This is a genomic window from Halomonas maura (genome assembly GCF_030409305.1).
GTDB classification, from domain to species: domain Bacteria; phylum Pseudomonadota; class Gammaproteobacteria; order Pseudomonadales; family Halomonadaceae; genus Halomonas; species Halomonas maura.
The window spans coordinates 1-57,671 of the sequence record NZ_JAUFPQ010000009.1 but is presented as its reverse complement, the minus strand read 5'-3'; the positions used below and the strand labels follow the sequence as shown (position 1 = coordinate 57,671).

The 57,671-nt window shown below is 64.1% G+C and carries 48 protein-coding genes (1 of these 48 running past the window's edge); 16 read left to right on the top strand and 32 right to left on the bottom strand.

The annotated features are described in order from the left end of the window. Positions 1–17: the final stretch of an amino acid aminotransferase gene (locus QWY76_RS02320; RefSeq protein WP_290309495.1), read on the top strand. Its footprint begins 1,171 nt before the window's first position; only the last 17 of its 1,188 coding nucleotides appear in the window; its start codon lies beyond the left edge, outside the window; the stop codon is at positions 15–17. A 103-nt stretch (positions 18–120) separates the two neighbouring features. On the opposite strand, the gene QWY76_RS02315 is transcribed toward QWY76_RS02320, so the two are convergent. The 4 genes from QWY76_RS02315 to QWY76_RS02300 all read right to left on the bottom strand — a co-directional run bounded on the left by QWY76_RS02315 (position 121) and on the right by QWY76_RS02300 (position 6,004). Continuing rightward, positions 121–540, bottom strand: a complete 420-nt coding sequence (locus tag QWY76_RS02315) for a hypothetical protein (RefSeq protein ID WP_290309494.1) — start codon at positions 538–540, stop codon at positions 121–123. A gap of 398 nt (positions 541–938) precedes the next feature. Continuing rightward, entirely contained in the window at positions 939–2,195 is a 1,257-nt protein-coding gene (locus tag QWY76_RS02310; protein WP_290309493.1) for a D-amino acid dehydrogenase, read from the bottom strand. Between the two features lie 197 nt (positions 2,196–2,392). Continuing rightward, entirely contained in the window at positions 2,393–3,703 is a 1,311-nt protein-coding gene (locus tag QWY76_RS02305; RefSeq protein ID WP_290309893.1) for an MATE family efflux transporter, read from the bottom strand. Positions 3,704–4,225: 522 nt separating this feature from the next. Continuing rightward, on the bottom strand, positions 4,226–6,004 hold the full coding sequence (locus tag QWY76_RS02300) for a putative bifunctional diguanylate cyclase/phosphodiesterase (protein ID WP_290309892.1): 1,779 nt from the start codon (positions 6,002–6,004) through the stop codon (positions 4,226–4,228). 337 nt (positions 6,005–6,341) lie between these two features. Here QWY76_RS02300 and QWY76_RS02295 point away from each other — a divergent pair, with 337 nt between their 5' ends. After that, complete coding sequence (locus QWY76_RS02295; RefSeq protein WP_290309492.1) at positions 6,342–7,136, top strand: 2OG-Fe dioxygenase family protein; 795 nt, start codon at positions 6,342–6,344, stop codon at positions 7,134–7,136. A 158-nt stretch (positions 7,137–7,294) separates the two neighbouring features. Here the strand turns inward: QWY76_RS02295 and QWY76_RS02290 are convergent, their stop codons facing one another. The 17 genes from QWY76_RS02290 to asd form a co-directional block, all read right to left on the bottom strand. Next, a complete protein-coding gene (locus QWY76_RS02290) occupies positions 7,295–7,882 on the bottom strand; it encodes a YceI family protein (protein WP_290309491.1) in 588 nt (195 codons plus the stop codon). A gap of 23 nt (positions 7,883–7,905) precedes the next feature. Further along, positions 7,906–8,475: a cytochrome b gene (locus QWY76_RS02285; RefSeq protein WP_290309490.1), complete on the bottom strand. Its 570-nt coding sequence runs from the start codon at positions 8,473–8,475 to the stop codon at positions 7,906–7,908. 309 nt (positions 8,476–8,784) lie between these two features. Further along, a complete protein-coding gene (locus tag QWY76_RS02280) occupies positions 8,785–9,984 on the bottom strand; it encodes an O-succinylhomoserine sulfhydrylase (RefSeq protein WP_290309489.1) in 1,200 nt (399 codons plus the stop codon). 10 nt (positions 9,985–9,994) lie between these two features. Further along, positions 9,995–11,512 carry an amidophosphoribosyltransferase gene (gene purF, locus QWY76_RS02275; RefSeq protein WP_290309488.1) on the bottom strand — a complete coding sequence of 506 codons (1,518 nt, stop codon included), beginning with the start codon at positions 11,510–11,512 and terminating at the stop codon, positions 9,995–9,997. 64 nt (positions 11,513–11,576) lie between these two features. Beyond that, positions 11,577–12,137, bottom strand: a complete 561-nt coding sequence (locus QWY76_RS02270) for a CvpA family protein (RefSeq protein WP_290309487.1) — start codon at positions 12,135–12,137, stop codon at positions 11,577–11,579. Beyond that, complete coding sequence (locus tag QWY76_RS02265) at positions 12,134–12,847, bottom strand: SPOR domain-containing protein (RefSeq protein WP_290309486.1); 714 nt, start codon at positions 12,845–12,847, stop codon at positions 12,134–12,136. Before QWY76_RS02265 ends, QWY76_RS02270 begins: the two co-directional genes overlap by 4 nt. Then, complete coding sequence (gene folC, locus QWY76_RS02260) at positions 12,844–14,163, bottom strand: bifunctional tetrahydrofolate synthase/dihydrofolate synthase (protein WP_290309485.1); 1,320 nt, start codon at positions 14,161–14,163, stop codon at positions 12,844–12,846. The genes QWY76_RS02265 and folC overlap by 4 nt, the downstream gene beginning before the upstream one ends. 11 nt (positions 14,164–14,174) lie before the next feature. Further along, positions 14,175–15,197, bottom strand: coding sequence for an acetyl-CoA carboxylase, carboxyltransferase subunit beta (accD, locus tag QWY76_RS02255; RefSeq protein ID WP_290309484.1), 1,023 nt, complete (start codon positions 15,195–15,197; stop codon positions 14,175–14,177). A 74-nt stretch (positions 15,198–15,271) separates the two neighbouring features. Then, the gene (gene trpA, locus QWY76_RS02250; RefSeq protein WP_290309483.1) at positions 15,272–16,075 is read right to left on the bottom strand and encodes a tryptophan synthase subunit alpha; all 804 of its coding nucleotides are present in this window, start codon (positions 16,073–16,075) and stop codon (positions 15,272–15,274) included. 9 nt (positions 16,076–16,084) lie between these two features. Then, the gene (gene trpB, locus QWY76_RS02245) at positions 16,085–17,299 is read right to left on the bottom strand and encodes a tryptophan synthase subunit beta (protein WP_290309482.1); all 1,215 of its coding nucleotides are present in this window, start codon (positions 17,297–17,299) and stop codon (positions 16,085–16,087) included. Between the two features lie 65 nt (positions 17,300–17,364). Next, the gene (locus tag QWY76_RS02240; RefSeq protein ID WP_290309481.1) at positions 17,365–18,006 is read right to left on the bottom strand and encodes a phosphoribosylanthranilate isomerase; all 642 of its coding nucleotides are present in this window, start codon (positions 18,004–18,006) and stop codon (positions 17,365–17,367) included. Beyond that, positions 17,999–18,934, bottom strand: a complete 936-nt coding sequence (gene truA / locus QWY76_RS02235; protein ID WP_290309480.1) for a tRNA pseudouridine(38-40) synthase TruA — start codon at positions 18,932–18,934, stop codon at positions 17,999–18,001. Before truA ends, QWY76_RS02240 begins: the two co-directional genes overlap by 8 nt. A gap of 7 nt (positions 18,935–18,941) precedes the next feature. Next, the gene (locus QWY76_RS02230) at positions 18,942–21,740 is read right to left on the bottom strand and encodes a FimV/HubP family polar landmark protein (protein WP_290309479.1); all 2,799 of its coding nucleotides are present in this window, start codon (positions 21,738–21,740) and stop codon (positions 18,942–18,944) included. 1,206 nt (positions 21,741–22,946) lie between these two features. After that, the gene (locus tag QWY76_RS02225) at positions 22,947–24,236 is read right to left on the bottom strand and encodes an arylsulfotransferase family protein (protein WP_290309478.1); all 1,290 of its coding nucleotides are present in this window, start codon (positions 24,234–24,236) and stop codon (positions 22,947–22,949) included. A gap of 33 nt (positions 24,237–24,269) precedes the next feature. After that, positions 24,270–25,748, bottom strand: coding sequence for a sulfotransferase (locus QWY76_RS02220; RefSeq protein ID WP_290309477.1), 1,479 nt, complete (start codon positions 25,746–25,748; stop codon positions 24,270–24,272). Further along, positions 25,748–26,020 (bottom strand): hypothetical protein, encoded by a 273-nt coding sequence (locus QWY76_RS02215; protein WP_290309476.1) that lies wholly within the window; start codon positions 26,018–26,020, stop codon positions 25,748–25,750. The genes QWY76_RS02220 and QWY76_RS02215 overlap by 1 nt, the downstream gene beginning before the upstream one ends. 261 nt (positions 26,021–26,281) lie before the next feature. Next, positions 26,282–27,394: an aspartate-semialdehyde dehydrogenase gene (asd, locus tag QWY76_RS02210; protein ID WP_290309475.1), complete on the bottom strand. Its 1,113-nt coding sequence runs from the start codon at positions 27,392–27,394 to the stop codon at positions 26,282–26,284. 273 nt (positions 27,395–27,667) lie between these two features. Here asd and QWY76_RS02205 point away from each other — a divergent pair, with 273 nt between their 5' ends. The 3 genes from QWY76_RS02205 to QWY76_RS02195 all read left to right on the top strand — a co-directional run bounded on the left by QWY76_RS02205 (position 27,668) and on the right by QWY76_RS02195 (position 31,702). Then, positions 27,668–28,690: a hypothetical protein gene (locus QWY76_RS02205; protein ID WP_290309474.1), complete on the top strand. Its 1,023-nt coding sequence runs from the start codon at positions 27,668–27,670 to the stop codon at positions 28,688–28,690. Continuing rightward, positions 28,668–29,882 (top strand): nucleotidyltransferase domain-containing protein, encoded by a 1,215-nt coding sequence (locus QWY76_RS02200; protein WP_290309473.1) that lies wholly within the window; start codon positions 28,668–28,670, stop codon positions 29,880–29,882. The genes QWY76_RS02205 and QWY76_RS02200 overlap by 23 nt, the downstream gene beginning before the upstream one ends. A 116-nt stretch (positions 29,883–29,998) precedes the next feature. Next, the gene (locus QWY76_RS02195) at positions 29,999–31,702 is read left to right on the top strand and encodes an ABC transporter ATP-binding protein (protein WP_290309472.1); all 1,704 of its coding nucleotides are present in this window, start codon (positions 29,999–30,001) and stop codon (positions 31,700–31,702) included. Positions 31,703–31,737: 35 nt separating this feature from the next. Here the strand turns inward: QWY76_RS02195 and QWY76_RS20065 are convergent, their stop codons facing one another. The 7 genes from QWY76_RS20065 to leuC form a co-directional block, all read right to left on the bottom strand. After that, positions 31,738–32,013 carry a PqqD family peptide modification chaperone gene (locus tag QWY76_RS20065; protein WP_353960385.1) on the bottom strand — a complete coding sequence of 92 codons (276 nt, stop codon included), beginning with the start codon at positions 32,011–32,013 and terminating at the stop codon, positions 31,738–31,740. An 83-nt stretch (positions 32,014–32,096) separates the two neighbouring features. After that, positions 32,097–32,258, bottom strand: coding sequence for a hypothetical protein (locus QWY76_RS02190; protein ID WP_290309471.1), 162 nt, complete (start codon positions 32,256–32,258; stop codon positions 32,097–32,099). A gap of 165 nt (positions 32,259–32,423) precedes the next feature. Next, positions 32,424–34,316, bottom strand: a complete 1,893-nt coding sequence (locus QWY76_RS02185) for an asparagine synthase-related protein (RefSeq protein WP_290309470.1) — start codon at positions 34,314–34,316, stop codon at positions 32,424–32,426. Continuing rightward, a complete protein-coding gene (locus QWY76_RS02180) occupies positions 34,313–34,795 on the bottom strand; it encodes a lasso peptide biosynthesis B2 protein (RefSeq protein WP_290309469.1) in 483 nt (160 codons plus the stop codon). The genes QWY76_RS02185 and QWY76_RS02180 overlap by 4 nt, the downstream gene beginning before the upstream one ends. Before the next feature lie 259 nt (positions 34,796–35,054). Beyond that, positions 35,055–36,134, bottom strand: coding sequence for a 3-isopropylmalate dehydrogenase (gene leuB / locus QWY76_RS02175; protein ID WP_290309468.1), 1,080 nt, complete (start codon positions 36,132–36,134; stop codon positions 35,055–35,057). A gap of 223 nt (positions 36,135–36,357) precedes the next feature. Then, positions 36,358–37,011, bottom strand: a complete 654-nt coding sequence (gene leuD / locus QWY76_RS02170; RefSeq protein ID WP_290309467.1) for a 3-isopropylmalate dehydratase small subunit — start codon at positions 37,009–37,011, stop codon at positions 36,358–36,360. A 3-nt stretch (positions 37,012–37,014) separates the two neighbouring features. Further along, positions 37,015–38,472, bottom strand: coding sequence for a 3-isopropylmalate dehydratase large subunit (gene leuC, locus QWY76_RS02165; RefSeq protein ID WP_290309466.1), 1,458 nt, complete (start codon positions 38,470–38,472; stop codon positions 37,015–37,017). A 304-nt stretch (positions 38,473–38,776) separates the two neighbouring features. Between leuC and QWY76_RS02160 the strand changes: the two genes are divergently transcribed. The 4 genes from QWY76_RS02160 (at position 38,777) to QWY76_RS02145 (ending at position 43,522) form a co-directional block, all read left to right on the top strand. Further along, the gene (locus QWY76_RS02160) at positions 38,777–39,673 is read left to right on the top strand and encodes a LysR family transcriptional regulator (RefSeq protein WP_290309465.1); all 897 of its coding nucleotides are present in this window, start codon (positions 38,777–38,779) and stop codon (positions 39,671–39,673) included. A gap of 106 nt (positions 39,674–39,779) precedes the next feature. Then, entirely contained in the window at positions 39,780–41,111 is a 1,332-nt protein-coding gene (locus QWY76_RS02155) for a hypothetical protein (RefSeq protein WP_290309464.1), read from the top strand. 391 nt (positions 41,112–41,502) lie between these two features. Beyond that, complete coding sequence (locus QWY76_RS02150; protein WP_290309463.1) at positions 41,503–42,093, top strand: sugar transferase; 591 nt, start codon at positions 41,503–41,505, stop codon at positions 42,091–42,093. A 331-nt stretch (positions 42,094–42,424) separates the two neighbouring features. After that, positions 42,425–43,522, top strand: coding sequence for a GNAT family N-acetyltransferase (locus QWY76_RS02145; protein ID WP_290309462.1), 1,098 nt, complete (start codon positions 42,425–42,427; stop codon positions 43,520–43,522). 121 nt (positions 43,523–43,643) lie between these two features. On the opposite strand, the gene QWY76_RS02140 is transcribed toward QWY76_RS02145, so the two are convergent. After that, positions 43,644–44,165: a zinc ribbon-containing protein gene (locus QWY76_RS02140; RefSeq protein ID WP_290309461.1), complete on the bottom strand. Its 522-nt coding sequence runs from the start codon at positions 44,163–44,165 to the stop codon at positions 43,644–43,646. Positions 44,166–44,395: 230 nt separating this feature from the next. Between QWY76_RS02140 and leuS the strand changes: the two genes are divergently transcribed. The 6 genes from leuS to QWY76_RS02110 all read left to right on the top strand — a co-directional run bounded on the left by leuS (position 44,396) and on the right by QWY76_RS02110 (position 50,641). Beyond that, entirely contained in the window at positions 44,396–46,990 is a 2,595-nt protein-coding gene (gene leuS, locus QWY76_RS02135; protein ID WP_290309460.1) for a leucine--tRNA ligase, read from the top strand. A 19-nt stretch (positions 46,991–47,009) separates the two neighbouring features. Beyond that, positions 47,010–47,501 (top strand): LPS-assembly lipoprotein LptE, encoded by a 492-nt coding sequence (locus tag QWY76_RS02130; RefSeq protein WP_290309459.1) that lies wholly within the window; start codon positions 47,010–47,012, stop codon positions 47,499–47,501. 10 nt (positions 47,502–47,511) lie between these two features. Then, on the top strand, positions 47,512–48,570 hold the full coding sequence (gene holA, locus QWY76_RS02125; RefSeq protein WP_290309458.1) for a DNA polymerase III subunit delta: 1,059 nt from the start codon (positions 47,512–47,514) through the stop codon (positions 48,568–48,570). A gap of 266 nt (positions 48,571–48,836) precedes the next feature. Next, positions 48,837–49,232, top strand: coding sequence for a PA2779 family protein (locus tag QWY76_RS02120; RefSeq protein ID WP_290309457.1), 396 nt, complete (start codon positions 48,837–48,839; stop codon positions 49,230–49,232). A gap of 147 nt (positions 49,233–49,379) precedes the next feature. Continuing rightward, positions 49,380–50,219, top strand: a complete 840-nt coding sequence (locus QWY76_RS02115; RefSeq protein ID WP_290309456.1) for a PA2778 family cysteine peptidase — start codon at positions 49,380–49,382, stop codon at positions 50,217–50,219. Next, positions 50,216–50,641 (top strand): DUF488 domain-containing protein, encoded by a 426-nt coding sequence (locus tag QWY76_RS02110; RefSeq protein WP_290309455.1) that lies wholly within the window; start codon positions 50,216–50,218, stop codon positions 50,639–50,641. The genes QWY76_RS02115 and QWY76_RS02110 overlap by 4 nt, the downstream gene beginning before the upstream one ends. A gap of 970 nt (positions 50,642–51,611) precedes the next feature. Here the strand turns inward: QWY76_RS02110 and QWY76_RS02105 are convergent. Continuing rightward, positions 51,612–52,619, bottom strand: coding sequence for an NAD-dependent epimerase (locus tag QWY76_RS02105; protein ID WP_290309454.1), 1,008 nt, complete (start codon positions 52,617–52,619; stop codon positions 51,612–51,614). A 711-nt stretch (positions 52,620–53,330) separates the two neighbouring features. Here QWY76_RS02105 and tviB point away from each other — a divergent pair. Beyond that, complete coding sequence (gene tviB, locus QWY76_RS02100; RefSeq protein ID WP_290309453.1) at positions 53,331–54,617, top strand: Vi polysaccharide biosynthesis UDP-N-acetylglucosamine C-6 dehydrogenase TviB; 1,287 nt, start codon at positions 53,331–53,333, stop codon at positions 54,615–54,617. Positions 54,618–55,004: 387 nt separating this feature from the next. On the opposite strand, the gene QWY76_RS02095 is transcribed toward tviB, so the two are convergent. Further along, entirely contained in the window at positions 55,005–56,411 is a 1,407-nt protein-coding gene (locus QWY76_RS02095) for a mannose-1-phosphate guanylyltransferase/mannose-6-phosphate isomerase (RefSeq protein ID WP_290309452.1), read from the bottom strand. A gap of 735 nt (positions 56,412–57,146) precedes the next feature. After that, on the bottom strand, positions 57,147–57,500 hold the full coding sequence (locus QWY76_RS02090; protein ID WP_435388946.1) for a sugar transferase: 354 nt from the start codon (positions 57,498–57,500) through the stop codon (positions 57,147–57,149). Positions 57,501–57,671 lie beyond the last annotated feature (171 nt).

Below are 57,671 nucleotides of genomic sequence, written 5' to 3'. Positions count from 1 at the left end.
TCGCCGCGGTCAACTGAGCCGGCCCGCCGCCTGCTCACACAAGACGCCCGGGTCGAGAGACCCGGGCGTCTTTTTTGGCTTGCCGAATGCCGCGGCGATTCCCCACGGCCGGACGGCGCCTCAGTTGTAGCTGGCGTCGCCCTCGGCGGAGCCGGAGAGACCGGCCTCTGCGGCGGTGGATCCCGCCGCCTCGGCGGTGCCGGTGGCCGATTCGAGTGACTGCTCGGCGGTGCCGGTGGCCGATTCGAGTGACCGCTCGGCCGTGCCGGTGGCCGATTCCAGGGCCTCGTCGGCGGTCCCGGTGGCCTGCTCCATGGAGCCTGCGGCACGCTCACCGGCCTGGGCGCCCATGCCCGTGTCGGCGTTGCCCTGGGCCTCGGCGTCGAGATCCGCCCCGGCGCTCTGCCCGGCCGCCTCCGCCTCGACGGAGGCGCCGGCCTCTGCCTGCATCCCGGCACTGCCACTGTCGGCCATGACCGCACTGGCGCCAAGCCCCGCGAGCGCGAGGGTGATACTGATTCCCAATGTCTTCAACTGCATGCTACCTCCATCGTGGAACCGCCGGGCGCACCCGACCTGTCCTGTATTGGGGGCCCTGTCGACCGGGCCCATCCCTGGCCCAGCGCCGTCCGTGGCGGCGGAGAACCCCTCCGATCGCTCGACACCCTGGAGAACAATCGCCAGGGCTACAGGCTGAGACAGGCGAACGCCATGCCATCCCCGGAAAAGCGCTCCATCGACAATTAGTTATGAACCAATGCAGCACCACGCTCCACGGGACGACGGCCATCTGGGCTCGCATGACCGACGGCATTTGGCGACACCCTTCGCAGCAGAAGCCAGAATCTCCTTATTGGTCAAACACTTACAGTGTTGCCAATGCAGAACAGCCCGCACGGCCAGGCCGGGCGGGCTGCGGGATGGGCGGTTGACGGCGCTCAGGCGTAGCGCGCGACGTCGAGCCCACGGGGGTCGATGGCGGGCTCACGACCGTCGATCAGGTCCGAGAGCAGCTGGCCACTGCCGCAGCTCATGGTCCAGCCCAGGGTGCCATGACCGGTGTTGAGCCAGAGGTTGCCGTGCTTGGTGGCCCCGATGATCGGCGTCGAGTCCGGCGTCATGGGACGCAGGCCGGTCCAGAACTCGGCCCTGGCCACGTCGCCCCCCTCGGGGAAGACGTCCTGCACCACCATGCTGATGGTGGCCCGGCGCTTCTCCAGCAGGCTCAGGTCGTAGGAGGCCAGCTCCGCGGTGCCACCGACCCGGATGCGATCGTCGAAGCGCGAGATCGCCACCTTGTAGCTCTCGTCCATCACCGTGGACTGGGGCGCCCCGCCATCGTCGACCACCGGTAGGGTCAGGCTGTAGCCCTTGACCGGGTAGATCGGCAGGCGAATGTCGAGGTCCTTGACCAGGAACGGCGAATAGCTGCCCAGGCAGACCACGTAGGCATCGGCGGTCAGCTCGCCGGCGCTGGTGAACACGCTCTCGATGCCGGCACCACCACGCTTGAGACGCTGGATATCGACATTGAAGCGGAACTCGACCCCCAGGTGCTCCCGGCAATGCTCGGCCAGCCGATTGGTGAACAGATGGCAGTCACCGGTCTGGTCATCGGGCAGGTGGAGGCCACCGACGAACTTGCCGGGCACCCGGGCCAGCGCCGGCTCCACGGTCTTGATCGCCTCGCTGTCGAGCAGGGCGTGGCGCACGCCGCACTGGGCCAGCACCCTCATGTCCTTGGCCACAGCCTCGACCTGACTGTCGTGACGGAACAGCTGCAGCAGGCCGCGTTGACGATCCTCATAGCGAATCCCCGTCTCGGCACGCAGGGCATCGATGCACGCCCGGCTGTGCTCGGCGATACGCACCATGCGCTCCTTGTTGACGGCATAGTGCTCGGCATCGCAGTTGGCGAACATCTTCATCATGAAGCGCGCCATGGTCGGGTCCATCCTGGGCTGGATCTTGAGCGGCGCATGCTCCTGGAACATCCACTTCATGGCCTTCCGGGGGATACCCGGCGCCGCCCAGGGCGAGGAGAAGCCGAAGGAGACCTGGCCGGCATTGCCGTAGCTCGTTTCCATGGCCGGCGACGGCTGGCGGTCCACCACCGTGACCTCATGGCCCCGTCGAGCCAGGTAATACGCGCTGGTGACACCCACCACGCCGCTGCCAAGAATCAATACCTTCATGCGCTGCCCTCACCTTCTCGTTGTCACCCGCGGGAACGGCATGGCCCGGGAGGGGAACCCGGGCCGAATGAGCAACAGAGTATAGGGTGATCCATGCAGATAATAATTCTGTTTTTTATAGTTTTATTTATAACAACAACCAGTTTAATACACTTTTTTAGCTTTATTATTCAATAATACCTTCATAATCAGTGTTTTCATCTATCGGGAACTGGGCGGCGTCGCGGGCTCGCCAGAATCCGCCGCAGCAGTTGCCAGGCCGCCAGTCCCGCCAGCAGATTGCCGACGGCGGCGCCCAGCGCCAGGCCGCTCACCCCGGCCACCCAGGCGCCGGCCCACAGGCACGGCAGGTAGAACACGAACAGCCGGGCCGCGGACATCAGCATGGCCCTGAGCGGCCAGCCGAGCGCATTGCCGGCCGAGACCACCAGCATGCACACGCCCAGGGCGGCATAGCTCGGCAACAGGAAACGAATCAGGATCGCCAGCTCGTCCCGCACTTCCGGGTTGCCCGACAGGGTCTCGGCGACACAGGACGCGGCCAGCGCCAGGACCATCCCCAGCAGCAGCTGCCAGGCCACCACCACGCGCAGCGCCAGGCGCAACAGGCGTCGTACCTGCTCCCAGTCACCGGCCCCGTAACAGCGCCCGAGCCACGGCGGCAGCGACATGGTCAGCGCCAGTACCACCATCAGCGAGAGCGTCTCCAGGCGGCTGGCCAGCCCCCAGGCCGCGACCTCGGCCTCGCCCAGCCGTGCCACCACCGCGATCGCCAGCATGGCGGCAAGCGGGGGCATCAGCTGGCTGATCATTGCCGGGCCGGCGATGCCGGCAAAGGGACGAAGTGACGCTCGGGCCTCCGCCACCAGCCCCGCTCGGGCCAGCCAGTGCGCCCCTCGCAGGCGAACGCCCAGCACGGCCAGCCCCATGCCGAAGGCCAATGCCGTGGCCCAGGCCGCCCCGGGCAGGCCCAGGCCCGGCCAGTCACCGATGCCGAAGATCAGCAGGGGGTCCAGCGCCAGGTTGACCAGGCTGGTCAGCACCATCAGCAACCCCGGGAGCCGGGTGTTGCCATGGGCACGGAACAGGCTGTAACCGAAATAGAGGGCCGCGCCCAGCCAGGCGGCCAGGAGCTGGGGGGCCCAGTAGTCGCGGATCAGTGCCAAGGATGCCGTGTCGGCCCCCAGCCGGCGAAAGACCGGCCCCTGGGTCAGCCAGAGTGCCAGCACCATCAGCGCGATCACCGCCGTGCCGGCCAGCAGCACCAGGCTGCCCAGGCGCCGCGCCCTCGCCGTCTCCCCGGCACCCAGGGCGCGGGACACCAGGGCGGCGATGGCAATGCCCATGCCCACCTGAACGCCGATGATCAGGAACGACAGCGGGAAGGTGAAGGACTGGGCCGCCAGTGGCCGGGTGCCCAGCCGGGCGACGAAGGCGCTGTCCACCAGCTGGAACCCCAGCAGGGCCATCACGCCGATGGCCATGGGCCAGGTCTGACGCCACAGCATCAGGCCCAGTGACGACGAGGGGGGCGAGGGATGGCTCACAGGGACTCCGGGGCGAAACGTGAGCTGGGCATTCTACGCCATCCCGTGGCGACTCTCAGTCGCCCCCCTGAAGGCAGGGCCAGCCCGAATATTGCACCACGTTGCTCGAGCCCTCGCTTGCCCCTGGCTGCCACAGGCTTACTCCCTCACTCGACCGTGCCCCGCGGTACGGCGCTCCATCGGGATAAAGCCTGTGAAACCAGTTGGCTGCGCGATCATCACGGCACCTGAGGCGATATCCGGGCGAGTTGATCTGGATATGGCGAAGGGCGCCGGGGACAGCTCGGAGAGGAGGCCCTGTGCCATGGGTGAGGAGGCCCCCTCCGAACGGACTGGCCCTGGATGGTCAGCACCGGTCCTGCAAGCGGAGCGGGACGCGAGAGCGCCGCAGGGCGTCGGTAGCGCCCAAGGATGGGGTTACCGCGCCGCCTCGAGGGTCCGGCACACCGGGACCCGTCGCCGGATCAGCCCCGAGCGACACGGCTAACTGCGATAGCCCTCCCCCTGAGGAGCGGTGACCAGCCCCGCCAGCAAGCGCTCGATGTCCGTCGCCGGCATGGGACGATAGAAGTAGAAGCCTTGCACCAGATCACAGCCCATCTCACGGATCAGGGTCAGCTGCTCAGCGCTTTCCACCCCCTCGGCGACCACCTCGAGCCCCAGGCGATGGCCGATGAACACCGCCGCCTCCATGATGGCGCGATCCTCGGGTTGGCCAGGGGCATCATGCACGAAGCTGCGATCGATCTTCAGTGCCGTCAGCGGAAAGTGCTTGAGATAGCTCAACGAGGAGTAGCCGGTACCGAAGTCATCGATGGCGATCCGCACGCCTCGATGGTAGAGGCGCCGCAGCCCCTCCAGGACCCGGTGGTCGGCATCAATCAACACGTTCTCGGTCAGCTCGATGCCGATATCGCCCGGCGCCAGGCCATGGGCCTGCACGCACGCCTCGAAACGCTCCAGGATATCCGGCCTGGCGAGCTGTGAGCCCGAGACGTTGATATCGATGCGCGAGTCGAGGTATCCCGCGGCACGCCAGGCCGCCTGCTGACGACAGGCCTCCTCGATCACCCAGTCGCCGAGGCGGTGAATCAAGCCCGACTGCTCCGCCAGGGGGATGAATTCCGCCGGCGACACCGTGGGGCCCTCCGCCGGGATCCAGCGCAACAGCGCCTCGAAATTCTCGATGCCCCCGCTGACGGCCGATACCTGAGGCTGATAGCACAGGCTCAGCTCGCCCCGATCGAGGGCCTTTTCCAGCCTCTCCATCAGGTCAAGCTGATAGACCAGCTCATCATGCAAGCGCTGGTGGAAGAATTGCAGTCCGCCCCGCCCCTCGAGCTTGGCATGGTTCTTGGCGACATCGGCGTTACGGATCAGGTCGTGGGCCGCGGTCCCGTTTTCGGGAAACAGGCTGATCCCCAGGCTGGCCGTCACCATGCGCTCACCGCCCTCGAGGGTGAAGGGTCGCTGAAAGACGCTTCTCACCTTGCGCACCAGGCGCAGGACGTCGTCGTGAAACTCGATCCCCGGAAACGCCAGCACGAACTCATCGCTCGAGACCCGTGACATCAGGTCCGTCGTGCGTTGCTCATGGCGCAAGCGATGCGCCAGCTCCACCAGCAACTGGTCGCCCTGGGCATACCCCAAGGCATCGTTGATCTCGACGAAACGGTCGATATCCAGGTAGACCAACGCCGCGCCGATGCCCCGCCGCCGACATTCCTCGAGCAGGGCATCCAGTTCGATCTCGAAGGTCCGGCGATTGGGAAACTGGGTCAGGCTGTCGAAGCGGGTCGCGAAGGCCAGGTCGCGATGGGCCTGCTTCTGGTCCGAGAGATCCACATCGACGCAGAACATCAGCGGAAACTCGGTGTGCTCCCCCAGCATCACGTGGTGGGAGAACACCGGGACCAGGTTGCCGCTGCGATGCAGCAGCTCGAGCTCTCCGGCCGGAATCTCCTGCCCCTCCTTGACCCAGGCCCGATGGGCCCGAATCACGGCCTCGCGCATGGGGGGCGGAATGATCAGGTCCTCCAGCAGCTGTCCTTCCGCCTCCTCCGCCGGATAGCCATAGAGTCGGGTGCTGGCCTCGTTCCAGTAGATGACCCGCCGGTCCCGGTCATAGCCCTGCACGGCCACCTTGGGCAGGCTCTCCAGCAGGGCACGAAAGCGATGCTCGCTCTCCTGGTACTGGCGACGCACCTGATCGACATCGTCATGGCGCAACGGGCGAGGCCGGAGCACCGCAGTGCGACACATCCGCCATAGCACGCGTATCAGCCGCCTGATGGAGCATGACACCTTGCGGGTCATGATTCTGACCTCCCTGATTCGACGACGCCGATGATCCTCATGATACCTAATCCTTGGAATAGGATTTTGATACTTCATATGACATGAAGATTCTCGTACTTCCCATAGCTTTATATGCCAGAAAACTCATAAATTTTTCTCATTTTAATGGCTGAAGGCCATTTTTGCCTTTACGCAAGCCTAATTGTTTACTTTTGTAATCTTACTTTTCATCTAGTAAACGAAGATCATAAAAACGTCGTACCCACTGCACCACTACCCATGCAGAAACAGGAGAAGCAGAATGAAACTCGAAAGTCTCAAGTATGGCTATCAGCCTAGCTCCCTGCTCGTCAGTTCACTTTCCAGCTACTGGTCCCCGGGGGTCACGGTTGACCTGGCACGCCAGGACTGGGCCTTGACCGACGTGCGTGAGCAGCTGGACCTGGGCGCGTGGCAGGCCGCCACCACCGACCTGCCCCGCGATCCCTATGTCAACCGGCGCTGGAAGCGCATGTCCTGGCTGGCGCTGGACGAGGATGGCGAGATGAAGGATATGGGGGCCTGCCCCATGGCCCAGGGCGGCGCCTTCAATGATGCCGCGAGCATGGCCGACCGGCTGCGCTACTATGCGCCGCTGACCGAGGCCTTCCTGGCCCGCGCAGACGTCAAGGCCTTCGTGAAGGCCTGGGCGGGGCTGTGGGGGCTCCAGGCCAACGAGCCGATCCTGATGCAGATCACCGGCGTCCGGGGGGAAGGCCAGGTGGATCCCCTTCAGGGACAGGGCGTTCATGCCGACGGCTGCAAGGCCCTGAGCATCATGGTGGTGAGACGGGAGAACTTGACCGGCGGCGAGAACCATCTCTATGACGACAAGGCCGGCAGCCGGCGGCTCGCCGACATGACCCTCGCCCCGGGAGATGTGCTGCACCTGCGCGACGACAAGCTCTTTCACAGCGTGGACGCGATCACCCAGCAGGATCCCGGCGTGCCGTTCGAACGGTTCATCGTGATCATCAACTCACGGTTCGTCGACCCCTTCCAGAACCGCATCCTGCGCCGTCACTTCCCCGACGCCGTGCTCAACACCACACGATGACCCCCGGTGGGGGGACGCGCCGCTGCGGAGCTCGACGCTTGCCGCCTGAGACGACGACCGACAAGGGTGACGAACGAGGACACCCCGGCATGGCCGGGGTGTCCTCTTCGTGCAACGACCGGATCGGGCGATCGGCCGGGGCCCACGCCCTCCACTTACTACTGGCGGATACCCTCGAAGGTCACGTTGAGCTCGAGTTCATGCATCGGCTCGGGGAAGCTGGACATGTCGATGCCGTAGTCGGCCAGGGCCAGGGTCGTCGAGCCCTCGAAGCCGGCCCGGTAGTTGCCCCAGGGGTCCTCGCCCTCGCCCAGCAGGGTCACCGGCATCTCGATGGCCCGGGTCTCGCCATGCAGGGTCAGCTCGCCGCTGAGCACGCCCTGGTCCTCGCCGGTGGGCTCGAAGCCGGTGGAGGTGAAGCTGGCGGTCGGGTATTCCGCGACGTCGAGGAAGTCGTCGCTCTTGATGTGCTTGTCGCGCTCGGCGTGGTTGGTGGTCAGGCTCGCCACGTCCACCTCGAGGTTGGCGGAAGCGGCCGCCGGCGCGTCCGGGTCATAGCTGAACTGGCCGGAGAAGTCCTCGAAGCTGCCCAGGATGTAGGAGAAGCCGAGGTGGCTGATCTTGAACTGGATGAAGGCATGCTGGCCGTCCTCGGTATCGATCACGTAGTCGGCGGCCTGGGCCTGGGCGAGAGGCACGAGGGCGGTGGTGGCCAGGGCGGCCGTCAGGGCGGTCTTCTTGAACATTGCTATTTCCTTCCTTGCATGGGTCAGGGCTGTGGCGTCCCGCCACGACGGGCATGACGCGAATGCAGCATGCGCACCAGGGTGTCGTGGCGATCCCGGTAATGGTGCTTGAGGGCGGCCAGGGCATGGCCCGCGGCCAGGACCATCATGGCCAGGGCGCCGTACCAGTGGATGGTGCCGGCCAGGGAGGCCTGGTCGGGCAGGTCGCTGACCAGCGCCGGCACCGTGAACCAGCCGAAGACGCTGATGCCGTCGCCCTCGGCGGTGGAGATCAGGTAGCCGCTGATCAGCACCAGCAGCATCAGCGCGTACAGCGCCAGGTGCCCCAGATGCGCGAATATCCGCTCCAGGCGTGAGCCGGGCAGCGCCGGCGCCGGCTGGGGAAGTCGCCAGAGCACCCGTGCCAGGGTCAGCAGCAGCACCAGCATGCCGACGGAGCGGTGCCACCAGGGCGCCAGGTTGTACCAGCTGTCGTAGTAGTCGAGCCCGGTCATCCACCAGCCCAGCACGAAGAGCCCGACCAGGGCCAGCGCACTGATCCAGTGAAGCGCGATACTGACGATCCCCCATCCACGATGTGTATTGCGCCACATGGCTCGGCCCTCCCGGCGTGATCCCTCGATGTCCTGGCACGGGGCGTCCATCGCCGCCCCGTCAACGAATGAGAAAGCATCATACCGATCACGTGGACCAAAAAAATGGGAAATAAGTGAAATCATCATTCGATTTCATGCAATGGTCAGCGCTTGCGATGCGCCCGCATCCAAGCAGCTTATACAATCAGATCGTTCTAATTCAATCCCATGCCAGGCCGGGGTTGCCCCTCGGAAACGCCTACCCCGGACACGCCGACGCCCCGGCAGGCGGGGCGTCGTCGAGGCAATGGCTTCCGGCCCGCGCGGTCAGCGCACCAGGGCATCGAGCCCGCGGGACAGGTCCGCCTGGATATCGGCGAGGTCCTCGAGCCCGACGGCCACGCGAATCAGCCCCTCGCGGATGCCGGCAGCGGCCTTCTGGTCATCGGAGAGACGACCGTGGGTGGTGGTTCCGGGATGGGTGATGGTGCTCTTCACGTCGCCAAGGTTGCCGGTGATCGACAGCAGCCGGGTGGCATCGATCACCGACCAGGCGCCCTCGCGGCCGCCCTTGACCTCGACCCCGAGCACGGCGCCGAAGTCACGCTGCTGCCGCGCCGCCAGGGCATGCTGGGGATGGCTGGCCAGGCCACTGTAGTGGACCCGCTCCACCGCCGGGTGGGCCTCGAGCCATTCGGCCAGCTGGCGGGCATTGGCGCAGTGGGCCTGCATGCGCAGGCCGAGGGTCTCCAGGCCCTTGGTGAAGATCCAGGCGTTGAACGGGCTCAGGCAGGGCCCGCAGGTGCGCACCACGCCGTACATCTCCTCGAGCAGCGTGTCGGGCCCCACCACGGCGCCGCCCACGGCACGTCCCTGGCCATCCAGGTACTTGGTCGCGGAATGGATCACCAGGTCCGCCCCCAGCGCCAGCGGCTGCTGCAGGGCCGGGGTCAAGAAGCAGTTGTCGATGGCCAGCCAGGCCTCATGGCGACGGGCGATCTCGGCCAGCGCCGCGATATCGACGACCTCGGAGAGCGGGTTCGACGGGGTCTCGGCGAACATCAGCCTGGTCGCCGGCGTCACCGCCGCCTCCCAGGCCTCGAGGTTCGAGAGTTCCACATAGCGGGTGGTGATGCCCAGCTTGCTCAGATATTTGTCGAACAGGCTCACCGTGGTACCGAACAGCGACCGCGAGGCGACGATCTCGTCGCCGGCGGAAAGCAGCGCCAGGGCGGTGGCCAGGATCGCCGACATTCCGGAGCTGGTCGCCACGCAACGCTCGCCTCCTTCCAGGGCGGCCAGCCGCTGCTCGAAGGTGCGCACCGTGGGATTGGTGAACCGCGAGTAGATGTTGCCCGGTTCCTTGCCGCCGAACTTGCGCGCCGCCTCGGCGGCGCTCTCGTAGACGAAACTCGAGGTCGGGAAGATCGGCTCGCCATGCTCCTGCTCGCCGGTCCGCCGGTGTCCGGCACGAATCGCCCGGGTGTCGAGGCCCCAGGCGTCCGCCGGATTGGATTCGTCGTGCATGAGACCTCCCTCAGTCGATGTCGTCTTCCTGGTTGTGCATGCCCACCAGGGCATGGTCACCGGCACTCTGCTCCTTGGCCGCGTCGTTGCGGGACGCCTCGAGATCGGCCAGGTAGCTGTCGTCGATGTCGCCGGTGATGTAGCGGCCATCGAACACCGAGCAATCGAAGGCGTCCAGGGCCGGATTGACCTCGCGACAGGCATCCTTGAGGTCATCCAGGTCCTGGTAGACCATGCGGTCGGCGCCGATCAGCTCGCCCACCTCGGCCTCGCTGCGGCCATGGGCGATCAGCTCGCTGGCCGCCGGCATGTCGATGCCGTAGACATTCGGATAGCGCACGGGCGGCGCCGCCGAGGCAAAGTAGACGTTGTTGGCGCCGGCCTCCCGGGCCATCTGGATGATCTGCCGGCAGGTCGTACCGCGCACGATGGAGTCGTCCACCAGCAGCACGTTCTTGCCCTTGAACTCGATGTCGATGGCGTTGAGCTTCTGGCGCACCGACTTCTTGCGCTGGGTCTGGCCGGGCATGATGAAGGTCCGCCCGATGTAGCGGTTCTTCATGAAGCCCTCGCGGAAGGTCACGCCGAGGTGCTGGGCGAGTTCGAGGGCCGAGGTACGGGAGGTGTCGGGGATCGGGATGACCACGTCGATATCGTGGTCCGGCCATTCGGCCTGGATGCGATCGCCGAGCTTGCGGCCCATCTGCATGCGCGTGCCGTAGACATAGGCGCCGTCGAGGATCGAGTCCGGGCGCGCCAGGTAGACGTGCTCGAAGATGCAGGGGGCGAGCCGCGGGGCGTCGGCACAGGACTGGGTATGCAGCTGGCCGTGCATGTCGACGAACAGCGCTTCGCCGGGGGCCAGATCGCGGTGCAGCTCGAAGCCGCCGACGTCGAGGGCCACCGATTCGGAGGCGATCATCACCTCCTGGCCGTTGCCCTCGTCGCGGGTGCCGAAGACCACCGGACGAATGCCGTTGGGATCCCGGAAGGCCACCATGCCGACGCCGTTGATGATCGCCACCGCGGCATAGCCGCCACGGCAGCGGCGATGCACGCGGCGCACGGCATCGAAGATGTCGCCCGGCTCCAGGTGCAGGCCCTGCTTGCCCAGCTCATGGGCGAAGACGTTGAGCAGCACCTCGGAGTCGGAGCTGGTGTTGATGTGGCGCAGGTCGGAGGAGAACAGCTCCTGCTTGAGCTGCTCGGAATTGGTCAGGTTGCCGTTGTGGGCCAGGCTGATGCCGTACGGCGAGTTGACGTAGAACGGCTGGGACTCCGCCTCGCTGGACGAGCCCGCCGTGGGGTAGCGCACATGGCCGATGCCCAGGTTGCCCTTGAGACGCGCCATGTGGCGGGTATGGAAGACATCACGCACCAGGCCGTTGCTCTTGCGCAGCAGGAAGCGCCCCTCGTTCCAGGTCATCATGCCGGCGGCATCCTGGCCTCGATGCTGAAGCACCGTCAGGGCATCATAGATGCCCTGGTTCACCGCCTGCTTGGCCATCAGGCCCACGATACCGCACATTACACCTTACCTCGCTCGCCTAGGGTGGGACGGCATCGACAGGCCGCCCCGTGTTTCATCAATGTCAGGGGGAGGCGACCTCGGCCGCGTCCGCTCGCGAGGCGGAGCGCGGCAGGTCGTCAAGGGACGGCGCCGACTCGGGCAGACGGTCCTCCCAGACCGCCAGTCGGCTTACCGCCCAGTCTCTCATCTGTTCGAAGCTCGGGCGCAACGTGGCCTGCTGCCAGGCCTGGAGCTGCACCAGCGGTGTCAGGCTGATCACGATGGTGACCAGCACCAGGATCGCCGCGCCCTTGGCCGCCCCGAAGGCGGCCCCGGTGACCCGGTTGAGGAGCCCCATGCCGACCCACTCGATGGCGGCATGCATCAGCCGGATGATCACGCCACAGGCCAGGATGACGGCGAAGATCACCAGCACGAAGGCCAGCACCAGGCGGCCGTCGGGGCTGTCGATGACGCCGGACAGCAGCTCGGCCACCGGCTCGGCCAGCCAGCGCGCCGCCAGCAGGGCGACGATCCATGACGCCAGGCCGAGCGCCTCGCGCACCAGGCCACGCAGGAAGCCGGCCAGGGTGGTCACCGTCAGCAGGCCGATGAACAGCCAGTCCAGCCAGGTCAGCGTCATGGCGCCTTCACCAGCAGGCCTTGCAGGTTCAGGCGGGCCTTGAGCTGGCCCATCACGTCCTCGGCCACCTCGGAGCTGCCATAGGGCCCCACATAGACGCTGGTCAGGTCATCGCCCCGGGGCCGCCGGTAGGCCGGGAACCCCTGCTCGGCCAACCGCGTCTCGAGGCGCTCGGCATTGCCCGGCTCGCCGAAGCTGCCCACCTGGACGGCCCACTCGCCGCCGGGGGCGGGGGAAGCCGGCTCGCTGCCGGCCTCCTCGCCAGCGGCATCCTCTCGGCTGGCCTGCTCGCCGCCGGCCAGCCGCTGGTTGGCGGCCCGGGCCAGCTCGGCGATGGGGTCGGCCGTGGCCGCCTCCTCGGCCGCTTGCTCCGCGGCCTCGGTGACGGATGCGGGCTCGGGTGCGGGCTGGGGTTCAGGGGCCGTCGACGTCGCGTCATCCTGCGGAGGGGCCGGGGCCCGCTCACGGGACGCCGTGGCCTCGTCCGTCGCCGAGGCTTCGTCGGTCGCCGGGGTCTCCCTCAGACTCTCGGGCGGCTGCGGATCCGCCACGTCGCGACGCTGGACCTCCACCGGCTGCTCGATGGTCAACACCGGCTCGGGGCGATCCTCCCGGGGGGCCGGGTCGTCGAACAACAGCGGGACGAAGATCACCGCCAGGGCGATCAGGATCAGCGCACCGCTGACCCGCTCACGCATACCGTATTTCATGTCGCTCCCTCGCTGGGCCTGTCATCCGTTGCAGTCTGCGCCCGGGACGCCCAGGCCGCCAGCACGGCGCCCACGGTGAAGAAGGACCCGCAGACCAGCACCCGATCCTGCGGCTCGAGGCGCGCCTCCAGCCAGTCCGCGCCCTGCCCCGGCGACGCGGCGCGATGCCATACCGTCTGGCCCAGGGCCTCGAGATGGCCGGCCAGGGCATCGGCGCTGCGCGCCCGGTCGCCGTCCAGGCTGACCGCCACCCAGGCGTCGACCACCGGCGCCAGGGTGCGGATCACGCCATCGGCGTCCTTGTCGCCCAGCATGCCGAGCAGGGCGATGGTACGCCCCCGGCAGGGACGCTCGGCCAGGCGACCGGCCAGGTAGCCGGCAGCATGAGGGTTGTGACCGACGTCCAGGCACCACTGGCCCCGCCACTGCATGCGACCGGGCAGCGTCACCGAGGCCAGGCCACGGCGACAGGCGGCCTCGTCCAGTTCGACGCCGGCCAGCGCCAGCGCCTGCAGCGCGCTGGCGGCATTGTCCAGGGGCAGGCCCGGGTCGGGCAGCTGTTCCAGTCGACGTTCTCGCCCCTCGGCGTCCCGCCCTTGCCAGGTCCAGCCGGCATCGACGGCCAGGCGCCGGAAGCCCTCGCCCAGGGCATGCACCGGCGCGCCCAGCGTTGCCGCGGTGGCGCGCACGCTTTGCGGCAGCGCCGTGCTGCCGAGGACCGCCGGGCGCGCAGGACGCATGATGCCGGCCTTCTCCCGGCCGATGCCCTCGAGATCGTCGCCGAGAAAGGCCGCATGGTCCCGGGCGATGGTGGTGACCACGGCCACGTCGGCATCGAGGATATTGACCGCGTCCAGGCGCCCGCCCAGGCCGACCTCGAGGATCGCCAGGTCCGGGGTCCGTGCCGCGATGGCATGCAGCGCGCCCAGGGTCCCCGCTTCGAAATAGGTCAGGCTGACCGGGTCGCCGTCGTGGCGGGCGGCCTCGACCGCCTCGAAGCCGGCCACCAGGGCCTCGTCATCCGCCTCCTGGCCGTCCAGGCGGACGCGCTCGTTGTAGCGCAGCAGGTGAGGCGAGGTGTAGGTCGCGGTGGTCCCGCCATGGGCCCGGGCCAGCGCCTCGAGCATGGCCACGGTGGACCCCTTGCCGTTGGTGCCGGCCACGGTGATCACGCGCCCGGCGACGGGCGCGTCCAGCAGGCCCATACGGCGTGCGACCTCGGCCACCCGTTCGAGGCCGAGGTCGATGTCCACCGGATGCGCCGCTTCCAGCCGTGCCAGCCAGGCCTCGAGCGGGGAAAGAGAAGCGTCGTGCATGGGCTCCTGGCTCAACGGCCGGCGTCGGGGCGCGGCTCGTCGCCCGTCGGCTCTACCGTCTCCACCGGCTCGGCGGCGTCCGCCGCGGCCGGCGCCTCCTCGCCCTGGGCCTCCGCCTGCTCCGCCGCATCCACCAGGTCGGGCTCGGCCGCCGGCGCTGGCTCGGCCAGGCCGGTGGCCGGCTGGTGGGTCAGCTTGCGCAGCACCCCGCCGAGACGGGCACGGATCTCCCGGCGATGCACGATCATGTCCACGGTGCCGTGCTCGAGCAGGAACTCACTGCGCTGGAAGCCCTCGGGCAGCTGTTCGCGGACCGTCTGCTCGATGACCCGGGGCCCGGCGAAGCCGATCAGGGCGTTGGGCTCGGCGACGTTGAGGTCGCCGAGCAGCGCCAGCGACGCCGAGACCCCACCGAACACCGGATCGGTAAGCACCGAGATATAGGGCACGCCGGCCTGCTTGAGCTTCTCCAGGGCCGCGGAGGTCTTGGCCATCTGCATCAGCGAGAACAGCGCCTCCTGCATCCGCGCCCCGCCGGAGGCGGAGAAACAGATCAGCGGGATGCCCTCGTCGTGGGCCAGGGTGGCGGCGCGCACGAACTTCTCGCCCACCACGGCGCCCATGGACCCGCCCATGAAGGTGAATTCGAAGGCCACGGCCACCACCGGCAGTCCCTCCAGGGTGCCGCGCATGGCGACCAGGGCATCCTTCTCGCCGGTGGCCTTCTGGGCCGCCGCCAGGCGGTCCTTGTACTTCTTGGAGTCCCGGAACTTGAGGCGATCGCTGGGTTCGAGGTCGGCGGCGACTTCCTCGCGACCGCTCTTGTCCAGGAACCAGTCCAGCCGCTTGCGGGCGGTGAGGCGCAGGTGGTGATCGCACTTGGGACAGACGTTGTGGTGCTTCTCCAGCTCGGGGAGATAGAGCACCGCCTCGCACTTGGGACACTTGCGCCACAGGCCGTCGGGCACGCTCGCGCGGCGGTCCTTGCGCTGAATGCGGCCCACCGAGGGCACGATCTTGTCTAGCCAGCTCATGTCAGAAACGCTTCCATCTATGCTGTCGCCCCCGGCGAGCCGGGGGCGGAATCGAATCGGTCGGGCGGGGCCCGTCACGCATCCAGTGCCTGACGCATCTCGCCCAGTACCGCCTCCAGGGCGGCGGGAATCGCCTCGGGCGCATCGGCGTTCTCGGCGATTCGGCTGACCAGTGCACTGCCCACGATCACGCCGTCGGCGACCCGGCCCATCTCGGCGGCCGAGGCACCGTCGCGGATGCCGAAGCCCACGCACAGCGGCAGGTCGGTCAGCTCGCGCAGCGGCGCCAGGTGCTCGGCGACATCATCGGCATTGGGGGCGGCGCCACCGGTCACCCCCTTGAGGGACACGTAGTAGAGATACCCCTCGCCGTGGGCACATATTGTAGCGGCCCGGGCGCGGGAAGTGGTAGGGGCCACCAGGAAGATCGAGGCCAGGCCGCGCGCCTTGAGGGTCGGGCCGAGGATATCGGCCTCCTCCGGCGGCATGTCGACGATCAGCACGCCGTCGACACCCGCCTCGCTGGCCTGGTCGGCGAAGGTCTCGAGGCCGATGCGCTCCACCGGGTTGAGGTAGCCCATCAGCACGATCGGCGTCTCGGCATCGTCCCGGCGGAACTCGCGGACCATCTCGAAGAGGTGCGAGAGCCGCACCTGGTGCTTGAGGGCACGCTCGCAGGCCTTCTGGATCACCGGGCCATCGGCCATGGGGTCCGAGAACGGCACCCCCAGCTCGATGACGTCGGCCCCGGCGCGGACCAGGGCGTGCATGAAGCCCACGGTATGCTGCGGGGCCGGGTCGCCGGCGGTGATGTAGGGAATCAGCGCGCGGCGTCCCTGGTCCTTGAGCGCGGCGAAGCGTTGGTCGATACGGTTCATCAGGGTCCCCTAGATGTCGATGCCGTCGAGCTTGGCGACGGTCAGGATATCCTTGTCGCCACGTCCGGAGAGATTGACCACGATATGCTGGTCGGGGCGCATGGTCGGCGCCAGCACCTTGGCGTAAGCCAGGGCATGGGCCGACTCCAGCGCCGGCATGATGCCCTCCACATGGGTCAGCTCCCGGAATGCCTCGAGCACGGCGTCGTCATCGGCGGCCACGTAGTTGACCCGCCCGACGTCCTTCCACAGGGCATGCTCCGGCCCCACCCCGGGGTAGTCGAGACCCGCCGAGATGGAGTGGGTGTCGGAGACCTGGCCGCCCTCGTCGGACATCAGGTAGGTGCGGTTGCCATGCAGCACCCCCCGGGGGGCGTTGGAGGCCAGTGGCGCGGCATGGCGCCCGGTGGCGACCCCGTCGCCGCCGGCCTCGACGCCGTACATGGCCACCTCGTCGTCCTCGACGAAGGGGTAGAAGAGCCCCATGGCGTTGGAGCCGCCGCCGACACAGGCGATCAGGGCGTCGGGCAGCCGGCCGAACTCCTCGACCGACTGGCGGCGTGCCTCGCGTCCGACCACGGCATTGAAGTCGCGCACCAGCATCGGATAGGGATGCGGTCCGGCCACGGTGCCGATGATGTAGAAGGTATCGTCGACGTTGGTCACCCAGTCGCGCAGCGCCTCGTTCATGGCGTCCTTGAGGGTCCGCGTCCCCGACTCCACCGGGATGACGTTGGCGCCGAGCAGACGCATGCGGTAGACGTTGAGCTTCTGGCGCTCGACGTCCTCGGCGCCCATGTAGACCTCGCACTGGAGGCCCAGCCGGGCGGCCACGGTGGCGGTGGCCACGCCGTGCTGGCCCGCACCGGTCTCGGCGATCACCCGCGGCTTGCCGCTCTTCTTGGCCAGCAGGGCCTGGCCGATGGTGTTGTTCACCTTGTGGGCGCCGGTGTGATTGAGGTCCTCGCGCTTCAGCCAGACCTGGGCACCACCGAGCTGCTTCGACCATCGCTCGGCATGATAGAGCGGTGACGGGCGGCCCACGTAATGGGCCAGGTCATAGTCGAATTCCGCCTGGAAGTCCGGATCATCGCGAAGACTCAGGTAGGTCTTCTCCAGATCCTCCAGGGCGAAGCTCAGGGTCTCCGAGACGAACCGGCCGCCATAGGGGCCGAAATGGCCACGGGCATCCGGCAGTCGGGTCAGGTCACTGAACTTGCTCACGAAAGACACCTCACAGGGTCGCCAGAAGGGGGTGTTTGGGAGTTGGAAGACGCGATGGTGCGGGCTCAGCCGTCGGCACGGCGCACCGCCTGCAGGAAGGCCGCCATCAAGGCGGCATCCTTGCGCCCGGGCGCGGCCTCGATGCCGCCGGAGACATCCACCGCGTAGGGCCGGACCACCGCGATGGCCTCGGCCACGTTGGCCGGTGTCAGGCCTCCGGCGAGGATAACAGGTTTTGCCAGGCTTGCGGGGATTCGCGACCAGTCGAAGGTCTCGCCGGTGCCCCCCGGCAGCCCCGGACGATAGGCGTCCAGCAGCAGCGCGCGGGCCTGGTGGTAGTCGTCGGCCGCGGCCGGCAGGTCGAGGCCGTCGCGCATGCGCAGCGCCTTGATCCAGGGACGTCCGGCGGCGGCGCAGGCGACCGGCGATTCCTCACCATGGAACTGCAGCAGATCGAGATGCTCGGCGGCCCTCGTCACCAGCTCCGGCTCAGGGTCGACGAAGAGCCCGACCCGGGTCACGAAGGCCGGCACCCGCGCCGCCAGCACCGCCAGGCGCGCGAGATCCACGGCCCGCTTGCTGCCGGACCAGAGCACGAAGCCCAGGGCATCGGCGCCGGCGGCCACGGCGGCGTCCACGTCCTCGGGTCGGGTCATGCCGCAGAACTTGATCCGGGTGCGCCCCGGGACACGCCCGTGCTCAGTCATCGCCGCCCTCCCCCGCCATGGCCGCCTCGGCCACCGGCCGGCCGCGGCGGACCGCGACCATCGGGCAATCCGGCAGTGGCCGCTCGCCGGTCCACTCGCCCAGGAAGGCCAGCAGGTTGGGGCCCAGCGGCTCGGCGGGCAGACCCCAGGCCTCGTCGTAGAGGGAATCGACGAAGTGCAGGCCGCAGGCCGGGGCGGTGACATCGCCCAGAGTGCGATCCTTGAGTGCCAGCAGTCGCGCCAGGTAGTCGGCGCCCTGCTCGCCGCGGCCCACCGAGACCAGGGCACCGACGATGTTGCGGATCATGTGATGCAGGAAGGCGTTGCCCTGGACATCGACCACCACCAGGGGGCCATGCCGATGCACCTCGATGAAGTGCAGGTGACGCCAGGGGGTCTTCGACTGGCAGCCCGCCGCGCGGAAGCTGGAGAAATCGTGCTCGCCGACCAGCAGCTGGGCCGCCTCATGCATGGCCCGGGCATCCAGGGGATCCCGGCACCAGGTGACATTGGCCCTCTCCAGCACCGGCCGGCTGGGCTGGTTGAGGATCACGTAGCGGTAGCGCCGGGCCAGGGCCTTGAAGCGGGCATGGAAGTCGTCGGGAACCGGCTTGACCCAGCGCACCGCGACGTCGCGCGGCAGGTTGGCGTTGACCCCGAAGACCCACGCCTTCTGGGAGCGCGACGCCGGCGGGTCGAAGTGGACGACCTGGCGGGTGGCGTGGACACCGGAGTCGGTACGCCCGCTGGCGTGGACCTTGACCCGGTCACCGGCCACCCGGGACAGGGCGGTCTCGAGGGAGGCCTGCACCGAGGCGGCATGCTTGAGACGCTGCCAACCGCAGTAGGCAGTGCCGTCGTATTCCACCGCCATGGCCAGGCGGCCGGTCAGTGGGTGATGTTCATCGAGCCGTTGGAAAAGGGTCATGCGCACTTCATGGCTGGTGGCGGTCGAGCAATTCGCGGGCCTCCTCCCTCGCTCCGGCGTCCTGGGACTCCTCGAGCAAGCGTTCCAGCAGGAGTCGGGCCTCGCTCACCTCGCCGAGATCGATCAGCTGCCGGGCCTCCCCCAGGGTCGCCGTGGAGGGCGCCGCGCCGGACGAGGCCCCATTATCCCCGCCCAGGGGCGGAAACGCCACCTCCTCCACTTCCCAGCAGGAAGGATCGCGGGCCTGGGCGACCGCATCGTCGCTATCCACCTCCCGGCGGGAAGGATCGCGGGCCTGGGCGACCGCATCGTCGCTCCCCACCTCCCGGCGGGAAGGATCGCGGGCCTGGGCGACCGCATCGTCGCTCCCCACCTCCCGGCGGGATGGATCGCGGGCCTGGGCGACCGCATCGTCGCTCTCCACCTCCCGGCGGGAAGGATCGCGGGATGGGAGGTCATCGTCTGCACCCGGCGCTTCCCCGCCTGCGGGGGGAAAGTCCACGCTCGGCTGCATGGGCGTCTCCTGCCGCGCGGGCGTCTCCTCATCGAGCGAGGGCGGGCGATAATCGATGATCTCGCGCCCCTCCTCGCTGATACGGCTTGTCACCTGGGGCATCGGCGGCTCCTCGCCCCCTGGCACCGGGGGGGGCTCGCTCGATGGCTCGGCCGACGGACCGCCGGACATCTCTTCAGGCGCTGCCGGGCCGGGCAGGTCTAGCTTTTCGACCTCGGCGCCGCTGTCGACCTCGGGCGGGCGGTAGCGGGCCAGGTCATCGGGCTCGCCGTCATCCATCGGGCGCGATGCCCGCGCGGCGCCGCGATCGGCCTCATTGTCGCTCGCCGGCGGCGCCGACTGCTCATCCTCCTCCTCCCCACTTTCCTCCTTACCCTCGGGGACATCGGGGTCACTGAAGACCCGGGGCGGCAGCTCGCTCGGCTGCGGGAAGACGGCCCGTTCGCCGGCGGAGCTGGCGGCGGGGGCGGCATGGCGGGCCATCAGGTGCTCCACCTCGGCCCGGGTCGCCGTATCCGCCGACGCCTGGAGGCGTTGCGCCTCCTGCTGGGCCGCCGATCGGTCCCCCTGCTCCAGCTGCACCTTGAGCAGCTTCAGGCGCAGGTCGTCACGCTCCGGCTCTCGTGCCAGTCCCGCTTCCAGCAGCTCGCGGGCTCGATCGTAGCGGCCATAGGCGATGAAGATATCGGCCTCGTTGATGGCCTCGGCCTGGGGCATGGAGGCCCGCACCGGGTCGACGGGGGGGCGTTCCTGTGCCTGATCCGGACCCGCAGCCACCGAGGGGCGCTCCGCCGGGGCGTCACCGGACGGCTCGGCCACCTGCATCTCGTCGAAGGGAAAGACCGGCTCCTCTTCCCGGCGCCGACGTCGGCGCACCAGGGCCCACAGCGCCAGCAAGGCAGCCAGCCCGGCCCCACCCAGCAGCAGGGGCCTGTCGGTCGTGTCCTGGTAGAGCGCGCCCCACCAGGGCGCGGGGGCCTCGGCGGGCGGGCTGCCGGGCGACACCACGCCACCGGCCCCGGCGCCATCGACGCCGCTGCCGCCGGCCGTCAGCGCCTCGACGCGCCGGCGCAGGGCGGTAAGCTCGCCGCGCAGGTCACCGACCTCCGCCTCCAGGGCGTCGCGCTCGGCCTGAACCGCGGACAGTGCCTCTCGGTTCTCCTGCCAGCGCCGCTCGAGACGCAACAGGCGCTGATCCTCGCTCAACTCGCCGGGCCCGGCGATGGCCGCCAGCACCGCGGGATCCAGCCGCACCCGTGGGGACGCCTGCTGGCCATTGCCCTGCCCCCCGTCGCTGGCGGGCGCGGTGTCGCCCCCCCCGCCGTCACCGAGGCCCGCGTCCGCGGCCTCCGCCACGGTGAGCAGCGTCAGCCGGGGGCCACTAGCGGCGGCCTCGGCACGCCGAGTGGCGAGATCCGCCGGCTCGTCGCCGGCCGTGGGGGCCTCCGCGGCCGGCGACGAGGCGCCGGCCACGGCCGTCGGCTCTGGCTCCGCCGAGAGCGGTACCCGGGCAGGCACCCCGCCGCCACGATTGGCCCAGGCCTGGTTCATGGCCTGAACGAGGTCGGTCGCCGCCTCGGCCGAGCGGGCGGCGATGGCCTCGCGAGGCGGCACCACGAGGGTGAACCCGGCGCGCATCTGGTTGATATTGCCGCTGGGAAATACCTGCGGATTGGCCTCGACCAGGGCCAGCATCATCTGGTTCATGCTGATGCCGCTGTCTGGACGCAGGCGACCGGCCACCGCCCAGAGCGTGTCACCGCTACGTATCCGGGCGCCATCGGGTGGCGAGGAAGGCATCGCGGGAGCGACGGCCCGGCGGCTCGCGGGCGCTGACGTCGGCGCGGCCCGAGTGACCGGGCCGGGACGCGACGAGCCGATCAGCACCGGCATCGCCGCGTAGTTGGGCGGGTCGAGCAACAGGGTCACTTCGTGGAGCTGCCGCCCGCCCGGCCAGTCGAAGCGTAACAGCAGGTCCAGCCAGGGCTCGCGCACGGCACGTTCGGTGGCGAGGTCGAGCACCAGCTGCCCCTGGCGACGGCTGACCTCGAGCTGGACACTGGCCGCGAGCGGCGTGCGCGTCAGGCCGGCGGCCTGAAAGGCCGCCGGATCGGCGACCGAGGCATTGAGCAGGTCGTCCTGCAGGCCCGTCGTATCGGTCAGCGGAATGCTCGCGCGCAGCGGTGCATCGAGCGTCGAGCGCACCTCGACATCGCCCAGCCCCAACCCCAGTGCCAGCGGGCTGGCGGCGGAGAGCGAGAGCAGCATGGTGAGTGTCAGCTTGCGATTCATGAGTCACCTTGCATCCTGTCAGCGACCATCTCTCCGGCAACGCGCCGACGACAATCGATGAGATGGCATGATCACGGTGTAACACATTCCACTCGTTGGCGTGCTACGCATGACGCAGGGCACGCCTCATACTTTCAACGTACTTCATTCATGTGCGGGATGCCTGCCTCTCCGCTCACGCAAGTTTCGGCGCAGGCACGTCCATGCCGGGCCCCGGCAGGCCGACGTCGACGGGGTGCAATATGGATCGGTGACTGGCGACCGGCCAGGCGGCCAGGCGGCCAGGCGGCCAGGCGGCCAGGCAATACGCTCCCGCGTGAAGCCTCGGAGGGAACAGCGCAGGCGTCGCAACGCAATGTTCAGCGCCACGCGACAAGCCTTGTCGGCAAAGTCGGCGAGCGATGGCCAGGGCTTGGCCCGCTCCGGGCAGGCCAACGCCTTCCCCACCTCCCTGTGGGTCTCAAGGCAAACATCGGCGACACATCGACGAGGACTGCCGATGTGGGCAGCTACGCTGCTCGCAGAGCGTGCGACATGGAGGTCGCGAGTCTAAAGGCGGACTGGGCTCGCACGCGAGGTTACGCGGTGCAAATGAGTCCCTTGCGCTGCTGTTTATCGCCGGATAGGCGAGCGCAGATAATCGTCAGACGAGACGTGGCGTCCTGATTCGAAGCCTCGTTGAAGAGTGGGCGAACATGAACATATTGGGCCGCCAGGCAAGGCGCCACGACGCGTCATGGCCGCGCCATGGCGAGGCAAGCAACGCCGCCTGTCGGCCCAAGGGGGTCCAGAATCCTGCAGTCAACCGGTAATACAGGACACCAGATCGGCAGCGGTACTCGCCAGGCACGCCGGCGATGCACGTCATCCACCGGGAAACCGGCATGGTCGAAGCCACTGCAGTCATGAGGGATTGGGGGCCGGCACAACGGATGAACCGGGTATCAGGGTCGTGACGGGCTCGATGGACGGGACTGACGCCTTTCCATCACCGGCAGAGCGGGCAGCCCCCTGGCAACGATGGCCCCCGCGAGCAGACGGTTGGGGCCATCGCTTATCCGGATGCCCCCGATTCGCTATCCTGCCTGCCCCAGGGGCCCTGCCCGTTTCACGCTGAACGGCGTAGCACCATTGTTTCGAGCCACGCTTGGGCCCTGCGCCGAGACTCGCCGACGGGAGTCGGCGAGAGTCGTGACTTGCCACTGCTCAACGCGCGTTGCACTCCGGCACGCCGCTATCGAAGCTGTCCTGGAAAAAGTCCTCCGGGACGAAGCGGGCTTCGGTGATGATCAGGTTCTTGTCGGCATTCCACACCATGTGGCGTTCCCAGACCAGTTCGCCCTCCGGCGTGACCTCGAGCACACGCCCACCCTCCGCTTCGGTGAGGAGAATATTGCCATTCGGCAAGGTTTGATGCTTCCCGCGACGCCAACTATAGAACGGCACCTCTTCCGAGCCCGCGAACAGCGTCTCGACGTCGGCTCCGTCGCCAGGGCGGATCCGGCGAATCTTGCTGGCCCCGGTGCCTGTGCCATTGTCATAGACAGTGATCGTTCCATCGGGCTCAAAATCAGGGTCGTGCTGCTTGAACCAGGGGCCATGTTGCCACCATTTCATGCGCCCGCTCTCGGGGTCGACGACGGCGACGAGATTGAGTTCCCTGAGACTGATGAGGACGTCACCGGCCTCGAACATCGGGAAGGCACTGGCCATATCGCTATGCAGGGGCTCGGCATCGTTGATGTGGAACGGGTCCAGCAGATAGCTGATCTCGTCGCTGGCGTCCTCGGGGCTGCGCGTCCGGATATTGAACATTGCCTGTTGCGCCCCGTCATCGACGGTGATCATGTCCTCTTCGACATCCAGCGTATGCAAAAGCTCGCCGGAATCTTCGTCGATCCAGGCCAGACCGTTCTTCAGAAGGGCGACAAGGCGTCCCTCATCGTCACGCGAAATGGAATGATGAAAGATGTCATTCCGTGTCCAGATCGGATTGCCACAGGAATCGATGCGCGCGATGACCTTACCCGAATCGAATGTCAATGCGAGGGAACCGTCCTCGAAGACCTCCATCCCATGCAGCATGACATTCTGGGGTTTACGCTCGCTATCGAGCTTCTCGTAATGGACTGGCCATCGGTGCACTTCCTTCCCGGCGCTGTCATACAGGCGGACCACATGAAACGACTCATCCTGCTTCTCGTTCAGCCCCGCAACGAGGACATAGCCGTCATTGGACATACGCGGCCCGCCTGAACTGCCACGCTCCGGCCCCGTATTGGCACCGCCCGGATCGACCAAGTGCCGGGTGGGCTCCAGTGCGAGGTCATTCTTCCAGTTGGATGCGACATCGATCAGCGTCTGCTGCGCCAGCTTGATCTGCGGAGCCGGAAACCAGCCTCGCATGGATGAAAAGGTGCCATAGACCATGGCGATGATCGTGAGCGATACCACGAACATGATGAGACCAATACGATCCAAAAACGATGATTTCACTGAGTAGACTTCCTTGTTGTCCGCGGGATCGGGTTATAGCGCCCGCTCAAGCAGCGCAGCATGAAGGTCATTGGCGCGTCGCACGAGATCCGCCGAGGCACCTGGCAACTGTGGCGGAGAGGCTGGCGCACGAAACATGCTGGACGCCGCAAGAAAACGTTCCCGATCATTGATACCGAGCGCTTCAGCGAGTCGTGGAAGCTGAATGTCGGGACGGCTACTGAGCGCAAGGTGGTCGATAAAAATCGCCTCCTTCGAGGCCGTTTGCAGAACATGTTCATAGGCGGCGATCCAGTAGCGAAGCCAGTAATCGACATGCTCTGCCCCCTCCGCACTCTCCGGAGCACCAGGAAAGGCGATAGGCCTGAGTGCGGCACCAAACTCGAAATGCCCGATTCCCGCCATATATTGCTGCGCGAATCGATCACGGGCGTGGAGATCGCTGAAACGGGCATGTTGCCGCTGCAGTGAGGCGATCTGCGAGGCTGGATCGCGAATGGGGATCAGTATCTGCGCCTCAGGAAAGGCTGTAGACAGCAGCGGCAACCGCGCAATACTGGCATTGTTCTTCGACACATAGCGATGTGCTTCAGGCGTGCTCGCCACGAGTTTCTGCATATGGCGGGTGAAGAACGCTTCGAACTCGGCATCCCGGTCCGTAGCCTCCCAGAGCCTGATACACCCTTTTTCATAGCGCTCGCGCCAAAAGGCCATCCAGATCATTTCCTCGAAGGCCTCGGGACTGTCGAAGTCAACGGCGATGCCATCCCCATGAGCACGTTCGGCTTTCTCGCCAGCCTTGCGGAACATGCTCGAGAACCGTCCCCAGAGCAGCGGAGACATGGTGAAGGGCATGTTGCGATAGGTGGTGGAGGCAAATTCTTCCTGCCTGGCCAGCAGTTCCAGCAGGATGGTCGTCCCGGCACGAGGCAGCGAGGTGATGAAGAGTGGCCGTCCGGTTTGGGTCGCGGCAATCCTGTTCCGCCATACCCGGTCCTCGATCGACGACAGCGTGAGCTGCAGTCCCGGCGAGGAGAAGGCGTAATTGTGCAGCGCCTTGTCGAGTGCCGAATAGGGCACCTCCTCCCGAGGCATGTCCCCGTCTGTTGCAGTATCGTCTTCAGTACCGGATCGCCCACCCAGTTTACCGAGAATGATCCATAACGCGACAGCGCCAACGGACGACCACAGGATGAACGACCAACTCGTGGCAGTCGCCATCGCCTGATCGAGACTGAACAGTCCGAACAGGTCGCCACCCGCCACGATGAGCATCGCGCTCAAGCACGCCGCCAGGCTGATGGCGACCAGGATCACGAAGCTCTTCACTAGCGAGAGCGACGCGCGCTGGACGCGTTGCTCCTTGGCATCGTCGCTCAGATCAGGATCTGTGATCACTCCGATCGCGTCTTGTGCGGTCCTGACGGCATGGGAAGCATGGCGCTGAACTTGCAACCCGCGTAATACCGCGATAAAGGCGATGAGGCCCACAACCAGGGCTACCACAGCCATCAGTGGGTATTGCCCGAGTCGTCGATGCCATCACGTGAGTCGGTCGTGACTCGCGCATCACCCGTACGCGCCGCGCGCTTCTTCCGCATCACGCGCTTCAGGGGATACCAGACGAAACCGACCACGGCAAGCAGGATCGCCGCAATGACCGCGACCATCGTGCCAATCGCGGTGAGGCCGGCTCCTGGTCCCACATAGGCAAGCGCCGGAACGGTGTAGGCACTGGCAGCGACGAACAACAGACAAGCAAGGCGGGAAGCCCGTGTGAACATGGTTTCTCTCCCTTGAAATGGACTAGGTCACCCTGCGAATAGCTAGTAGCTAGCGATTTATTTTATGGTCAAGCTGGTCAGTGGACACTGGCATGGATGGCGTGTTCCCGACGCCCTTGGTAAAAATGTTACTGAATCGTAACGGAATTTTCGGCAACACCGGTCCATGATCCACTGCCCGGCCGAGATTTCGCCCAACGAAAACGCGGGACGCCCCGTGAGGAGGCGTCCCGCGTCTGGTGAAGCAGGCCCGAGGCCGTATTATTGCTCGCGCAGGATCCTGAGCATGCGCTTCAGCGGCTCGGCGGCCCCCCACAGCAGCTGGTCGCCGACGCTGAAGGCGGACAGGTATTCGCCGCCCATGGCCAGCTTGCGCAGGCGGCCCACCGGCACGGTCAGGGTGCCGGTCGCGGCGGCCGGGGTCAGGCCGTCGATGGTGGCATCCTTGTCGTTGGGAATCAGCTTGACCCAGTCGTTGTGGGTCGCGATGCGCTCCTCGATCTCGTCGAGCGGCACATCATGCTTGAGCTTGATGGTGAACGCCTGGCTGTGGGAGCGCATGGCGCCGATGCGCACGCACAGGCCATCGATGGGCACCGGGTTGTCCTGCAGGCCGAGAATCTTGTTGGTCTCGACGTTGCCCTTCCACTCCTCCTTGCTCTGGCCGTTGTCGAGCTTGGAGTCGATCCAGGGCAACAGGCTGCCGGCCAGCGGCGCGCCGAAGTTGTCGATCGGGAAGTCGCCGCCGCGCATGGCCGCGGTGACCTTGCGATCGATGTCGAGGATGGCGCTGGACGGGTCGGCCAGTTCACCGGCCACGCTGTCCCGCAGCGCGCCCATCTGGCCCAGCAGCTCGCGCATGTGCTTGGCACCGGAGCCCGAGGCGGCCTGATAGGTCATGGAGGTCATCCACTCGATCATGTCCGCCTCGAAGAGCCCGCCCAGGCCCATCAGCATCAGGCTGACCGTGCAATTGCCACCGCAGAAGGTCTTGGTGCCGCGCGCCAGCTGGGCGTCGATGACCTTGCGGTTGACCGGGTCCAGCACGATGGTGGACTCGTCGGCCATGCGCAGGGTGCTGGCGGCGTCGATCCAGTAGCCTTTCCAGCCACCGCCGCGCAGGTCCTCGTAGACCTTCTTGGTATAGTCACCGCCCTGGCAGGTGATCACCACGTCCAGGGCCTTGAGGGCCTCGATATCGAAGGCATCCTTCAGCGGAGGCACGTCCACGCCGACGTCGGGACCGGCCTGGCCGACCTGGGAGGTGGTGAAGAAGACCGGCTCGATGCCATTGAAATCCCCGTCCTCCACCATCCGCTGCATGAGCACGGAGCCCACCATGCCACGCCATCCAACGAAACCGACTTTCAACATGTGAAGTCCTCCAGAATTCGAATGAGGGCCACATTATACATGAGCCGGCTCCATCTGGCAGGGAGCCAGGCAGGAAGGGCCTTCCATGGAGGGATCTGCGCGTGCAGAGCGTGGCGATGCACGCATGCAAAGTAACAAGAACTGACTATAATGTTTCATATTGTAAGCAATACCAACCTCCCCACCCTGCCATGCAGGCATGAGCTCCGTTACCTTTGAGGCCAGAGCACTCGTTTCGCTGGCACGAGGCAATACTGGAGGAGAGTTCAATACATGCGCCAAGACAGTACCTTCGCTGCCGCCTCGTTCGTTACAGAGACGGCCGAGAATAGGAACCATTCGCCTCCATCCTCCTTTCCGTACCATTACGCCACCTACGGCCTCATGATGAGTTCGCAATTCGAGCTCCCGGAACTTCCGTCAGTCTCTTGCCCTGCCTCGATGGATGTCTCCATCGTTGCGGCCTCCCTTTCGGAAACACTGGAGATCCCCCACGTCAAGGAGCACTGGCTTCAGTATGCGGAAAATTGCTGCCAGTTTAGCCTAGAGGGCGTTGCCCGCTACAGAATCGAACAGGGATGCCGTATCCAGGTAGATCGATATGGACAGGAGGAGCAGGCAGGACAAGGTCAGGCCACGGAGTTTCGCCCCTACCTGCTGGGCACCGCTCTGGGCGCCCTGCTGCACCAGCGACGCTGGTTGCCTCTACACCTGAGTGCCCTAAATACCCCCTCGGGTGTCTGGGGGTTTACTGGCCGTTCGGGGGCGGGAAAGTCGACACTGGCGGCCTGGCTGCACTATCACAAGGGCTGGTCACTGATCAGCGATGACGTTGGCGTCGTCAAACCCGGGGAAACATTGCCCTACCTGTATCCCGGCCCTCCTCGTCTCAAACTCTGCAGCGACGCTCTGACTCATCTGGGGCTCGATGGACCGGATCTGGTCAGGGACATGACACGGGCTGACAAGTACCAGATCATTAAGCATCGCGGCTTCCGAAGAACGGCCCGTCCCTTACGTCACCTGGTGGTGCTGGAGCGGACCACGGAGGACAGTCACGTCGGGCTGTCCCCCCTGCAGGGCCTGGAAGCGTTCCAGGCCGTCATGGCCGCGATCTATCGACCCGAATGCGCCCGAATCTTCACTGGCCCAGGACGCTTGCTCGATTTCGCAGCCGACCTGGCGCGGAGCATCAAGGTATATCGCTATCGTCGCCCCTGGTCACTGCAGAACATGGAGCAGGGACTGGCCCCCCTGATTGAGCGGATCCAGCATGAAGCGACACATGACGCCTGATCATGCCCCGATGCAGATGGAGACGAACCTTCGACTATTAATCCTGCTCGCCAGGCTAAAGCTCACGGCCTCTCAACGCCTGCAGGCCTTGGCACTATGTGAAGATATAAAAGACTGGGAAGAAGTAACACGCCAAGCAGAAAAATTGTCTGTACTGCCCTTGGCGTATCACCATCTACTCGCTCTCTCTCCCCCGACGGTAACACAAGACGACCTGCATGACATGCGATGCCAATGCCTGCATGCCATTCAGCAGAACCTGCGGATTTCGGGAGAACAACAACGTCTTGTAAGCGACCTTCTTGATCCGCTGGATATTCCACACCTATTTTTCAAGGGACCTTCTCTAGCTGCTCAGTACTACGAAAATCCCGCCTTACGCCCTTGCCGGGATATCGACCTCCTGGTATCACGCGAGGACAGCATAAAACTGTTGCAGGCTGCACTACGCAATGGATACCAGGCCAAGTCCCCACACAACCTGGAACCTTGCAGGAGAAGTTTAGGACTCGTCGTACGCACTCTACCGGTTGTCAGTATCATCTCTCCCATGGGCGTGACAGTTGAGGTTCATACACAACTCGACAAAGGTGCAAGAACCTATTGCACCAAATCATTGATAACCAATCGAGTTTCTCAATCAACCTACCCACGTAGTTACTGGGTTATGCCGACAAGCGAACTCTTCGTCTACATCTGCTTCCACCACACACGTCACTTGTGGTCTCGCTTGCACTGGCTCGCCGACCTGGATGCAGTTCAAAGACACCCAGATTTCAATCTAGACGAGGTATATACTTGCGCAAGAAGGCGAGGGCTAAAATCCACAGTGGATGCCAGCCTCTTCCTTTACCTTACGCTTTCCCGGGGTTCTGATGAGGAAGAATCTCAACACGCTCACGAGCAAACTAAAACTATTCTTGATGCATGCTTATCGACAGTTCTTGGAGGCAAGGAAGCTGAGTTGGCATGGAGAAAAACGAGACCCACTCCAGACTTTGCTTTCAGCTGGCAACTGAGTAAATCAAAGCTATTGGCGCTACGGATGCGCCAATGCATACAGCGATTAATCCCTACCCATGCAGATTATGAGGCCTGGCCTCTTCCCGCTCACTGGCAATGGCTTTATTACCTTACCCGACCACTGAGGCTTATGACAAAACTGATACAATCTTCAATGACCACTAAATAAAGGTCTCGAATCTATCTTCCATGGACAGATTAATCGCCCCGCTGCGAACGTTAAATCGTATTTTCCCTCTGCTCTGGGAAAGCAGCAAAAGATGGACACTAATAAGCACTTTCTTGATGATTCTTGAAGTGGCCTTGGGCTTGGCTGTCCTGTATCTCCTCAAGCAACTGGCCGATGTCGTCACCGAACTGGTTGGTCAAGACACTGCCGATGCGCAAGCCGTCCCAGTGTTATGGTACGTTGGCCTGACGGGAATAACCTCTCTCGCTTTCCTTGCGACTCGCGCCATGTCCAATCTGGCGAAAGAGGCCAATGCCCTGCTGGTGGCCGAGCATATCGATCAGAAAATTCATTCGCGCGCGATTAGTGCCGATCTCGCGTTCTACGAAAGTCCTCACTACTTCGATACGCTGGAGAGGGCAAGGGAAGCCGGCAACCAGCGACCTGCCCAAGTCATTGGCAACCTGATGCTGCTGATCAGGAGTGGGCTGATGCTGATGGGCGTCATGCTATTGATCATCTCGATTCATTGGCTGCTGCTGCCGCTAATGATGCTCGCGATCATCCCGGCGCTACTAGCTCGACTTTATTTCACACGTCACCTGTACGATTGGCAGCGACGACGTACACAAATGGAGCGACATGCCAGCTACCTCGACTGGCTGATGACATCGGATCTGCACGCCAAGGAGCTACGCCTCTATCAGATGGGCGACTATTTGAAGGACTATTATGCCAAGCTTCGCGGACACATTCGACGGGGGCTCATGAAAATCAACAAGCGACGCACCTATGCCGACATCGCCGCTGGTAGCCTCGCTACAACTGCTTTTTTTGTCGTCCTTTTATACCTTGCATGGCGAACTTCGCAAGGCCAGACCAGCGCCGGTGACCTGGTTCTCTTCATGCTCATTTTCCAGCGCGCCCAGTCCCTTGGTCAAGAAGTGATACAACGGCTCTCCCGCCTGTACGAAGACCACCTCTACATGGGGCTGCTCTTCAGGTTCCTGGACATGAAACCTGCCATGATTGATGATCACTCCCCCAGGCAATTGCCAGACAAATTAACGGAAGGCATTCGCTTCGAAAGCGTAAGCTTTCGCTACCCTCATGCCAAGGCACCTGCTCTTCGAGATATCAACCTAAGCATCAGACCAGGCCAGATAGTGGCATTGGTGGGCGCCAATGGCTCCGGCAAGACATCTCTCATCAAACTCCTATGTCGCCTGTATGATCCATGCGAGGGGAAAATAACAATAGAGGGGATGGACATTCGGGATTTTGATCTGGAAAGATACCGCCGGCAATTTAGCGTGGTCTTTCAGGACTACTCTCACTATGCCGCGACAGTTCGCGAGAACATCCACTTCGGCGACATCAAGCATCCCATCGATATACCATCAATCAAGCTGGCTGCACTAAAGGCAGGTGCTCACTCATTTATCGAAGAACTTCCAGCGCAATATGACACACCCTTGACACGCATGTTTGACAACGGGCAGGAGATCAGCATCGGCCAGTGGCAGAAAGTCGCCTTGGCACGCGCCTTCTTGCGTGAATCAAAACTGATAATTCTTGACGAGCCGACAAGCTCTATCGATCCTGGCGCGGAGTTTGAACTTTTCGAGAACTTCCGTGAGCGAATCGATCACCGCGCCGCCCTTGTCATCAGCCACCGGCTTTCAACCGTCAGGATGGCTGACTATATTTACGTCATGGATAAGGGGCAAATTCTCGAGAAAGGCACGCATGAGGATCTTGTCAGGCTGGGAGGCATCTATTATGAGCTATTCTTGAAACAGGCCTACCATTATCGCTAACGACACTCCCCATATGGAAAGAGCCTCTGCAAGGATCATCCCCGAACCATAATCAACCCCTCCTTGTGAAGATGTTCCATAAAACGAAAAACCTCACGCTCACATGTCTCTAGATCAACAGAGAATTCTTCGAGCAGCTTCTCACATATTGAAGAGACGCTCATTTCCTCTTCAATAAGAGCCCAAATATGACTCCCTACGGCCTGAGTGCCATAGTACCTACCACGATCGGCATTGAATAAGACTGTATCGTCATCAATGCACGAGAAGAGCAGTGAGGGATTACGCCTCACCAAAGTTGATTTATCCATAGCACATCTTCATCGAAGGGCGGATCCCGACCCTATGGTCACAATGCTAATGCTATAGGGCCCCGGAACTAACTTCTATAGAATCAAGACCCTGGAACATTGGAACGACCAGACATGTTCTCGGCGGGAACATTCATGCTTCCTGAGAGAGTCTGCTCGATGCTCATGGACGTCAGCTCGGGGCTGATCCACTCGCGTTTCTTGTTCTTGCGATCACGCATCTCAGCATCTGGGGCCTGTTTCATTATGACGCCCTCCAAAAGTGGGTCTCATGAGGTAATAGCACGCCACCCACATCCTGCAAGCCCAACCTGTGGCGCCTCTGTAAAATATCGTTACAAAACCATCAAAAGTCAAGAAACATGCAATCAAACTAAAGTGATAGCAAGAAAAAATGACAAAAGTAAACATCAACTCTTTAGAAAATAATGCTTCCACAGGTGCCACACTTGAACGGCAGAACACAGGGGAAGAAAACGCAGCATCTGCTGATTCGATGACATCTCGGGTGGGGCTTCGAGGATCCTGGTGTGAAAGGCAGGCATGTCCAACCATCGACACTCACCCTGAAACGCTCCCTTAGCCGCCTCCTCTGCGAGTAGTGTCCAGCACTCCGCTCGGACCTTCATGCGCTTACGTTCATTGACAGTGTCGTTCTTGCTGACCTCTCGCGGGAGCAAGCCGGCCAGAGCCCTACGATACAGGCTACGGGCCTGGCCACGGTACCACAGCAGGTCGGGGGGGAGTCCCAAAGTAAAGCGCAGCAAGCGAAGGTCAGTGAGAGGGTAGCGGTAGACGATGCCATGCCGGGCCGACCAATGCGCCCAGGTCGACATGCGGGACGCCAGGTGCCCATTCATCAGCAACAAGGCCTGCATGGCGACTGGATCGGGATACTCTCTCCATGCCGGCGATCGATAGCTAGAAAAGCTGGCAAATCGCTCAACGAAGTCCGGCCGATACAGGAACTGTAGCTGATCAGGCCTCAGATAGGGACTGTAACGGGCATAAACACAATCGGGAAGCAGCGTCAGCAGACACTCACGCCAAAGGAAACCGGCCAACTTCCTGGGGCGATGATACCCACCAACGGCCTTGTGCGCGATCGAGAGTAGACGCACCAGCCTGCCACGCTTCAATAGATAACCGGGATAACCGCGTACTCCAAAAGTGGCCGACTCATCTCCCCCCCAGCCCGAGAGCATGACTCGGGTACCCCGCTGCGCGGCCTGCCGCATGACCCCATGTTCCTCAAACAGGTCGGTAGTACCCTCCAGGGCAATATCACGCCTGAGGTAGTCCAGATAGTCTTGCCCCGTGGTCGTACCATAGAGGCAATGGATACCTTCCCGATGGCAGATCTCATCGATCACCCTACGTTCATCACGATTGTGAGCGATCAATGGATAGTCGCTATTGATGGAGGGCGACCAGCTGTAACTCATGTCCAGCCTCTCCCCCCTTGCCCGCGTCAGTCGACTGGCTAGAATCGTTACCCCGGCAGAGTCCAACCCACCGCTCAGGTGGGAGCCAACCGGATACGATGAGCACAGGCGATCGCTCACCGCCTGCTCCAGTAACTCTCGGAGATGCCCAATATAGTCCTCGCGCCTCGCGTAACGGATGCTTGGGACGTCAGCGGGTTGCCAGTAGGCCCACAGACGGACACCATGCCGGTCCACGCACATGCAGTGGCCGGCGGGAAGGGGATAAACGCCTTGAAAGAAACTGGCTTCGCGGCAGCCAAGCGGCCAGAGCAGATACTCAGCCACTCGGGTTTCGTCGATAACCAGCGATAGATCCGAAAAGGATGCAAGCGCCCGAATATCCGTCGAGAACACGAGACACTCGCCGTAGGCGTGATAGTAGAATGGCCTTGCTCCGATATGGTCCCTGGCACAGAACAGTACCTGTTCGCGGGCATCCCAGAGGGCAAAGGCGAAGTCACCCACGAGTCGCTGGACACATTCCCTTCCCCAGCGACGATATGCGAGCAACAGCAGCCGGCTATCCGGGATCAGCGAGCGCCTATGCGATTCGATGTGAAGCTCGTCACACAACGAGTCTCGATTATCGAGAATGGCATCGGCTACGATAGCGAAGTGGCCATCCCCCAGGGGTTGGCACTCATGCACCGATGACGGCGAGACATCGAGGCGTTGATAACCGAGGCCGACCCCGGCCTCGACCCTCATACTGGCCCCTTCTCGCCCGTAATGATCCAGTGTCGCCAGCGCCGCGCCAAACGCTGCCGGGTCCACCGGCCTTGCGGAAAAATGAATGCGTCCGAGAATCGCACTCACCGGACCGGGTCCTCCGGCAGCCGAAAACTGCGAACGAAGCTGGAGATCGGGGCATATTGATCGCCAATATCACCGAGGACGACGCCCGAGCCCACTCTTACCCAGGCATGCGCCTTTAGGGTAAGTCGTTCATTGACATCCTTCACGTTCTGAGCCCCGAGCACCAGGCTGCTGGAAATGCGTCGACGACTGAGCATCCAGTGAAGCGCCATGGCAAGCATCAGGCAGGTAAACCGCCCACCCAGTCGCTGATTGAGGCCAGTAATCGTCCGCGAGATTTCCCTCGCCAGGGCGTCGCTATCCGCATCAACCCATTCAACCTCCCCCAGACCGGGCATCTGGATACCCAGACAACGTGACCATGACCTGAATGGCAGGAAGCGGACCAACAGCCTTGCCAACACCAGCCAGCAGGCAGCTTCAAGGAGCAGGGCCTTTCGAATCCCGGGTAAATCGAAGAAGTGGCGGAGTGTCTTCACAGCGGCCCATCTACACGAATTCGACCTGATATATCACATCATAGTCGAGACAAGCCCTGCCCCACTGCACTTTCCGGAATCACCGATAGGCCCTCCATCAGATGACGACTACGCCGGCGTTACCGGCGATATCGTGCGCCCCAGGGCGCCTGGAAGGCGCCCTGGGGGCAATCACAAGATCGCGATGACCAAAAGAGGCGGGAGGCACAGCCGAACGTTCAGAGGAAGCTGCGCTCCTGAGAGATGACCAACCGACTGTCTAGATGGCGTCGAAGGCCGCCAGCACGGCGTCGCCCATGGCCTCGGTGGTCACCGTCTCTGTGCCGCTCGAGGCGATGTCGGCGGTGCGCAGGCCATCGTCGAGCACCTGCCCCACGGCGGCCTCGATGCGTTCGGCCAGCGCGGCCTCACCCAGCGAGTAGCGCAGCATCATCGCCACCGAGAGGATGGTCGCCAGCGGGTTGGCGATGTTCTGGCCGGCGATGTCAGGGGCGCTGCCGTGGCAGGGCTCGTACATGCCCTGGCCGGACTCGTTGAGCGAGGCCGAGGGCAGCATGCCGATCGAGCCGGTGAGCATGGCCGCGGCGTCGGAGAGGATGTCGCCGAACATGTTGCCGGTGACCACCACGTCGAACTGCTTGGGCGCTCGGACCAGTTGCATGGCGGCATTGTCGACATACATGTGCGACAGCTCGACGTCCGGGTACTCCGGCGCCAGCCGCTCCATGACCTCGCGCCACAGCATGGTCACCTCGAGCACGTTGGCCTTGTCGACCGAACAGAGCTTCTTGCCGCGCTTCTGCGCCATCTCGAAGGCCACCCGGCCGATGCGCTCGATCTCCGCCTCGGAGTAGACGTAGGTGTTGTAGCCGACCCGCTGGCCATCGCGCTCCTCGATGCCCCGCGGCTGGCCGAAGTAGATGCCGCCGGTGAGCTCGCGCACGATCATGATGTCGAGCCCGGCGACCAGCTCGGGCTTGAGGCTGGAGGCCTCGGCCAGCTGCGGATAGAGCAGCGCCGGGCGCAGGTTGCCGAACAGGCCGAGCTCCTTGCGCAGACCCAGCAGGCCCTTCTCGGGGCGCTTGCTGATGTCCTCGAGCTTGTCCCACTTGGGCCCGCCCACGGCGCCGAGCAGGATGGCGTCGGCGGCGCGTGCCTTGGCCAGGGTGCTCTCCGGCAGCGGCGAGCCCTCGGCGTCATAGGCGGCGCCGCCGACCGGTGCTTCCTCGACCTCGATATCCAGCCCGCGGGCCTGGCAGGCGACCAGCACCCGGCTGGCCTGGGCGGTGATTTCCGGGCCGATGCCGTCGCCCGGGAGAACCAGAATCTTGCGTGTCATCGTATCTTCCTTGCTGGGGTAAGAGGAGCTGACTCGGGCGCAGGCCGCCGAGGAGGCGCTGTGAACCCATCCCTGGGCGCTACCGGCGCCATCCATGGCGCAGGACCTCCTCTTTGGCCTGCCCCCGACGCTCCGCTGCCATGTGCGTTAAGAGGCAGGCCTGGATCAACACTCGCCGTTGAAACGAAATCCCCCAGGCGCCCTTCGAACCCTGCTCCCGACCTCAGGCACTGGCCTCGTCGCGGAACAGCCAGGGCCGCGCCTCGCGATGGTTCTGCTCGAAATCGCGAATGGCATCCTCGTTCTGCAGGGTGATGCCGATATCGTCGAGGCCTTCGAGCAGGCAGTGCTTGCGGAACGCGTCAACCTCGAACTCGAGGATCTCGCCGGACGGCGTGACGACGCGCTGCTGTTCGAGATCCACGTCGAGGCGATAGCCCTCGGAGGCCTCGACCTCGGCGAACAACCGGTCGACGACGCTTTCGGGGAGCTTGATCAGCAGGATGCCGTTCTTGAAGGCGTTGTTGTAGAAGATGTCGGCGAAGCTCGGCGCGATCACCACCCGGAAGCCGAAGTCGGCCAGCGCCCAGGGCGCGTGTTCCCGGGAGCTGCCACAGCCGAAATTCTGGCGGGCCAGCAGCACGCTGGCGCCCTGGTAGCGCGGCTGGTTGAGCACGAAGTCGGGATTGAGCGGACGATTTGACACGTCCTGGCCCGGCTGGCCCTCGTCGAGGTAGCGCAGCTCGTCGAAGAGGTTGACGCCGAAGCCGGTGCGCTGGATCGACTTCAGGAACTGCTTGGGAATGATCAGGTCGGTGTCGACGTTGGCGCGGTCCAGCGGCGCGACCAGGCCGTCGAGGCGTTCGAATTTCTGCATGGCTCAGGCCTCCTGCTGCTGGGTGGCGTCGTTGGCGGCGTCGCCGAAGTCGCGAACGTCGACGAAATGGCCGGCGATGGCGGCGGCGGCGGCCATCGCCGGGCTGACCAGGTGGGTGCGCCCGCCGTAGCCCTGGCGACCCTCGAAGTTGCGGTTGGAGGTCGAGGCGCAGTGCTCGCCGGCGCCCAGCTTGTCGGCATTCATGGCCAGGCACATGGAACAGCCCGGCTCGCGCCACTCGAAGCCGGCCTCGAGGAAGATCTTGTCGAGGCCTTCTTCCTCGGCCTGGCGCTTCACCAGGCCGGAGCCCGGCACCACCATCGCCAACTTGATGGAATCGGCGACCTTCTTGCCGCGGGCCACCTTGGCGGCCTCGCGCAGGTCCTCGATGCGCGAGTTGGTGCAGGAGCCGATGAACACCTTGTCGAGGCGGATATCGGTGATCTTCTGCTTCGGGGCGAGCCCCATGTATTCGAGGGCGCGAGTGATGCCCGTGCGCGCGGTCTCGTCGGCGGCCTCGGCCGGGTCCGGCACCTCGCCACCAATGCCGGTGACCATCTCGGGACTGGTGCCCCAGGAGACCTGCGGCTCGATCTCGCCGGCCTCGAGGGTCACCACCTTGTCGAACTCGGCGTCGGCGTCGGAGACCAGCGCGCGCCAGTCGGCCAGCGCGGCCTCCCACTGCTCACCGGCGGGGGCGTAGTGGCGCCCCTCGAGGTAATCGATGGTGGTGTCGTCGACGGCGATCAGGCCGACCCGGGCCCCGGCCTCGATGGCCATGTTGCAGACCGTCATGCGGCCTTCCATGGACAGCTCGCGGATGGCGCTGCCGGCGAACTCGATGGCATAGCCGGTACCGCCGGCGGTACCGATGCGGCCGATGATGGCCAGCACGATATCCTTGGCGGTGACGCCGGCGCCGAGGGTCCCCTCCACCCGCACCTGCATGTTCTTCATCTTCTGCGCCAGCAGGCACTGGGTGGCCAGCACGTGCTCGACCTCCGAGGTGCCGATGCCGTGGGCCAGGGCCGCGAAGGCGCCATGGGTGGCGGTGTGGGAGTCGCCGCAGACCACGGTCATGCCCGGCAGGGTGGCGCCCTGCTCCGGCCCCACCACGTGAACGATGCCCTGACGGGGATCGTTGATGCGGTATTCCTCGATGCCGAACTCGGCGCAGTTGTCGTCCAGCGTCTGCACCTGGATCAGCGACACCGGATCCTCGATGCCGGCATTGCCCTCGGCACGCTCCTTGAGGGTGGTCGGCACGTTATGGTCCGGGGTCGCCAGGTTGGCATCGAGGCGCCATGGCTTGCGCCCCGCCAGGCGCAGGCCCTCGAAGGCCTGTGGCGAGGTCACCTCGTGGAGCAGCTGGCGGTCGATATAGATCAGGGCGGTGCCGTCGTCGCGCTCCTTCACCAGGTGCTGCGACCACAACTTGTCGTAGAGTGTCTGGCCTGCCATCTCGTTCTCCCGGGCCTGCGGCCCTGTGCGTGTCCGGTCGGTCATCGGGTGGGCCTGTGTGACACCGGCGACAGACCTGAGAGGAGGCGCTGCAACCCCATCCGGGGGCGCGCACGACGCCGTGCCTGGCGTAGGACCTCCTCTGCGGCCTGCCCCCGGCATCAGGGACAGTCACCCTGCGCAATCTTGGTTCTAGGTCGCGCTTTGACGAGAGTGTCACGCGGCAAGCACATAAAAGCAATTCATGTTATTTATTCAATGGATTCCTTTCGGGAATACTCATCGAGCCGCAAGAGGACACGCCATGGACACCCAGAGCCTGCAGGCCTTTCTCGCCGTGGCCGACACCGGCAGCTTCTCCCGGGCCGCGGAGCAGCTTCACCTCACCCAGCCCGCGGTGAGCAAGCGCATCGCCGTACTGGAAGGACAGATCGACGCCCGGCTGTTCGACCGCATCGGCCGCCGGGTGGCGCTGACCGAGGCCGGCCGGTTGCTGCTGCCCCGGGCCCGGCAGATCCTGGTGATGGTGGACGACAGCCGCCGGGCGCTGGGCAACCTGGAGGGGCGGGTGGCCGGCAGCCTGACGCTGGCCACCAGCCACCATATCGGCCTGCACCGCCTGCCGCCGCTGCTCAAGACCTACACCGGCCGCCACCCGGAGGTCCGGCTGGACCTGCACTTCCTGGATTCCGAACAGGCCTATCAGGGGGTGCTCGACGGCGAGCTGGAGATCGCCGTGGTGACCCTGGCGCCGCATCCGGACACCCAGCTCGAGGTGGTGCCGGTGTGGGTCGACCGGCTGTGCTTCGTCTGCGCCCCGGACCACCCGCTGGTCGACCGCGGCCGGCTGGGGCTGCATGAGCTGTGCGACTTCGACGCCGTGCTGCCCGGCCCGCTGACCTTCACCCGCGGCCTGATCGAGGGCCGCTTCGCCGCCGCCGGCCTCCGGCTCCCCGTGGCGCTCTCCACCAATTACCTGGAGACGCTGAAGATGATGACCGTCATCGGCCTCGGCTGGAGCCTGCTGCCGGAGGGGCTGGTGGCCGGGGAGCTGCACGTGCTCGAGGTGGATCATCCCCCCATCCAGCGTCCCCTGGGTTACCTGGTGCATCGCAGCCGCACCCTGTCCAACGCCGCCCGGGCCATGCTCGAGCTACTCGATGAGGCCCGGGAGGAGGACGCGCGGCAGTGGTCAAGCTGAATCAGCAAGCCCCGGCGCCTCCTTGAGGCAATCCGAGGACTTGCTTAGGATGCTATGTTTCTTGTCGCTGACCTTTCACTCCCGCCCGTCAACCAGGAACCTCGCCATGTCCGCCCAGAGCGCCGATGCGGCCTCCGCCCAGGTCGCCCCCCGCCATGCCCTGGCCGGCCTGGCGATTCTCGTCGGCCTGCTGTCGCGGATCGCGAGCCTGGCCTGGTGGCCCGCCATCGAGGCACTGACCGGCCCCGCCCTGTGGCTGGGCACCGCCCTGCTGTGGCCCGACCTTCCACGGCGCAACCGCCGCCAGGCGGGGCTGCTGGCGGGCATCGGCATCGGCCTGCTGCTGATCGCGAGGTTTGGCTACGGGGCCGGGGTGGACTGGTCCAGCATGCTGGATGGCAACACCCAGGTGGTGGCCATGCTGGTGGGGGTGAGCTTCATCGGCCTGATCGGCAACCGGCGTGGACACTCGCCCCCCGCCGGACCGCCGGTCACCGGGCGACGCGGCCTGGCCGGCACCTGGCTCGGCGTACACCTGCTCGGCACCATCCTCAACCTGTCGACGGTGTTCATGGTCGGCGACCGCCTGGCCCGACGCGCCCCGCTGACCACGCCCCAGCTGCTGGCGCTCAACCGGGGGCTGTCCAGCGCCGCGCTATGGTCGCCCTTCTTCGCCTCCATGGGCATCGTCATCACCCTCGCGCCGGCGATGGATTACGCCACCGTGCTGGCCCACGGCCTGCCGCTGGCACTTTGCGCCGGCCTGGTGACGCTGATCGAACTGCCTCGCCGCTTCGACCTCAGCGATACCGCCGGCTTCTCGATGGCGCCGAGGAGCCTGCTGCTGCCGGTCGTCATGGCGGCGCTGGTGATGGGCTTCCACTTCGGCCTGACGCCGGCGCTATCGATCGTCGCCATCATCACCTTCCTGATGCCGGGCACGGCGCTGGCGACCAACCTGATTCACGGGCCACGCTGGACCCTGGGACGGCTGCATCGTCACACCCTGACCCGACTGCCGGCCATGCGCGGCGAGATATCGCTGTTCCTGTGCGCAGGGCTGCTCACGCTGGGGCTCTCGACCCTGGCCGACGCCGCCACCGAGGGCGGCTGGACGCTGTTCGAGAGCTTCGGCGCCGGCGAGGCCACCCTCAGCTTCCTGGCCATTCTGGCCAGCGCCGTGGCCGGGCTGCACCCGATCATCGGGGTCTCGGTGCTGGCCTCGGTGCTCGAGCTGGCGGATGGTCAGCAGACGCTGTTCGCCTTCACGGCACTGGCGGCCTGGGCAGTGGGCACCAGCGTCGGGCCACTGTCGGGAATCAATCTCTCGCTGCAGGGGCGCTATGGCGTCAGCGGCACCCGAATGATGCGCGAGAACCTGCGCTATGCGCTGATCATGGCGGCCCTGGTGGTGACAGGCATCCTGGTGATGGCCTGAATCGGCGCCATGATTGCAGCCGCCTGAGCCCCGCCAGCATCGGGACCGGCCTGCCCGGTGGCGGTGATTCCCCTCGCCGCCCCGCCGCCCCTCACCGATGATGCCGCCCCACACCCCGCTATCGGTGTCCCGACGGCGCGCCGCAGAGAACGCCTCGTGGTCAGCGCCAGCGGCACACGGCCGACCTCCCCGACGACGGCACCCAGGCTCGAACCATAGCGCCGTAGCAATAAAGAATGAGCATAATCATGCGTGCAAACTCCATCACACGCTGTATCTTTTTGTTACATGGTAGATACATATTCACTGGCGAGCACAGCACAGGGAGCGCGACCCTCCTCCAGCATGCCTTCGAGGGACTCGACCTACCTGCCAGCAGAGAGAGTACGGCATGGTAAAGAGAACGTTTGATATCTTGATATCATCTTTCGCCCTGGCATTGCTTGCACCCCTGTTCTGCAGCCTGGCAGTGGCGGTGTATTTCATGATCGGCTCCCCGGTGCTGTTCCGGCAATTACGCCCTGGCCTGAACGGTTCTCCTTTCGAGATCATCAAGTTCAGAAGCATGCGGGAGGCGCTTGACGATACAGGCGAGCCCTTGCCTGACGGACAGCGCTTGACCCGTTTCGGCTCGTGGCTGCGCGCGACCAGCCTGGATGAACTCCCCGAGTTGTGGAATGTGCTCAAGGGCGACATGAGCCTGGTGGGCCCCCGCCCGCTCTGCATGGAATACCTCCCCTTGTACAACGACGAGCAGGCGCGACGTCACAATGTACGTCCCGGCATCACGGGCTGGGCGCAAGTCAACGGACGCAATCGAATCTCCTGGCAGCGAAAGTTCGAGTTCGACGTCTGGTATGTCGATAACCGGACATTGCTCCTCGACCTGCGCATCCTCGTTCTCACAGCCAAGAGCGTGTTGAAAAGAAGCGGCATTTCAAGTGAAACGCACGCGACGATGGAAGACTTCACAGGAAACTAGGCTTCGTCTGAAAAGTCGGCGAGCGATGGCCAGGGCTAGGCCCGCTCCCGGCGGGCCAACGCACTTCCCACATCCATGTGGGGCACGAGGCAAGAGTCGACGGCATATCGGCAAGGACTGCCGCATTGGGCAGCAGCGCTGCTCGCAGAGCGAGCGACATGGATGTCACGAATCGAAAGGCGGACAGGCTCGCGTGAGAGTTTAGGCGGTGTCAATGAGTACTTTGACCAGCCTCGCGCACGAGCCGATTGTTAACGCCGGATGGGCGAGCTCTGGCAGTTTTCAGACAATGCGTAGATCGGTATAGGACCCATGCCACGAGGACTATGACATGTTCAATATCGTATCCACCGAGAAGGAATGGAGAAAGGAGTTAACCGCGTTCAAGGGCTATGACTTCTATCATACCTGGGACTATCACGACATCAGCAGGCAGAACGGGGAGGGAGAGCCTGTTCTTTTCGTCTATAAAAGCGAAACCTGCAGCATATGCTGGCCGTTGCTGTTGCGCACCTTCAAAGCGGGAAACAGGCAGTGGCGAGACCTCACCTCGGCATACGGGTATCCTGGCCCCCTGGCAAAGGGAGTGATAAGCACTGCCGACGAGTCGAAATGGAGGCACCACATAATCCGCTGGTGCCACGATCAACGGATCGTCTCGATTTTCTCCCGCCTCAACCCCTTGGTCGGGCACGACCCGATCCTCGAGGAATTAGGGGAAACCAGGACTATCGGCACCACCATCCCCATTGATCTCAGAGTCCCGCTAGACGAGCAGAGAACAAAATTCAGGGCAAGCCTGAAACGGGGGATCAACAAACTGACGCGCATGGGCAGTATTTGCAGGGAGGTCGAGCCGCTCGATCATCTGGAGGACTTCATCACCATCTACGAAGAGACGATGCGATTCCGCAATGCGAAGGACCAATTCTTCTTCAGCAGGGAATATTATCGCCGCATCGTCACTGCCAGGGACTTCGAGACGAAGATGTATGGCGTCTTCATGGACGGCAGGATGGTGTGCACAGGCATCTTCATCTTTACTGAAACAATCGTCCAATACCATCTGGGAGGAACGCTACCCAGCTTCTACAGCTACTCTCCCAGCAAGCTCCTCTACGACAAGGTGCGGATCGATGCCACCGCGAAAGGAGCGGAGTGGTTCATGCTGGGAGGCGGGCTCGGCGGTAACAACGACCCGCTCCTGTACTTCAAGTCGGGATTCTCGGACCTCACGATGCCCTACAGGGTGGCAAACATCATCGTGGATCCAGCGGCATATGGGTACCTGGAACGTCTGGCCATCGCCTCGGCGAGAAAGACCGGAGACACCCTCGACCCGGGGTTTTTCCCGAGTTACCGAAGCGTGCCCGGTGTGGCCGTCGATCAATGGTACAGCACGGCCAGGCCTCTCCCCGTCGATGCCTGATAAGGGGTGTCGGTGGGCGGCAAGCTGATCTTCACCGCCCGGAGCGAGCAGGCGATCGCCACGGGGCAAACGAATCACTGACCGGTTGCCCTGTCGGCGTCGCCCGCAGGATGCGCGAGGCTCAGTCCAGGGGTGCCCGCACGAAATAGCGATGGCCGCACTGATGACAGGGCTCGATACGGGTGATGCTCTCGAGCTCGACGATGGCCTCGCAGTGGGTGCAGGCCATGCGCCCAGGAGCCGCCATCTCGCCGGCCGTGTAGTCGGCCCGTGAGGCCTCCAGGTCCTCCTCGAGACGCTCGCGCTCGACCAGGCTGCGGTCGGCGATGGACAGCAGCGACTCCATCACCTTGCGGGAGAGCACCGAGAGGTCGATGCCCAGCCAGCTGGCCACGCCCTCGCCGCCGGCGCCCAGGTAGCGACGCATCTCCTTGAGGTCGCGCTCGACCCAGGCGCGCAGCAGCGACAGCTCGTCCCGGGTGAACTCCTCCACATCTGCCTCGAACTCCACGGCCTCGTCGAGTTCCTTCTGCAGGTTCTCCCGATTGAGTTCGCCGGCGCCTTCCTTGAGACGGGACAGCACCCGCTCATAGGCGTCCCTCAACCGATGGTCCTGATGCTGCGGATCCTTGTGCTCGCTCATGCTGGTCTCCTCGTGTCCGCACTGGGCCTGGTGGCCAGGCCACCATAGCCGGGGCCTGCCGTGCTGGGGTATCCTTGCGACCCAACGGTTCTTCCATTTAGACGACATGCCGACGGCGAATCAATGGGTTCCCCGCCTCGACGGGGCGAACCTTGACGCCGGACAAGGCCCGCTGACATGCGCAGCGCCCCGGGCGCTGCTCTCGACTAGCAAGGTACCCGAAGACAGCGATGGACGCACAATACAAGCCCTTTGACACCGAACGCGACGCCCAGTACTACTGGGACAAGAACCAGTGCTTCAAGGCGGTGGAAGACGCCGGCCGCGAGAAGTTCTACTGCCTGTCGATGTTCCCCTACCCCAGCGGCAAGCTGCACATGGGGCATGTGCGCAACTACACCATCGGCGACGTCGTCTCCCGCTATCAGCGCATGCAGGGCAAGAACGTCCTGCAGCCGATGGGCTGGGACGCCTTCGGCATGCCGGCGGAGAATGCCGCCATCAAGAACCAGGTGCCGCCGGCGAAGTGGACCTACCAGAACATCGACTACATGCGCGACCAGCTCAAGGCGCTGGGCTTCGCCTACGACTGGAGCCGTGAGTTCGCGACCTGCGACAGCGACTACTACCGCTGGGAACAGTGGTTCTTCACCAAGCTGGTGGAGAAGGGGCTGGTGTACAAGAAGATGTCCACCGTCAACTGGGACCCGGTGGACCAGACCGTGCTGGCCAACGAGCAGGTCATCGACGGCTGCGGCTGGCGCTCCGGCGCGCCGGTGGAGCGCAAGGAGATCCCGCTGTGGTTCCTCAAGATCACCGACTACGCCGAGGAACTGCTGGCTGACCTCGACAAGCTCGACTGGCCCGAGCAGGTCAAGACCATGCAGCGCAACTGGATCGGCAAGTCCCGGGGCGTGGAGCTGGCCTTCGACGTCGCCGACCACGAGGACACCGCGCTGGAGCCGCTGCGGGTCTACACCACCCGCCCGGACACCCTGATGGGGGTGACCTACGTGGCCGTGGCGGCCGCTCACCCGCTGGCCCGCGCCGCCGCCGAGGACAACCCCGAACTTGCCGCCTTCCTCGAGGAGTGCAGCCATGGCGGCACCTCGGAGGCCGAGCTCGCCACCATGGAAAAGAAGGGCATGAACACCGGCTACCAGGCCGTGCATCCCCTCACCGGTCGTCGCGTGCCGATCTACGTGGCCAATTTCGTGCTGATGGAGTACGGCACCGGCGCGGTCATGGCGGTGCCCGCCCACGACCAGCGGGACTGGGAGTTCGCCAACCAGTACGCCCTGCCCATCGAGCCGGTGATCGCCGAGGCGGATGGCCAGGCCCCGGACCTCAGCGAGGGCGCCCATGACGACTATGGCGTGCTGATCAACTCCGGCGAGTTCGATGGCCTGGACTTCCCGGCGGCCTTCGACGCCATCGCCGCCAGGCTGGCCGAACAGGGCCACGGCGAGGTCAAGACCCACTTCCGCCTGCGTGACTGGGGCGTGGCCCGCCAGCGCTACTGGGGCGCGCCGATTCCGGTCAAGTACGGCCCCGAGGGCCAGACCGTGCCGCTCACCGACGCCGAGCTGCCGGTCGAGCTGCCGCTGGAGGTCACCGTGGACGCCTCCGGTTCGCCGCTCAAGAAGATGCCCGCATTCAGTGACCTGGGCGACGGCTGGGTGCGCGAGACCGACACCTTCGACACCTTCATGGAGTCTTCCTGGTACTACGCGCGCTTCGCCTGTGCCGACAACCCGGAGGCGATGCTCGACGAGCGCGCCAACTACTGGCTGCCGGTGGACCTCTACATCGGCGGCATCGAGCACGCCATCCTGCACCTGCTCTACGCGCGCTTCTTCCACAAGCTGATGCGCGACTTCGGCCTGGTGGACTCCGACGAGCCCTTCCAGCGCCTGCTGACCCAGGGCATGGTGATCGCCGAGACCTTCTACCGGCCCACCGAGAACGGCGGCAAGGACTGGTTCAATCCGGCCGATGTGGCGGTGAAGCGCGACGACAAGGGCCGCCCGCTGAGTGCGGTGCTCGAGAGCGATGGCCAGCCAGTGGAGATGGGCGGCATCGAGAAGATGTCCAAGTCGAAGAACAACGGCGTCGACCCCCAGGCGATGATCGACCGCTTCGGGGCCGATACCGTGCGCCTGTTCATGATGTTCGCCGCGCCCCCCGAGCAGTCGCTCGAGTGGTCCGACTCCGGCGTCGAGGGGGCTCACCGCTTCCTCAAGCGCCTGTGGCGGCTGGTGGCCGAGCACCTCGAAGCCGGCACGCCCGGCGAGCTCGACGTCAGCGCCCTCGAGGAGCCCCAGCGCGAGCTGCGCCGCAAGACCCACGAGACCATCAAGAAGGCCAGCGACGATATCGGCCGGCGCACCACCTTCAACACCGCCATCGCCGCGGTGATGGAACTCACCAACGCGCTGGGCCGCTTCCACAACGACGGCGAGGACACCAGTCCGCTGGGCCTGGCCGTGGCCCGCGAGGCGGTGGAGGCCTGCGTGCTGCTGCTGGCGCCGATCACCCCCCACGCCTGCCACGCGCTGTGGGCCGAGCTCGGCCATGACGAGCCAGCCATCGATGCCGCCTGGCCGGCACTCGACGAATCCGCCCTGACCCGCGACACCATCGAGCTGGTCGTCCAGGTCAATGGCAAGCTGCGCGCTCGCCTGGAGGTCCCGGCCGATGCCGACAAGACGGCCGTCGAGACCCAGGCCATGGCAGCCGAGAACGTCCAGCGCCATGTCGAGGGCAAGACGCTGCGCAAGGTCATCGTGGTGCCCGGCAAGCTGGTCAACATCGTCGTCGGCTAAGGGCCGGAAAGGAGCTTCCATGCAACGTCGCACCCTGCTTCGCCTGAGTCTCGCCGCCGGTGCCTCCCTGGCCCTGGCCGGTTGCGGCTTCCACCTGCGCGGGTACGGTCGTTCCGCGCTGCGCCTCGAGGCACTGGCCATCGCCGGCAGCGAGGGCGAGTTCCGGCGGGTGGCCACGGAGCGGCTCGAGGCCGCCGGCACCCAGGTGCGTGACGACGCCCCCCTGGTGCTCAACCTCGGCGCCGGGGAATACGTGGAGCGCAGCCTGAGCGTGCTCGACTCGGGCAGCCAGGAACACGAGATGACACTGCGCGTGCCCTTCTCGATCCAGCGGCGCGCCGATGGCGCCTATCGTCTCGACCAGCAGGCCCTGGACGTCAGCGAGCGCTTCGACGTCAGCGATGACAACCTGCTGGCCGGCGACGAGCAGCGCGAGGCGGTCAAGGAGCGACTGCGCCGCGAGGCCGCCCGCCAGTTGCTCGACCGCCTGCGCCCGCTCGCCGAGGCATGAAGGGCGTATCGTGAAGGTCTTTCCCGACAAGCTCGAACCGGCCCTGGCCAAGTCACTGCCCCCGGTGGTGATCGTCGCCGGCGACGAACCCCTGCAACACATGGAGGCCTGTGACGCGGTGCGCGGCGCCGCCCGGGGGGCGGGCATCGAGGAACGCGAGGTGCTCCACGTGGAGGCCAATTTCGCCTGGGGGCGACTCACCGAGGCATCGGCCAGCCTCTCGTTGTTCGCCTCGCGCAAGCTCATCGAGTTGCGCCTGGGCAGCGGCAAGCCCGGTCAGGAGGGCGCCAAGGCGCTGCGCGAGTACGCCGAGGGCATGGCGACGAGCGACAACGTGCTGCTGATCGCCGCCGGCAAGCTCGACTACCGGGAGCAGAAGAGTGCCTGGTTCAAGGCGCTGGACAAGGCCGGGCTCTTCGTTCCGGTCTGGCCGGTGGACGCCTCTCGACTGCACTTCTGGCTGCGCGACCGGGCCAGTCGCCATGGCCTGACGATGGACCTCGATGCCGCCCGCCTGCTCGGCGAGCGCACCGAGGGCAACCTGCTGGCCGCCGACCAGGAGCTGCAGAAGCTCGCCCTGCTGTCCCCTCCCGGCGCGCGGATCTCGCCGCAGCAGGTCGCCGGAGGCGTGGAGGACAGCGCCCGCTTCGATGTCTTCACCCTGATGGATGCCTGCCTCAAGGGCGAGCGGGTCCGCGTCGCCCGGATCATGGCCGGCCTGCAGGGCGAGGGGGTCGAGGCGCCCATCGTGCTCTGGGCATTGACCCGCGAACTACGCCTGCTGCTCTCGCTTCACCAGCACCTGGACCAGGGCCAGAGCCTCGAGCATGCCTGCAAGGCGCAGAAACCCCCGATCTTCGACAAGCGCCGCCCCGCCTACCAGCAGGCCCTGAGTCGCCTGCCCATGAAACGCCTGCACAAGCTGCTGCTGTTCGCCCAGCGACTGGACCTGGCGATCAAGGGCGCGAGCCCCATTCCCCTCTGGGACGGCCTCCACGACCTGGCGCTGACGCTGGCCGGCGGCCGTGGCCCGCTGGCGGAACTGCCCTCCTCCTATCGGATCGGCTGAACCTCTGGAACACTGGCCGCCCCGGCCATAGGCATGGGCCCTCATGCATAGCGTATGACATAGTTCATGCGCGGCGCTCGAACGAAAGAGGGGCGTAGCGGCACGGTCCATCGCGGTGCAACCCCAGGACAATCAACGCAGAGTCGTGAAACGTCAGTGACTTATCCTCTATACTGTCGGGGCATCGCCGCCGGCATGGGATAAGGAGACCCCATGCAGAGCGGACCCGAGCCGGACCAATACGAGACAGAAGAAGGAATGCCATCATGAAACGACTCAGCCGACTCCTCAGCCCGCTCCTGATCGCCGCCCTGGTCCTGGGCAGCCTGCCGGTCGCCGCCGCCCCCGTGTCGGCCGGCGATGATCTGGTCGGCACCACGGCCGTGCTCGACGCCGCCTCCACCCGGAGCGATCGAGCCAAGATCCGTGAAGTCCTCGCCCGCGACGACGTCCAGCAGCAGCTCCTGGTCCAGGGCGTCTCGCCGACCGAGGTGGAAGCCCGGGTGGCCGCCCTCTCCGACGAAGAAGCCCGCCAGATGGCCGAGCGTCTCGATCAACTGCCCGCCGGGGCCAGCGTGGTCGGCGTCCTCTTCGCCGTCTTCGTCATCCTGCTGGTGACCGATATTCTCGGCCTGACCGACGTCTACCCCTTCACCCGCTGAGACCCGAGGCAGCGAATGACCGGCCCCTTCCGGCCACCGCAACGCAAGAACGCCCGCATCGCGGGCGTTCTTGTCATGTTGGCCTATCTGTTGTTGCTGACGGGGTGCGCAACCGCCCCCCAACTGACGCCCGCCACTCGAGCCGCCTTGCCCGACCGGGTACACCTCGACGACGTCCCCTTCCATGGTCAGCGTGACTACCAGTGCGGCCCGGCGTCCCTGGCCATGGTGCTCAACGCCGGCGGCCAGGACGTCGGTGTCGACGCTCTCATTCCCCAGGTCTTCCTGCCCGGCCGGGAAGGCAGCGTGCAACCGGAGATGCTCGCCACGGTACGCCGCCAGGGGATGATCCCGTTCCGCCTCCCGGGGGAGTTCGGCGCCCTTCTCGAGGAACTGGCGGCCGGGCATCCGGTGGTGGTGATGCAGAACCTGGCGCTCCCCGCCTGGCCGCTGTGGCACTATGCGGTCGCCATCGGCTACGACCTGCCGGGCGAGTCACTGATCCTGCATACCGGCATGACGCCCGAGCGTGCCGTCGACATCGCTCGCTTCGATGCCACCTGGGCCCGTAGCGACCGCTGGGCCTTCGTCGCCCTGGCACCGGGCGAGCTGCCGGCAAGCGTCGACGCCGATGCCGCCACCCGGGCGATTGCCGATTTCGAGGCAGTGCAGGACAGCCGGGCGGCCCTGCCCGCCTGGCAGGCCCTGGCCGAGCGCCATCCCGGCGCAGCGATGGTGCAGTTCGCCCTGGGCAATGCCCAACACGCGACCGGCGATCTTCCCGGGGCGTTGGCGGCCTACCGTGCCGCCACGACAGCCGACCCCGAGCTGGCACCGGCGTGGCTCAACCTGGGCCTGCTGGCGAGCCGGGAGGGGGACCTGCAGACGGCACATCGGGCCCTGGCACGGGCGGCCGCACTTCCCGGGCCCTGGCAGGCGAGGGCAAGTAAAGAGCTGGCAGCCCTCGATCAGGAGACAGATGGATGAGTTACGACATCGTGTTCAAGCGCATCTACCAGGCGCCGGACCCCGGAGACGGCGCCCGGGTGCTGGTCGACCGGCTATGGCCACGGGGCAAGCGGAGGGAGTCCCTGGCACTGACCGACTGGTATCGTGATGCCTCGCCCTCCCCCGCCCTGCGTCGGCAGTACCATCAGGGGGAGATCAGCGACGCCGTCTTCGCCACCCGCTATCGAGGTGAGTTACGAGACGCCCCGGAATGCCTGCTGCCGCTGATGCGGCACGCCCGGCAGGGACGCCTGACCCTGCTCTCGGCGGCACGGGATCTCGAGGACTCCTATCTGCCGATTCTCAGGGAGGCGCTGCTCAAGTCCCTCGAGGACGAAGATGCCGGCGACCGGGAGCCAAGCTCGCCACCATGCTATGACCGAGATTGTCAGGAGCATTAACAACGAGAGAGCACTGTAGCGCCCCATTCTTATCCGATATCTCCCTGTCATGACATCACATCGAGCAACGTGATACCTCAGCACGCGACCAAGGCCGCCTTGGTCGCCACCAGAGCCAGCATTCACGCCAACCTGCCGTAAAAGCCAGTGAGCCGCGATGGCGGTGCCCGGCTGGGAAAGCGCAACTAGCTGAACCGCCAATCACACCACTACTGGCGTATGCGAAGATAGGGACAGGGCGTCGACTGAAGCAAAGTTCAACCGAACTTCAGGACTATCTCGCCTATCGCGGCTCGTGCATCAGGCTGGCGACCCATCCCTCGCGCCGCATCAATGCCCGGCGATCGACGCTGAGGACCGAGCAGCCGCTCAGCCCCGCCACCGAGGCAAGCCCGATCGGCCAGCGGCTCAGTCCTACACAACAGCGTGATCCGTGACTGGACCATGCAAAGCCGATCGCCGCCAGTCGCGATAGGCCACCCAGGAGCAGCAACAGATTACCGAGTGGAAGCGCATTCACGCCATTGCTGGCACGCTCGCAGCGCGCTCAGTAGGACGCGCCCCCCCGCTCCTCCAAGTGATGCCAAGTCACCAGTGACGTAAGGTGGGCCCATAACACCGCAGCAAGATCAGCAGCCACGCCGCCAGAATCGGCCACAGCGGCAAGCCAATCTCCTGGAAGCCCTCGGCGTCCAGCCATCTTCCGGTGCGCCATATATCGAGCGATCCGATTTCAGCATGGGACACAAACAACAGCCCCAAAGCGCATCTTCCCCATCCAGGCACTGTCAACGATCTCCCAGGTAGGGCGCTGCAAGTATCGGCCCCATGTCGCCAATGATGGAACGAGTCAATACCCTCAGGGTGCGACGATCACGCATGTGACGACAGCGCACAACCACTAGCTGTTGATACCGTCCACAGTGACGTAGTCTTCGTCTTCAAGCTACAAACACTCTATGCCGTCCGCTCAGACCCCATGATACTGCCGATACCAGGCCACGAATTGCCTTACACCTTCCTCCACGCCGATCCGCGGCCGGAAGCCAGTGGCCGCGTAAAGTGACTGGGTATCGGCATATGTCCGCGGGACGTCACCCGGCTGCATGGGCAGGTAGCGACAGTCCGCATAGCGTCCGGTGGCGGCTTCCACCGCGCGAATGAAGTCCATCAGGCCAACTGGACTGCCATGGCCGATATTGTAGAGCGCATAGGGGGCACTACTTCCGTCCGGCGTCCCCGTTGCCGGCTTCCAGCTGGGATTAGCTCGTGGGATGACGTCAAGGAGACGCACGATGCCTTCGACGATATCATCGATATAGGTAAAGTCTCGCGACATGTCACCTTGGTTGTAGACTTCGATGGGACGCCCCTCCAGAATCGCCTTGGTGAACTTGAACAGTGCCATGTCGGGTCGCCCCCAAGGGCCGTAAACGGTAAAAAAGCGCAAGCCCGTGGTGGGAATATCATAGAGATGGGAGTAGGAGTGCGACATCAGTTCATTGGCCTTCTTGGTGGCCGCATACAGGCTGACGGGGTGATCGACATTATCGTGGGTGGCAAAGGGCATCCGGGAGTTCATGCCGTACACCGAACTGGATGACGCATAGACGAGATGGCTAACGCTATAGCGCCTGCAGCCCTCCAAAACATTGAGGTGGCCCACAAGATTGGAATCCACATAAGCATGAGGGTTGTCCAGCGAGTAGCGTACCCCGGCCTGTGCCGCCAGATGAACCACCTTGTCGAAGCGGTGTTCGGCAAACAGAGCCGCCATGTGATCCTGGTCGCTTAGATCAAGTCTGTGGAAAGCAATGTCGTCACGTTCCGCAAGCTGGGCCAGTCGAGCTCGTTTCAACGCGACATCGTAATAGTCACTGAGGTTGTCGATCCCCACGATCTGGTGTCCCCGACCAGACAAACTACGAGCCAATGAGAAACCGATAAAGCCCGCCATGCCGGTAATCAAGATTTTCATTACGGTTCCTCTACCAGTGCCGTGATGTTCGGGATGCCGTGCCATCCCATATGCCATGCATACCGCCATATACGGTATGGCTGGCTCCCCTGCCACGCAGTTACATCTCGCCAGATTCGAGTCAGTCCAACCATCCAATCATTATCTCCTGGCTACCTCCCCCTCACTGTCAGATCTACCTCATTGAAACAAAGTGGGTAAGCCGAGAGATTTCCACACCTGAGCATTACGCAACCCATATTCAAGCATGAGAACATATCACTGAAAGATTCTTAATCGCCTATCGAATCATAATCACCAAATTACCAAGAAACCACCACTCATGGATGAATAAAATAACCTTGGTAACAGACAGGACACCCATTACCCTTAATAACAAGAATTAACAATAAAAGCACCTTGATTACTTTAAGTAAAAAAAAGCAAAAAACACAAAACAACATTTTTCTAATAACACCATCTGGGTCAACGGGAAAAACGATCGCCTTTGCGACACCTATCGGCATGCTAGAGAACATCAAATGCCCCACTTTACTTTGCAATAAGAAGCATATTTACACACCACCAGCAACATGAATATAAAAAAGTACTCATTCATCACCTTCACTACCATGAGTCAACAAACACCACGAGCCCTTTCGAAGAAAGCGCACTGACCAACACTCAACAACTTCAATCATGCCAAGCAAATTGTAATTAAGAGGCCGAAACATGGACATCACAACATCGCTAAAAGAGTCACGTGTTGCCATCATCGGCCTAGGCTATGTTGGACTGCCGCTGGCGGTTGAGTTTGGCAAGCAATATCCGACACTGGGGTTCGATATCAACGTCAAGCGCATCGCCCAACTCAATGATAGTGTTGACACAACACGGGAAGTCGAACCAGAACAGCTGCGCCTCGCCAAGCAACTCACATTCTCCTGTGAACTCGAGCAGCTACGCGACAGCAACGTCTACATCGTCACCGTACCCACCCCCATCGACAATCAGCATTGCCCGAACTTGGAGCCGCTGATCCGTGCCAGCCAGACGCTTGGGCAAGTGGTAAAGCGTGGCGACGTCGTGATTTATGAGTCGACCGTATATCCTGGGGCTACTGAAGAAGAATGCATCCCCATCATCGAGCACGTCTCGGGGCTTACCTACAACGTCGATTTCTTCGCCGGGTACAGCCCGGAGCGCATAAATCCGGGGGACCGGGAACATCGCGTGAACTCGATCAGGAAGGTCACTTCAGGCTCTACCCCAGAGATCGCAGCGTTCGTCGATGCGCTCTATTCATCGATCATTACAGCGGGTACTTTCAGCACCAGCTCGATCCGCGTCGCAGAGGCCGCCAAGGTCATCGAGAACACCCAACGTGATGTCAATATCGCCCTGATCAATGAACTGGCAATGATATTCAATCGACTGGACATCGATACGGAGGAAGTTCTGCAAGCGGCCGGCACGAAATGGAACTTCCTTCCCTTTCGGCCCGGTCTGGTAGGTGGCCACTGCATCGGTGTCGACCCTTACTATCTGACTCACAAGGCTCAGCAGGTCGGATATCACCCCGAAGTCATCCTGTCGGGCCGACGTATCAATGACGGCATGGGGGCCTATGTGGCGGGGCAACTGGTCAAGCAGATGATCAAGCAGCGCATCCATGCGCAAGGCTCACGGGTCCTGGTGCTGGGCTTGACGTTCAAGGAGAACTGTCCCGACCTGCGCAACACTCGAGTAATCGATATCATTCACGAACTTGCCGACTTCAATGTATGCGTGGATGTCTACGATCCCCACGCTGATATCGATGAAGCCGTGCGTCGCTACGGCATCCGTCCGGTGGACGCCCCCGAGGAATGCGCCTATGATGCCATGATCCTGGCCGTGGCCCATCGGGAGTTTCATGACCTGGGTACGGCGCGCATACGCAGTTGGGGAAAGCCGCAGCATGTGCTCTACGACCTTAAGTATATGCTAAGTAATGGGGATGCGGATCTGCGGCTGTGAAGAGGCGCTTGCAGCAGTCACTACCGGCTACGTCTCTCCCCTGATAGTGAAGCAGTTGTCAGAAAAACATGAAGAACGACGCCAAGCCAGTCGGATCCGTTTGAGAGCGCATAAATCCTCACAACACACACCCAGCAGGTGCACCGATCCGAAAGTCACTCCTCAACTCGTTTCCGTTGAGATCGAGATAGCCGATGCTCATCGGTCCGGTCAGCCTGGTATGGTTGTCCCGGCACACATGGCCCTGTAGTGGCATAGTGGATCCATTCGTCCGGTAAAATCGTCTCAAGCTGCATCGAGGTAGTTCCAGTGATACGGAGATACTATAGCGCTCGCTTCCGCTGATCGGCTGCAACACGAGAAAGCCCCTAGGGAAACCCACACTGCTCAACAGCGCCCGTACTGATCGCGAAACCGTACGATGTCGTCTTCGCCCAAGTAGGAACCCGACTGCACCTCGATAAGCTCCAGCGGAATCCTGCCGGGGTTTTCGAGGGCATGCACCTGGCCAATGGGAATATAGGTGGACTCATTCTCGCTGACCAGATAACTCTCTTGGCCATTGGTGACTCTTGCCGTTCCCGACACCACCACCCAGTGCTCGGCACGATGGTGGTGCATCTGCACCGAAAGTTTGGCGCCAGGCTTAACGGTAATATGCTTGACTTGGTACCGCTTCCCCTGATCGATACTGTCATACACTCCCCAGGGACGGTACACCTCGCGATGGCTGGCATGCTCGCTGCGACCCTCCGCCTCGAGCCGCTCCACAATCTGCTTGACCTGTTGCACGCGATCCTTGCTGGCCACCAGCACGGCATCCTTGGTCTCCACCACCACCAGATGCTCTACGCCCACGGTGGCCACCAGTCGATGGTCGGCGTGCACCAGAAGATCATGGCTATCGTGAAGTAGCACATCGCCTTGACAGGCATTGCCTTGGGCGTCGCGCTCACTGACCTCCCATATCGCCGACCAGGAGCCAATATCGCTCCACCCCGCCTCCAGGGACACCACGCAGGCGTGTTCGGTACGCTCCATCACCGCATAGTCAATGGAGTCTGCCGGACAGGCCTGAAAGGCCTCGGCATCCAAGCGAATAAAATCGAGATCCGCCGCCGCCCCTTCCAGCGACGCCCGGCAGGCACTCACCATGGAAGGCTGGAAACGTTCCAACTCCTCCAGATAACGACTGGCACGAAACAGGAACATGCCGCTGTTCCAGTAATAATCACCGGTCGCCAGGTAGTCTGCCGCGGTGGTGGCATCGGGCTTCTCGACGAAACGCTCGACCCGGAACCCCATGCCGCCTCGTGCTTCCCCGCGCTGAATATAGCCATAACCTGTCTCGGCGTGTGTAGGCACTACCCCGAAAGTGACCAGTTGCCCTTGCTCGGCCAATGCTCGGGCCCAGGCCACGCTGGCGTGGAAAGCGGCCACATCGGTGATCAGGTGATCGGCGGCCAGCACCAGAAGCAGCGCATCGGGTTCCGACGCTACCGCCTGCAGCGCCGCGAGCGCAATCGCCGGAGCCGTATTGCGCCCCACTGGCTCCAGCAGAATACGGGCATTGGCCACGCCCTGCTGGCGCAATTGCTCGGCCACCAGAAAGCGGTGCTCCTCGTTACAGATCAGTAGAGGCGCACGGTGCTCAAGACCAGCAAGACGTCCCAAGGTCTCTTGCAGCATGCTGCCCTCACCAGTCAACGGCAGGAACTGCTTGGGATGCATCTGGCGCGACAATGGCCAGAGACGTGAACCGTTGCCCCCTGCCAAGACGACCGGTGTAATCATTGCGTAAACTCCTTTTCTTCGTCAGTTGGAGTTGCACCGCTTCGGCGGGCACTTGCCCCTTTGAGAGACGTCCAGCAAGCCCATGTATCGTGCGCTCAATCCCGTTGAATTCCGGCAGAGATCGTTTCGCTGGTCTAGACAGGCCGGATCCCGAAAGAACTCACCCAAGAGTTCAAGCCAACCACGAGACTATTCACAACCAGGAGGAACAAGTTGACCAAGATGCAGAGCATGGTTTCGACGGCCTTACCAGCGATCAGCCGCACGAGTTACGACGCCTGCGACAAGACAACGAGCAGGTACGTTAAGAGCGTTATATCTTGATAAAGGCCGCGGCCTGGTTCACTCGGGTGACCTACATCAAGTTACCGACTCTTCAGGGGTGCAGAAGTGAGTCGGGGCCAACATGGGGGCGCCACCCTGTGCCATGCATAGTGGCCGCTGGTGGCGACTATGCATGGCATACCATGCCAGCCTTCTGCCAGCGATGTGTGCAACAATGTGATGAAGTCACGGATCCAGACGATTCATGACTAGTCCCTAGGAATCTACGGGCCCCCTCACCTACATTTCACTCCCGAACACTCATGAGCACCGATGTGAAGCCAGAAACTGGCTGCAGGATATAGCGAATATCCCGCGATAGACGCCAGTGACGCATATATTCCAGGTTCAACCGCAATTTATCAGGCCAGAGCATCTCACGACTGTAGCGGTCCAGATCCGATTGGCTGGTCAGCCGCGACTCCCATTGCGATAGGCCAGCATCGCCGGCCCGGTAATGACGCGACGCAGGCCCAGAACTGCCCGCTGTTCCCTTTCCAGCCAACCGGCAAAACCGGGCATATCCGGTCGCAGGCCCGCAGGGCTCATCTGCCCCAACAGGACGATAATCAGCTGCGGCGGCTCATTCAACCAGAGGCTGCGGAAGAAGCGACAAAGCGGAGTGTTACGCGTGTCGTTGCCGGCGGTCACCGTCATGATACGCACGGTGGGTGGCCGCATTGTGCAATTCACGATAATCATGAACAACTTGCCATGTGGGCCTCCATGCTGCCGCATAAACCATCCGTTCTGCCGGGTATCCAGCGCGGCCAGCAGTCATGCAAGCGCTATCAACCAGAAGGTCAGTATCAGACCTGCAGCCGCCCCAGTATGTCGAAGCCGCACTTGAGTGCGTTCTGGCCAGGAGACAACTGAGCTATGGTGATTTCTGGTGTACGGGAGAAGGTAGGAAGGGTGGCGTATCCTGTTGATTGA

Bases quoted from the DNA above. Each gene is read 5' to 3' on its own strand.
- QWY76_RS02315 (WP_290309494.1), bottom strand. From the start codon at position 540: ATGCAGTTGAAGACATTGGGAATCAGTATCACCCTCGCGCTCGCGGGG.
- QWY76_RS02310 (WP_290309493.1), bottom strand. From the start codon at position 2,195: ATGAAGGTATTGATTCTTGGCAGCGGCGTGGTGGGTGTCACCAGCGCG.
- QWY76_RS02305 (WP_290309893.1), bottom strand. From the start codon at position 3,703: ATGCTGTGGCGTCAGACCTGGCCCATGGCCATCGGCGTGATGGCCCTG.
- QWY76_RS02300 (WP_290309892.1), bottom strand. From the start codon at position 6,004: ATGTGTCGCACTGCGGTGCTCCGGCCTCGCCCGTTGCGCCATGACGAT.
- QWY76_RS02295 (WP_290309492.1), top strand. From the start codon at position 6,342: ATGAAACTCGAAAGTCTCAAGTATGGCTATCAGCCTAGCTCCCTGCTC.
- QWY76_RS02290 (WP_290309491.1), bottom strand. From the start codon at position 7,882: ATGTTCAAGAAGACCGCCCTGACGGCCGCCCTGGCCACCACCGCCCTC.
- QWY76_RS02285 (WP_290309490.1), bottom strand. From the start codon at position 8,475: ATGTGGCGCAATACACATCGTGGATGGGGGATCGTCAGTATCGCGCTT.
- QWY76_RS02280 (WP_290309489.1), bottom strand. From the start codon at position 9,984: ATGCACGACGAATCCAATCCGGCGGACGCCTGGGGCCTCGACACCCGG.
- purF (WP_290309488.1), bottom strand. From the start codon at position 11,512: ATGTGCGGTATCGTGGGCCTGATGGCCAAGCAGGCGGTGAACCAGGGC.
- QWY76_RS02270 (WP_290309487.1), bottom strand. From the start codon at position 12,137: ATGACGCTGACCTGGCTGGACTGGCTGTTCATCGGCCTGCTGACGGTG.
- QWY76_RS02265 (WP_290309486.1), bottom strand. From the start codon at position 12,847: ATGAAATACGGTATGCGTGAGCGGGTCAGCGGTGCGCTGATCCTGATC.
- folC (WP_290309485.1), bottom strand. From the start codon at position 14,163: ATGCACGACGCTTCTCTTTCCCCGCTCGAGGCCTGGCTGGCACGGCTG.
- accD (WP_290309484.1), bottom strand. From the start codon at position 15,197: ATGAGCTGGCTAGACAAGATCGTGCCCTCGGTGGGCCGCATTCAGCGC.
- trpA (WP_290309483.1), bottom strand. From the start codon at position 16,075: ATGAACCGTATCGACCAACGCTTCGCCGCGCTCAAGGACCAGGGACGC.
- QWY76_RS02240 (WP_290309481.1), bottom strand. From the start codon at position 18,006: ATGACTGAGCACGGGCGTGTCCCGGGGCGCACCCGGATCAAGTTCTGC.
- truA (WP_290309480.1), bottom strand. From the start codon at position 18,934: ATGACCCTTTTCCAACGGCTCGATGAACATCACCCACTGACCGGCCGC.
- QWY76_RS02230 (WP_290309479.1), bottom strand. From the start codon at position 21,740: ATGAATCGCAAGCTGACACTCACCATGCTGCTCTCGCTCTCCGCCGCC.
- QWY76_RS02220 (WP_290309477.1), bottom strand. From the start codon at position 25,748: ATGGCTGTGGTAGCCCTGGTTGTGGGCCTCATCGCCTTTATCGCGGTA.
- QWY76_RS02215 (WP_290309476.1), bottom strand. From the start codon at position 26,020: ATGTTCACACGGGCTTCCCGCCTTGCTTGTCTGTTGTTCGTCGCTGCC.
- asd (WP_290309475.1), bottom strand. From the start codon at position 27,394: ATGTTGAAAGTCGGTTTCGTTGGATGGCGTGGCATGGTGGGCTCCGTG.
- QWY76_RS02205 (WP_290309474.1), top strand. From the start codon at position 27,668: ATGCGCCAAGACAGTACCTTCGCTGCCGCCTCGTTCGTTACAGAGACG.
- QWY76_RS02200 (WP_290309473.1), top strand. From the start codon at position 28,668: ATGAAGCGACACATGACGCCTGATCATGCCCCGATGCAGATGGAGACG.
- QWY76_RS02195 (WP_290309472.1), top strand. From the start codon at position 29,999: ATGATTCTTGAAGTGGCCTTGGGCTTGGCTGTCCTGTATCTCCTCAAG.
- QWY76_RS20065 (WP_353960385.1), bottom strand. From the start codon at position 32,013: ATGGATAAATCAACTTTGGTGAGGCGTAATCCCTCACTGCTCTTCTCG.
- QWY76_RS02190 (WP_290309471.1), bottom strand. From the start codon at position 32,258: ATGAAACAGGCCCCAGATGCTGAGATGCGTGATCGCAAGAACAAGAAA.
- leuB (WP_290309468.1), bottom strand. From the start codon at position 36,134: ATGACACGCAAGATTCTGGTTCTCCCGGGCGACGGCATCGGCCCGGAA.
- leuD (WP_290309467.1), bottom strand. From the start codon at position 37,011: ATGCAGAAATTCGAACGCCTCGACGGCCTGGTCGCGCCGCTGGACCGC.
- leuC (WP_290309466.1), bottom strand. From the start codon at position 38,472: ATGGCAGGCCAGACACTCTACGACAAGTTGTGGTCGCAGCACCTGGTG.
- QWY76_RS02160 (WP_290309465.1), top strand. From the start codon at position 38,777: ATGGACACCCAGAGCCTGCAGGCCTTTCTCGCCGTGGCCGACACCGGC.
- QWY76_RS02155 (WP_290309464.1), top strand. From the start codon at position 39,780: ATGTCCGCCCAGAGCGCCGATGCGGCCTCCGCCCAGGTCGCCCCCCGC.
- QWY76_RS02150 (WP_290309463.1), top strand. From the start codon at position 41,503: ATGGTAAAGAGAACGTTTGATATCTTGATATCATCTTTCGCCCTGGCA.
- QWY76_RS02145 (WP_290309462.1), top strand. From the start codon at position 42,425: ATGTTCAATATCGTATCCACCGAGAAGGAATGGAGAAAGGAGTTAACC.
- QWY76_RS02140 (WP_290309461.1), bottom strand. From the start codon at position 44,165: ATGAGCGAGCACAAGGATCCGCAGCATCAGGACCATCGGTTGAGGGAC.
- leuS (WP_290309460.1), top strand. From the start codon at position 44,396: ATGGACGCACAATACAAGCCCTTTGACACCGAACGCGACGCCCAGTAC.
- QWY76_RS02130 (WP_290309459.1), top strand. From the start codon at position 47,010: ATGCAACGTCGCACCCTGCTTCGCCTGAGTCTCGCCGCCGGTGCCTCC.
- QWY76_RS02120 (WP_290309457.1), top strand. From the start codon at position 48,837: ATGAAACGACTCAGCCGACTCCTCAGCCCGCTCCTGATCGCCGCCCTG.
- QWY76_RS02110 (WP_290309455.1), top strand. From the start codon at position 50,216: ATGAGTTACGACATCGTGTTCAAGCGCATCTACCAGGCGCCGGACCCC.
- QWY76_RS02105 (WP_290309454.1), bottom strand. From the start codon at position 52,619: ATGAAAATCTTGATTACCGGCATGGCGGGCTTTATCGGTTTCTCATTG.
- tviB (WP_290309453.1), top strand. From the start codon at position 53,331: ATGGACATCACAACATCGCTAAAAGAGTCACGTGTTGCCATCATCGGC.
- QWY76_RS02095 (WP_290309452.1), bottom strand. From the start codon at position 56,411: ATGATTACACCGGTCGTCTTGGCAGGGGGCAACGGTTCACGTCTCTGG.